Source organism: Nostoc sp. UIC 10890 (assembly GCF_054786515.1).
The window spans coordinates 6,529,058-6,586,728 of record NZ_JBSGKF010000001.1 but is presented as its reverse complement, the minus strand read 5'-3'; the positions used below and the strand labels follow the sequence as shown (position 1 = coordinate 6,586,728).

The window sequence follows — 57,671 nt, the reverse complement described above, 5'->3', positions numbered from 1 at the left end:
CTGTAGCTCCGCCCTGGCGATCGTGCAAAATTATGGGAAGTATGCCTATTTGTACTGGGGGAAGGAGAGTAACTACAAGATCCCCAATATAAGTATGCTCAATGTCTACATTAACTTTGATGGATTTCAGCAGGCTGGTATTAGCGATCGCTAACGACAATGTTGATACTTGCAAATCGTTAATTGGGATATCTTGGACTGCTTGGAATCTGCTAATAGGTGATGTTTGAGGCGGCTTGGCCAATTCTACGGCTTTGAGGGCATTGATTCGACCGTAACCGTAGAAGGGACTGCGACCACTGGCATCATATTTACCTCCGGCTGAATCAATGCGATCGCAGGAGCGTTTAATAATATCTCGTACTTCATCCCAACGCAGATTTGGATTTCTGGCAATAATCAAGGCTGCTACACCGGCTGCACCTGGACAAGCACTGGAAGTTCCACCGAATTCGTTCGTGTAGTTGCCTCCGGCGTCACCCAGATTTTGATTACCCGAATTATAACCAAGTACACCAGAGCGATCGGCTGTCCAAATTCCAGGGGTTTGGGAACTGTCACCGTTGTTGCTAGGGAAGGTACACCAGACCGCTTTACCAAAGTCACTATAAGCGCTTCTTGTGCCGTAGTCGTTACAAGCTGCTACAGCAATTACCTTTTGGTAGCTGGCGTAGCCGTCGTTATCCACGCTTTCGTTACCATTGCCAGCCGCGAATAAAATTACACATCCTTTGCCGTTGCGTCCTTTATTGATTGCAAAGTCTATAGCAAGTCTTGTGGAATCAGGCAGAGGTACTTTTTGATTGTGTACAGGATCGTTTGGCTCAAACCAAGTACCATCTGATGGCCCCCAACTACAAGAAATAACATCAGCACCATTTTGAGCCGCCCAAATAAACGCATCTGCTTCATCCTGTGACCCCAGCGCCGAAGCTAAACGAATCGGCATCAGTTTTGCACCTGGCGCTACACCAGATGCACCAAAGTTGCCGTTTCCACAAGCTACTCCGGCACAAGCTGTCCCGTGATTATTGTCGTTTCCCGGTCTGGGATTGTTCGTTTTACGTGTGACATCACGCGGAGCAACAATCTTGCCAGAGGAACGGAACTCTTCATGATCAAGATCCACACCGTCATCGACAATTGCAATAATCGTCCCAGTGCCATCGCTTAACTTCCAAGCGGCCTCAACATTGGCATGGGCGTTAATCACTTTTCCGTTAATTGTTGTTTGTTTTAAATGCCACTGCTGCGGAAAAACCTGACGTTGGCGTGATTCACGCACTAGTTCAGGATGGCACAGTTCCACTAATTCTTCATTCAGAAGTCTCTCGGCGATGTCAAAGACGGCTATACCAGTATTGGCAGGTGCATTGACAAAGTAAGCATTTCGTGCATATTCAAGCTGACGTTTAATTGTTAAACCGTAACGTCCTAATATCTCTTGGCAAACTCTTGACTCTTCTTCGTTATCGAATTTAACGAAGAGGTTTTCGGTGTAAATTACAGGTTGTTTGGATACTGGATCAATCAGGACACGTCCGGCAAATTGGACTTCAGACTCGTTGTTGAGAATTTCACGGGCGCGATCGCGCAAAGCTACACCCTGATTCGGAACTTTCGCTTGCAGAATTTCTACACCCGCTTGGCGAAACCGCGTTGTTAACTCAAATTGATTGAGGATGCTACGAGCGACAGGTGAGACAGGTGCAACTTCAAAGGATCTTGCACCGATAAGAGTGCTGCGGCTTTCGGTACGCACTACAACGTGTTCGTTACTGATAGCAAGTTCATACTGTTGGCCATTCTGTCCACCATAGCGAACCTGAACCATAGTTTAATCTCCTGGGATATTTGTGTTGAAAATTAGGCATTGGGAAACCGTATTATGCACTACTTTTAAAGCTTGCTGTATAGATAATGAGCTTACATTTAGTTTATGGATGCTTCTTATTTCATGTGTTATATGTGTATTACGGCATCGAAAAGACACAGCTTAAATAGAATTTAATCTCTCTAAGTTCATACAAGCCTTCGATTCGTTTTTCCCGAAAAGAGGGGATTCAAAGTTAGGTTGCTTTAAGAATCTTCATCATCAGGGAAAGCTATGTATCCCAATAAAAGATTTGTATTCGCTACCACTGAAAACGCTATAACATCATTAGAACTTAAGAAAGATGTTTTATTTTCCGGCTGAGTCTTTTCTACAGGTGTACTCTCTACCCCTGACTGCTGAAGTGAGATTTCAAAACGACTATTTTTCTGAATATCCACAACAAATTCGGGTTGGCAGCAATCGCACTGCTGTATCCTACATTCGTAAGCCTGGGTACTATGCAATACATTACAATCAACCCAGCACCGTGCCATCAGGAGCAATTTTACAACTTAACGACGGTGCAATTGCAGTTTTTCCAGGCGAACCCAATCAATCAGAGTCGGGTAAACTGAGTCCGATTTACACAATACTACCCAATGGTTCCCTAGCAGTACCAACTGGACTGGTTTTCATCCGTTTTGCTGAAGGTGTTGATGTGGATTCGCAGCGCGAGGTAATTAATCGAGCGGGTTACGAAGTAGCGCAAACCCTTTCTTATGCGCCTCACACGGCTTGGTTACGTGCCCAATCTGGTAATATTGCTGATGCGATCGCTAGGATTCCTCAGTTAGAAGCAATTCCTAATGTTGAGAATGTTGAACCTCAAATGCTTATGGAAAGAGGTTTGAGATAGATTATTAAGGCATTTTCACGTTCTTAGTTAACGGTAATATAAGTACCATACTTCCCTATGCCTAAATCTTTTTTGTTTGAATGACTAGATTTATCCATGACCAATTTGCCAAAGACTATTTGGAAGAATTACTAAAACCTTATGGAGAAGTGCAAGGTTCTAGCCGTGTGGCGGGAGAAGTTCGAGAAATCGATGTTTTATTTTCTCCTTTAAGCAAACCAAGCACAAATTTAGAAACGCTAGGATTATTAGGGAGATTTGCAGCTACAGCAGCCATTTTTGAACCCTTCCGCAATGCTGCATCACAAGAAGAAATTTGTGATTGCCTGTTAAAATTATTAGAAGTAAGGGGTAAATTACAACGTCAAGCAAATCGAAATAAAACTTCTATTGCAGAATTAGAACTTCCCAAATTGTGGATACTCACCCCAACAGCATCTACAACACTGTTGTCAGGATTCGGTGCTACTCAAAAGCCAGACTGGCTAGCAGGAGTGCATTTTAGTGCAGAGTATTTGCGAACTGCGATCGTTGCGATTCACCAGTTACCGCGCACCCAAGAAACTCTGTGGTTAAGGATTTTAGGTCGAGGAACAGTACAAAAACAAGCAATAGATGAATTAGAAGTATTACCATCAAATCATCCATTTCGCAGAGCAACGCTAGAATTACTTTATAATTTGCGACAAAACTTGCAAGTTAATCAAAATTCAGAAGAAGATGATCGGGAGTTAATTATGCGGTTACAACCACTTTATCAACAAGACCGTGAACAAGCTGTACAACAAGGTGAACAACGTTTAATTATACGTCTATTAAATCGGCGTATTGGTGAGATTGATTCATCTAGTATTGAGCGAGTTCAAGGATTATCTATTGAACAATTGGAGATGTTAGGAGAAGCTTTGTTAGACTTCTCAGCTAGTTCTGATTTAGAAGTTTGGTTAAATCAACAAACTGAATAAATCTAATCTGTAAAATTAACCAGATTTTCGAGACGCGATAAATCGCCGTCTCTACAAGTGTTTTGGTTTTATCTGAACTGTATTGAATACTAACCAAAACTTTGAACAACGTACATATCATTTCCTGTATCGCCGACTAAAAGCAAGCTACTGTCATCACTTTCTAAATTTTGACTGCCAGCAATACCTGTTTGCAGAACTTTAATTATTCTTTGGGGAGTGAAAGATTCCAATTCTACAAATTTTCCAGATTCTAACCATGATAATTCTTCAGCAGATAAGCTTTGACGAATTTCTTCAGGTAATTGTTTAGCTGCTTGCGCCGACTCTGGAGAGGATTGAATGAACATTCCGCGTTTAGTAGCGATAATTTGACGTGGTGTTAGTCCGATATCAATAATCACAATCTCACTATTGAGAAACCAATTAGCGTTGGTTCTCAAATTATGAACTAAAGCAATTCCTCGTGGATTGCAATCATGTACTGCATAGACTTTTAAATCGGGATTGCGGCGCAGCATTTGCATTGTGGTGTCAAAAATGCTTTGGGGATATCCAGTAATGCTGAGGATTGCACAGTTATTTTCAAAGTGAAAATTATTAGCAATTAATAGTTGAGCAATACTAGAACTATCACAAACGACTAATCTATCAAAACTGTAAGCCGTTACATCAGGATTAACCGTGGCTGGTGTATTTTCCTGCTTTGGTGAAGGAAGAATTTTGAGAATTGAACCATTGATTTGCTGCCAACGGTTTAGCCAATCGTTAATCTGAGATTGTGAAATTAAAAAGTCTTGTGTTAATAATTTAATTCGCCCTAGCTGTCGAGTTCCTAAATATATAGACAGCATTCCCATAACAACAAAAATAACAAAGAGGCGGAATGAGTTTGAGACGAGACTGAGTAAAATTCCTATGGCAAGAATAATTCCTCCTATGATTTGTAAATTCCTTGCATACTGTTTGCGACTTACAAGATTGAGTTTAGTTGATTTGCTACTTTCATGAAAAAAAATAATAACTACCAGATTTCCTATTAGTGGTAAAAAAATCGTTATTGATGTAAGCAAGTTAAAAAATATAAAAGGAAATAGCCAGCCGAATCGTGAAATTGACTTTGAGTTTTTTCTGAACCGATTATCTAGAAAATAAAGCAGTTGCTTGGGTGTAAAAAATAAAGTGTTATTTGCAGAAATATCAGCGATCGCCTTTGCGAAAAAAGGATCAGTAATCTGAACATTACTCATACTAGTCGGTTCAAAGGCAAAGGGATGATTGCATTTTATACACCGACCTTGGTTAGCTGTCCGGTCTTTGAGTTTATTGTCAGTTCCGCAGTTAATACATTTCATAATGGTTGTTGGATGTTAGTTATTAATTGTTAGTCAAGACGATTTAAATCGGGCTTGATCCCCCCTTAAAAAGCTACGGTGTATACACAAGTCTGAAGTAGTTTACTCACTTGGTTTATGCGTCAGTTTTACCCCACCCTAACCCTCCCCTTGCAAAGGGGAGGGAACAAGATTTTCCGGTTTTCCTCCTTTACAAGGGGGGATTAAGGGGGGTAATTCAACTTGTGTATATACGGTAGCCTTAAAAAGGGGGGAACTATCAAGCATCTGATTTGTGAGCAAAACACTGTAGTCTTCCCGCTTGCGAATCAAGCGATGTGTGCCATTTTCTAGCAAAACTTCCGCAGGTTTGGGACGGTGTAAAAAGTGAGACGACATGGCATAACCATAAGCACCGACATCTAAAATGGCAACGATATCACCAATTTCTAGCGCTGGAAGTTGGCAATTTTTCCCCAGATAATCTCGTGAATATGTGGTGTTACCACAAATATCAGTTGTGAATGGATTGTCTGCTTGCTTCCAAGTGATAATTTCTCGGTAGCCGCCGTGTACTGATGGTACTGAAAGATTTGCAACAGTGGTATCAACTCCAACAATCTGTTTTTCTCCTTGCCATTTCACAGAAACAACTTGAGCAAGCAAAGTTGCACATCCTGCGATCGCACTTCGTCCCGGTTCAATTACCAAATCAATTTCCCGCCCTAACCGAGTAATTCTCTCGGTTAATTCAGCCCCAAATATTTCCCAGTCAAAGGCTGCTTTGTTGTGATGATAAGGGTAGCCAAAGCCGCCACCAAAATCTAGATATTCCCAGTCTGGTAACTGTTGGGCTGTAGCGATGACTGTATCAATCACCTGGGTGAATGCAACTGTAGCGTTAGTTCCCGTTCCTCGATAGAAGTGTAAACCACTCAGCTTTAATCCAAACTCAGCAGTTAAAGCGATCGCATCACCAAATTCTTCTGGACGTACACCAATGCGGCTATCTCCGGTAATTTCCGGCAAATTGAGGCGTAAACCCAGACGAATATTTTTCTCTTTGCGTCTAACTTCGCAGCACAATTGCAATTGAGCAAGACTATCCAGATTGAGAGTTGTAACTCCCCAATTCAAGACTTGTAGCATCTCAGCTTGATTCAAATTACTACCGCTATAAACAATCTCACTAGGATCAAAACCAGCTTGCAATCCCAGATAAATATCTCCTGGGGTATTGGCGTGAAGTCCCCACCCAAAAGAGCGAAAAATTTTTAACAGCGCAATGTTGCCATTAGTAACGCTAGCAAAGCGAAATTGCGTGCGCGGATAACTGACTGCTTTAGTAATCCGCTTAATAGTTTCGCCCAAGCGATCGCCATGATAAACATAAAGCGGAGAACCGTAGTTATTCAGTAACTCTTGAGCAAGTTCTTTAGAGAATGGGAGATTAGGACGATTTTGAGTCAAATTATTTGATATCATTTACCAAAAATACTGATACAGTAAATTACGAATTACGAATTACGAATTACGAATTATTTTGTAGTTTCTCCATAGCCAACGATGTAACCAAAAGGGATGATCCCAAGATTGTTTACTCTGTTTTTCATTTAAAACGTGCGATCGCCAAAGTTGCCACATAATTAGTAACCAGAGTGTTTCACCAATTCGACGCCCTTGAATAGCTGCTCCTAATTTGCCTTCAACGATTTGTGCCGCAATGTGAGGATAAAAATGATTGTGAGTGCGAAGTATTTCTGGATTGAGCCAGATACCCAGTTGATGCCAAAAATCATTTAAACACCAAGAAGTTAAAGGAACCCCCATACCCCGCTTTTGTCGCCAGACAATTTCGGGCGGAAGCCAATTTTCTACAGCGCGTTTGAGGATATATTTTTCACAAGCTCCTTGTAAACAGAGTTCTCCAGATAGGCGGAATGTCCACTCAGCTAAAGGTAAGTCACAAAAAGGCGATCGCACCCATAACCCATGAGCAAACCCCAATGCAGTCGCACGGGGATGGATATTCTGCGCTCCTTTGAGCATCAAACTAGCACGGCGGAGGCGATGCAGCAAAGATGGACATTCATTGCGATCTAAAGCCGCCAATAGCCAATCTTCGGGATGCAAATTTTGGATCTGTGCATAGATATCTGGCTGATAAACTTGAGATTCGTATCCCCCAAGACGGTGAAAAGTGCGGAGATATTGCTGGATAAAAGTTTCCTCTCCGGCGGGATTTTCTGCTTGATAAACACCTGCGGCTATTAAAGGTTTATTCGTCCAACCAGCAAATAATTGATCTCCACCTTCGCCATTAAAAATTACCTGAGTTTCCTGACTCGCCCTCTGAGATAGAAGATACAACGGCACACACACACCATCTCCAAAGGGTAAATCTAATGCTTTTACAGTCGGAATTAGGGCATTTTTGATTGAATTTGGGTTTGCTGCAACTTTAATCAACGGAATTTTGAGAAACTGGGCGACTTGTTCAGAATATTCATACTCTGAAATCCCTGCATCACCAAAATCTAAAGTATAGGCGCGGACTTTCACCCCTGCTTGTACCAGCAGCGCCGCCACCACTGACGAATCGAGTCCGCCAGAGAGAAACACCCCAACAGGCTCATCTTTTAAATCGGCAATCTGTCGCTCAATTGAGTCTTTCAGGAGAGTTTGCAATTCGGTAATTGCCGTAGCTTCATCTGTTAACTGTTCTGGTGCTTCCCGCCATGAGTGGATGTTTTTAGATTCAGGTGTTTGCAGAATACCTGATTGGCGATCGCTCTGCCAAATTAATTCAGTTCCCGCCGTCACTGCAAATACTCCATTAACAGGAGTGAAGGGTGTGGGAACGTAGGAAAAACAGCTATACCCATATAACCCCGGAATGCTAACTTCTGAATGTTGCAAAATCGGTAAAAGTAGTTGCAGTTGGGATGCAAACCAGATCACTTGTCCTTGCTGAGTCCAATACAAAGGCACTTTTCCAAAAGGTTCTCTTCCCAAAATTAGGCAGTTGTTTTCCTGGAGACTTACCCAAGCATCGGGTGAACTAGATAATCCTGATGCGGAGATGGCAGCAATCTGATTTTTTAGCGCTGGGGAATTTCCATCAATTCCTATATGAACAATATTGCAAATGGGAAAAGGATAATTTTCTTGTAGAGAGAAATAATTTTTCTGACCTAACCCCCTAACCCCCTTCCCTGCGAGGGAAGGGGGAAAAGTCAAAGCCTCTCCCCTACAAGGGGAGAGGTTTGGAGAGAGGTTTTCCACAACACTATTTAACAGCGCTTCTAACTCGTATTGAGCGCCGTAACCCCAATAACCAAGAAAGTGATGCGGGATACCCATCTAAACTATTTAACTTCAAAAGTTTCATCACTAATCTGCCGGCCTTCTAGGAACATCTGCACCTGCCAATTGCCAACAGTTGCAGCCGAATTAATAGTGTAGCGACACTGGGTATCCCAGACAGACGTATTAATCTCGCGGGTTTGATAGTTGTTTTGCTTGACAATTTGACCGCTTGGATCAATCCAATTACAAGAGAGAGCCAGCTTTTTCCCCAAGGGTGCATCCTTTAAGGTGACACGATACAACACTTCTGGATTGGTTTGGCGAGAAATTGTCTTTAAGTCACCGCCATTATCTTGTGTCAAAGTGATGCGGTCTTGTTGGGTAGAAACACGGGAAAGTGTAGAACTTTGCTGCTGCATGAAAAATATTGTAGATGCAATGACAACCACTACAACTGCCACAACTCCAGAGGTAATCCATCGATTCCGGCGTTGCTGTACTTCTAGTGCTTGGCGGCGATTTAACTGAATCAGCGCTTCATCTAGTAACTCTGGCGGTAAATTCAACTCCTGTAAAATTTCTCTCACCTGCTGTTGGTCTAGTTCCGCTTCTCGACGCAATTGCAGACCTTCTACTTCTGTAACTATTTGTGATAATTGCTCTTGAGTCAATCGCTGCGTCATAGCTTAACTCCTGTTGAAAAATTTGATTGCGATCGCTAAATCTCATTTTTGTAGGTACATCATAAGCTACAAAATAGAGTTATTGCTTTTCGGATTCTTTCTGAGATATCTCTGTAAACCCAGACGCAATGAATCGCGTCTCTACTCCTCACTCTTGTACAGACGCGATTCATCGCGTCTCTCTTAATCGATTCATCGCGTCTCTCCTAATTCCTAATTCCTAACTCAGCACTCATTATGACTCAAGAACAAAAAACCGCTATTGAAGGTATCTATGAAGTCTGTATCGGTATCCCGGAGCCAATTTCTGCAATTCAGTATTGGGAGCAATTTGGCTATCGCATTGGTGAAGTGGGTGAAATAACCGCAGATATAGCCCATCAATTATATGGGGTGAATTCGTCTTTACGTTCAATCCGCCTCTATCACCAAAATGCAGATCATGGTTTAATTCGGCTGATGGTTTGGCAAAATCCCACAAATGAAGGTTTGGGAACAGCGTCAATGAAAATTAAGGGAAATCGCTGGGCAACAAGTTTAACGACAGATATTTTAAGTATTTTAAATCATATAGAAGATGCAAAGGCAGCAGGTTTACCTATTAGGTACTCTAGCCCTTATTGGGAAGTGATCTACAACAAAGAGAGAAAAAGCCGTCCTTTTATTGAGCCAGCAGTTGGTGTGCGAGAAATGCTGCTACTGCAACCCTTATCTCGACAGGTTTTGTTTCAACGGTTTGGCTATACGCTACCGCATTACGGACAAGTTAACCAGAATGCGCCTCTCAAGACTAGTCAGTTTACCCATATAGGAATCATCGTTCAAGATGACAGTAAAGAAACCCTGAAGTTTTATGAAGAAGTTTTGGGTTTGCTGCGTGTGCGGGATGATGTCGAAACTAGCTATGAATCTTCGCCAGCAGGTAAAGATATTTTTGACCTTAACCCTGGTGAAAAGTTTATTGTTACTACCTTTGATGATCCTCGTTCTTCTAAGTTTGATTTGATGGCTACACGTAGTGGTAGGCTTTACATCGTTCGATTCCCAGAAGAAATTAATTTAGAATCGCGCTTTGAGGCAGCCCAACCAGGTAGTTTAGGTATGTCTTTATATACTTATCGGGTTAAGGGAATACAGGAATATTGCGATCGCATTAAGTCGAGTACTGTACAAAAAGTTACAGAGATTACTACTAATGAATTTGGCGAGACAAGTTTCTCCTTCATTGCACCAGATGGCTACTTCTGGACTTTGCTAGAAGGTAATTAACTAGTGGTAGAAGGAGGTGAGGGGGACAAGAGGGGCAACCAATGGCCAATCCCCCATGCCCAATGCCCAATACCTAATACCATTAATTTAACTTTCTTTATTTCCACCAATAGCTAGTTGTTTTTTGCTATGTTTCAACTGTTTCCAAAGTACCTGAATTTGCTGGTAAGCCTGTTCCTGAGACAGTTTACCCCCTGTTTCTAGGCAAGCGATGTAACTAATTTTTTGGGCAAATTCTTGGAGGTTGGCATTAAACATTAAGTTCTCTGGCTGGAATTTACCATAATACCGACTACGAGGATAAAGAAAGCTATTTTTATCTTGTTCATTAGGTTGTGTCATAAGTTTGACCTCTGTAATTCTTATTTAATTTATAAATTAAAATTTTTCTCTTTGTTGTCTATACACAGCAGGAAATTCAAATTCCTGAAGAAGTGAATATTTTGGTTAAACCTTAGGATAAGGCACGGGGAAAGGTAATTAACTGTGGAAAACACTGAAATTAGAAAGCCAGAGGGTATTTTAAGTAAGTAGAATTCCCTTTTGCTTGCTGAATCTACCGAAATGAGAAAGCAATTAAGGGTTTTGAGAAAGCAATATGCCTTTTTGCTTGCTGAATCTACCGAAATGAGAAAGCAATCAAGGGTTTTGAGAAAGCAATATGCCTTTTTGCTTGCTGAATCTACCGAAATGAGAAAGCAATCAAGGGTTTTAAGAAAGCAATATGCCTTTTTGCTTGCTGAATCTACTGAAATGAGAAAGCAATCAAGGGTTTTGAGAGGTTGTTTGAAAAGTCGCAAAGTATACTAGAAACCCCACTTCCATTCCTCTCCCCGAAACGGCTACGGTGTACACACAAGTCCTAAAAACCTAGCTTGATAAGACTTTCCTCGTTCCCAGTCTCCGACTGGGAATGCATTCATTGAGTCTCTGACTCAATGCCAGATTGGAGGCAGAGCCTCCACGAGGAGCATTCCCATGTAGAACATGGGAACGAGATCAAAACGAGGTAAACGAGATAAACGAGAGAAGAATGGAAAATCAAGCTTTTTTCGACTTGTGTGTACACCGTAGCCCCGAAACGGAGAGAGGCTTTGAAACCCCCATTCCCTTGTAGGGAAGGGGGGCTAGGGGGGTTAGGTTTCTGAGGCTTAGAAGTTACCAAAAATACTTTTCAAACATCCTTTTAGGGTTGATAGCGAAGGCTAAAGTAAAAACCATCATCCTGAGCGTTATTACCGCGATCGCTCAGATCGATAAATGGAAATCCATAATCAAGCCGCAAAAAGAGATTATCAATTCCCATTGCCTGATTCCATAATAATCCTAAGCCTGCACCCACCAGAAAAGTCTGATCGGGTAGCTGGTTGGGATTATTAGACTTATTCCAGACGGCTCCCATGTCCAGAAATGGCGCAAGTTGAATTGTGGATATTCCAGATTCGTTGCGCTGCACTGTGATCCGATCTTCGATCGCTACTCGAAATCCATTATCCCCAGAACGAATATTTTGGCGATATCCCCTGACTGACTGTCCACCGCCAATAACGAATTGCTGTGAAGGTAAAAGGCTATCTGGTGTTAGCTGCAAGTCTGCTTGGATTAGCAATAGATGATCGTTGCTGAGTTGCTGCACGCGCTGGACTTGTCCCAACCAACTGAAAAAGCGACCATCGGGTATGGGGTCATTGTTGATAGTTGCATCTAATATATCTATGCCAAAATTAAATTGCGATCGCAAAAACCAGGCTCCTTGAGGTTCGCGCTTGATATAATCTTGACCAAATTTAATTACACTGGTGCGGCTCACGCCATTGGCATCAGGCCCAATACCAAAGGGGGTTGCAAGATTATCAAAAAGGAAAGTTTGACCATCTTGGTAGGTAAATCCTAAAGATAGGGCAAATTCTTCTCTGGGCGATCGCATCAATGGTTGGCGATAATTGATTTCATAAAGATCCTGATTTGCCCGAATACCAAGCGCATCAAAGGGTGGCTCAGTGATTTCGTTGCGATTAAATGCCGCTCTAATCTGCACTTTGCCGTTCATGGCGTTCACGGGAACTTGATAACTAAAATCAAAGGCATCGGAACCACCAGAGAGGGTGTGGTAATATGAGCCTGCTAACTCATCTCCCATACCGGTTAAATTGCGCGATCGCAATTCAACACCCAATCTTTCCGCTCCAATGCTGGGAGGCGAATAATTATCTACACCCAAGCTACCAATTAAAGATTGTGCCTCTTCAACTCTGACAATGAGAATACTTTGACCAACCTTACCTGTTGGACGCAGACGTGCTTCCACATTTGTAAATAAGGGATCAAGTCGCAACAGTTTTAATTGTTCTTCGAGCTTACCAGTATTGAGAGGAGTACCAGCACCTAGTTGAATGCGACTCCGAATATAAGAAGGGTTTAATCGCTGTGTCCCTTCGATGTCAATCTCTGTCAAACGCCCTTCAATTACCCGAATTACTACAACACCGTCGGCGGTACTAGATTGTTGAATGTCTGGAACCGCTCTGGAATTTATATAGCCTTTATTTAGATAAAGCTGGGTAATAGCATCTGCGGCTTGTCTGATTTCTTCTAAAGTCAAGTCCCGTTCTTCAAACGGTTTCACAACTGGATTAAAATCAGTTTCGTTAAATACTGTGCTATCTACAACCTGGATTTTGCGAACCCGAATGCGTTGTGGTGTTTCTGGTTGATTCGGGACACTTATCGGGGAAGGTTCTGTTTCCTGTACGATTTGTAACTTAGGCTGACTGCTATTTTGAGCCGAGTCTGGTGTAAAGTTATTTGCTGTAGCTCTCAGTCCATTTACAGTGAAAATCCAGACCGCAGGTAGAATTAGCAAGCCACACTGAAAACTGAAACTGTGCTTATTCCATTTAGTATTTGCCAGACTCCGCCAATTGTCTAACTGATGAGAGAGATAGACAATTCTTTGCTGAGTCATTGCTTTCGGCTTAACACTAGTTTCTGTTTCTTTTCTCATTTCTCCTCAGTGGTGCACCTTATCTAAGGACTGGGCTGATTTTGGTTTTTGAGTATGCTATCGGTGCATGAGTATTTCAATATCATATTTTTGATATTCAGATTTCAAAAGATTTGTAACTAAAACTATAATTAATAACAATTTTTTCTCAGTGATACTCCTTAGCATTATATTGTGGTGATAGGTAGAAAACTTGGAAATACTTCGATGTCACCACTGATATCCATTGTCATCGTCAATTACAACCGGGAAGCTTACCTTGAAGAAGCGATCGCCAGTGTCTTATCGCAGACATGGCAAGATTTTGAGCTACTAATTTGGGATGATGGCTCTACAGATGGATCAGTGGCGATCGCTCACGCGTATGCTCAACAAGATGGACGAGTGCGGGTAATCCAAGCACACCATCAAGGAGTTGCTGCGGCTTGTAAGGCAGCAATCAGCCAAACTAGCGGCACTTACATCGGTATACTTGACAGTGATGATATCCTAGCCTCTACCGCCCTTGCTCAAACCGCTACAGTCTTGAACTGCCATCCAGAAACAGGATTTGTTTACACCGACTACTTAAATATTGATGAAAAGGGCATTGTCATCGACTACGGTCATCGCTGTAGTCTTGCCTACTCCCCAGAAAATCTTTTGGTGAACTTCATGACGTTTCACTTCCGTCTGATGCGGCGGTCGGTTTACGACCAGGTAGGAGGTGTTAACGAATCATTCTCAGGCTGTGCCTATGATTATGACCTATGTCTGCGACTTTCAGAAGTAGCCCAAGTACGCCGAGTCAAAGAGCCACTTTATTTCTACCGAAATCATTCTCAAAGCATCTCTGTTACTAGAAAAATAGAACAAATCCTCTCTTCTAAGCGAGCGATCGCACAAGCACTTTGGCGGCGCGGATTAGCAGATAAGTTACAAATCGATGTAGAATTGCCCGCAGGTCGCTTCATATTACGGCGCAAAAAACCTCTACTACATAACATCGCCGCTTCAGTGTTAGCTATTGTGCCTCTGGTGAGTGCCATAAGTCCTGGATTAGTCCAAGCACAACAAATTGTCCCTGCTGTCGATGGTACAAACACAATTGTTACACCTGATGGCAATCGCCTTGATATCACCGGTGGTACAACTTCTCCTGATGGTGTTAACCTCTTCCACAGCTTTCAACAATTTGGAATTTCACCAGAACAAATCGCCAACTTCCAAGCTAGTCCGGCGCTGCAAAATATTCTTGGTCGAATTACAGGTGGGAACGCCTCGGTTATCAATGGCTTAATTCAGGTAACAGGTGGCAATCCTAACCTCTTCTTGATGAATCCAGCCGGATTTATTTTTGGAACAAACGCCAGTTTAAATGTGCCTGGTGCTTTCACGGTGACAACAGCCAACGGCATTGGTTTTGGCAGCAGTTGGTTCAACGCTATCGGTATTAATGATTACACTGCTTTAGTTGGAAATCCCAACGGATTTGCCTTTAGTATGAATCAACCGGGGGCGATCGCAAATGCTGGAAATTTGGCAGTAGGTATTGGGCAGAATTTAAATCTATTAGGCGGTACGGTGGTAAACACTGGGCAAATTTCCGCACCAGGAGGACAGATTTCTATCACATCCGTACCAGGACAAAATTGGGTGCGTCTCAGTCAGCCAGGAAATCTGTTGAGTCTGGAAATTCAGCCCCTAGCCTCTAGCAGCAACCAACCCAATAACTGGACAATTCCCATCGCCTCAATACCCGAATTGCTCACAGTTGGGAACACCGGCTTAACTGCCAATGCTGATGGGACTGTACAACTAACAGGATCTAACATCACGATTCCCACCGATCCAGGTACAACGATTGTTTCTGGCAGAGTAAATGTATCAAGTCAAACAGGCGGTACGGTAACGGCTTTGGGTCAAAAAGTCGCGGTGGTTAATGCCAATATAAACGCCTCTGGAACCAACGGCGGCGGTACTGTACTAATTGGCGGGGATTTCCAAGGAAAGGGGACTTTACCCAACGCAGATCAGACTTATATTGATTCCAACTCCGTCATTAATGCCGATAGCAATTTGAATGGAAATGGCGGACGGGTAATTGTTTGGGGTAACGATACAACTCAATATTTTGGTAACATTTCGGCTCGTGGAGGAGCAAATGTCGGCAATGGTGGTTTTGTAGAAGTATCGGGCAAAAATTTCTTAACCTTCAACGGTTTGGTAGATACTTCAGCAGCCAATGGCAGTTTTGGGACTTTATTACTAGACCCAAGTACATTGACTATTATCGATGGTGGAGCGGGTGATTTTGATGGCACAGCTGGCAATATTGCCTTTGGTAATGCAGATATTGGGGCGAATACAGTTTCATGGGGTGCGATCGCAGCCTCAGGCACAAATATCAACTTACAAGCCACAGGTAATATTACAATCAATGACATCACCGGAGCGACGCCTGGAGTGACTAGCGCCGCAGGTGTTGCTACATTAAACTTGGGAAATGGCGGTAGCTTCAACCTCTCTTCACAAACTGGTTCTGTAAACTTTGTTGATCCTACCAACACAATTGTCACAACTGGAGGAGCAATAAATATTTCGGGAGCCAGCTTATTATTAGGAAATTTAAATACAACTACTGGTGTTAATGGTGGCAATGTCAATTTATCTGCAACTGGCGGCATTGCTGCGGGTGACATCATTGTTAGTAGTGGAGGAGGCTACTCTGCGTCTGGGGGTGATGTAAACTTATCTGCGGGTGGTGATATTACTACGGGTAGCATTAATTCCTCTTCCAATGATGCTACTACCACAGGTAGAGGTGGCAATGTAGTAGCAACAACAACAGGCGGCAGCATTACCACAGGGGCAATAAATTCGTCTGTAGTCAAGGGCGGAGGTGGCGATTTTACCGGGGCGGCTGGCGCAGTTACTTTAACTGCCACAGATAATATCACCGTTAATGATGTCATTAATGCTTCAGCGATCGCCATTGGAGTCGATGGTACTGCAAGTGTTACAGGTGGCAACGTTACTTTACAGACTACCAACACTGCTGGCAGCAATATTCGTTTTACCACCATCAACACTCAGACCATAGCGGACGATTTTGGTGATGGAAACACAGTTCAAGGTGGCAATGTGCAAGTGCTAACCAACGGACTGATTCAAGGAATAGGAACAGGTGAGGCGATCGCAACTGGTGGATTTTTTACTGGTCAAGAAGGTACTATCGTTCAACCTCTTGCAGGAGGTACTGTCAGAATTCAACACGATGGTGGCCCAAACAATGTGGATTTTATCGTAGGTGATGCAAGCGTTAATGGCACAGCGGGAACAATTAATGCAGGGGAAGGTAATGCAGGGGAGAGTTTAATCATCACTTCTGGTAACTTTCCAGTATTGCCTAATGGCGGAGATGCTAGCGGTACTCCAACAGGCATAACCATTACTTCCGTCAACACCCCGCCGACATTAACGGCAAACTCATCGCTACCCAATACCCAGACCAATCAACCTGTTACCTTAACCTTCTCTAGTTTGGCTGCACTGGTTCTCGATGCTAATAATGACATCACCTCAATCCAAGTTGATGCGGTGAATACAGGAAATCTGACTATCAATGGTCTTCCCATCATCCCTGGTATTACTACATTATCTAGCGACGACACTTTGGTGTACACACCTCCGGCAGATACTAATGGGTCACTAAATGCCTTTGTAATTAGTGCAAATGACAGCGTTTCCTCTTCTGCACCCGTACAGGTAGGAATCAACGTCAGTCAAATACCTCCTACCCAAATACCTCCTACCCAAATACCTCCTACCCAAATACCTCCTACCCAAATCCCTACCCCAATTCCTACCCCAACTTTTACTCCGACTCCTTCCCCCTGCACATTCCAGTGCAATCCACCAGGTAAACCAATTGACCCTGGTTCAAATAATCCTCAGATTGATAACCCCGTTCTGAATACCGATCCCACTCCCGAAGGCAATTTCACAGATGATTTTGCCGATCATTTAGGCATCCCTACTCCGAGAATCAAAACACTAGATGATGCCAAAGAAATTGCTCGCCAAATAGAAGAAGCTACTGGTGCTAAACCTGCATTTATCTACACCAGTTTTGTCCCTGTGGAGATTCTACCAGAGAGAAATTTAGGGAAAGCTAAAAAATTTACTAAACAGTTGAATACCATAGCAGAACAGGGTAGTGACCAACTAGAAATAGTTGTAGTCACAGGAAAAGGTAATCCTATCCGCAAGCGCATCCCAGAAACGACCAGAGCCAAAGTTTTAGAAGTAGCTCAAGAATTTCGTGACCAAATAGTTAGTCCACAAAACCGTCGCCGCACTGGTTATTTGCGTTCATCTCAACAACTTTATCGCTGGATTATTGCACCACTAGAGGCAGATTTACAGGCAAGAGAAATCAACAATCTGGTCTTTTTACCAGACATTGGGTTACGTTCAACCCCAATGGCAGCGCTTCATGATGGTAAGGGGTTTCTAGTAGAAAAATACAGTATTGGTTTGATGCCTAGTCTTAGTTTGAGTAATACCCTTTATAAAGACATTAAAAAATCTCAAATTTTAGCATTGGGAGTTTCTCAGAGTACTCAAGGACAAGAGCCTTTACCAGCAGTTCCCCTTGAGTTATCAACACTGGTGTCTAAACTCTGGCAAGGCAAATTATTGTTAGACAAGCAAGCCACCTTAGAAAATCTCAAAACTATCCGCCGCCAACAACCTTTTGGGATTATTCACATGGCAACCCATGCCGATTTTGCTACCGGCGCTTTGAGTAATTCCTATATTCAACTGTGGGAAGACAAGTTACGCTTAAACCAATTACGACAGTTGCGCTTGAATGAACCCGAAGTTGAAATGCTCGTGCTGAGTGCTTGTAGAACAGCCTTGGGAGATGAAGAATCCGAATTGGGATTTGCAGGTTTAGCAGTGCTAGCAGGTGTGAAAACTACTGTTGCTAGTCTTTGGTCGGTTAGTGATGCTGGTACAGCAGCGTTGATGACAAAATTTTATGAGAACTTGAAGACGGCTCCAATTAAAGCAGAAGCTCTCAGACAGGCTCAGGTAGGTATGGCCAAAGGGCAAATTTATGTAAAGAATGGTCAATTACAAGGTTTGGGAGTAGTCGGAAACTTGCCTTTACCAACTGACAGTGTTGATGAAGCTGAACAATCACTTATGCATCCTTATTATTGGGCTGGATTCACAATGGTTGGTAATCCTTGGTGAACTGGGAAAAGTAACAATTTTTGTCAGCATTGTAGCTTTAGACGATTGACCTTTAGCTTCTAAGTAATAAATATCTTTATGAGTAGTTTAGTCTTACTATTATTGGGTTTAGGAATTTTTTTATTTGCTTGGAGAAGTAAAGACGAAATTCATCGCATTGCGGCGATGCTAACTGGGACAATTGCTCTAATTTGGGGATTTTCTCTAGCTCCCTTGTCATTTCAATTGGTATTTGAGATTATCTCAGTTGTAGCGGCTTTCTTTGTTTGTATGCGTTGTTTAGGCTGTGGTTTAAAGCAAGATTAATTTTAGTCATTTGTCATTTGTCATTTGTCATTTGTCCAAGAGAAACCACGCCCACTCTTGAACGTGCTTTGAATTAGTCAGATGAAAGACGAAGTTTTTCCGCCCACAAGAGACGGGGTATGTACTAATGACCAATGACCAATGACCAATGACCAATGACCAATGACCAATGACCAATGACCAATAACCAATGACCAATGACAAAAGCAATACCGCCCTTCACACAACATCTGTTTGTAACAGATGCTTTTTTTGTCCCACTAACACCGTAATTACCACACTTCTCCATTGTGGGGTTTACAAAACTCCCCGCAATTGTGACGATTACGCTAGAATTGTTAAAGGTTCTTTACAGAATTTGCTGATCATCCCCAGTTCTGTTAAAACAGCCTAGCATTCAAATGTAAATCTTAAAACCCCCTCTAGAGTTCACCAAAAGTTTCTATGACGCTCCCAATTCGCAACGTCGCAATTATCGCCCACGTTGACCACGGCAAAACCACGCTGGTTGACGCACTCCTCAAACAATCCGGCATTTTCCGCGAAGGCGAAGACGTTCCGGATTGCGTTATGGACTCCAACGCCCTAGAACGGGAACGGGGTATTACTATCCTGTCCAAAAATACAGCAGTTCGCTACAAAGAAACGCTAATCAATATTGTTGATACTCCTGGACACGCTGACTTTGGTGGCGAAGTTGAACGTGTACTCGGCATGGTTGACGGATGTCTTCTAATTGTCGATGCTAATGAAGGCCCCATGCCCCAAACACGCTTTGTTCTGAAAAAAGCTTTGGAAAAAGGGCTACGCCCCATTGTTATCATCAACAAAATCGACCGTGGTAAAACTGACCCTCACGTTGCTGTCGATAAAGTATTGGATCTGTTCTTGGAATTAGGGGCAGATGAAGACCAGTGTGATTTTACCTATCTGTTTGCCTCCGGTATGGCAGGTTTCGCCAAGGAAAGCTTGGAAGCAGAATCGGTAGATATGCAACCCCTGTTTAATGCGATTCTGCAACACGTTCCACCACCAGTAGGCGATAGCAATAAGCCTCTGCAATTGCAAGTCACAACCCTAGATTATTCTGAATATCTGGGACGGATTGTCATTGGCAGAATTCACAACGGTACTATCCGCTCAGGACAGCAAGCTGCTTTAGTAACAGAAAGTGGTACTATAGTCAAGGGGAAAATTACCAAATTGATGGGCTTCGACGGACTGAAGCGCGTAGAGATGGAAGAAGCAACCGCAGGTTATATCGTCGCGGTGGCTGGTTTCGCTGATGCTTATATTGGGGAAACGATTACTGATCCCAATGAACCGCAAGCTTTACCACTAATTAAAGTGGATGAACCAACCTTGCAAATGGCCTTCTGGGTAAATGATTCGCCCTTTGCTGGTCAAGAAGGTAAATTGGTGACTTCCCGTCAAATACGCGATCGCCTATTCCGCGAACTCGAAACCAACGTTGCTTTGCGGGTCGAAGAAACCGATTCTCCCGATAAATTCCTCGTTTCCGGTCGTGGAGAACTCCACCTGGGTATCTTAATCGAAACCATGCGTCGGGAAGGCTTCGAGTTTCAGGTATCTCAGCCACAGGTAATTTACCGCGAAATCAACGGTCAACCTTGCGAACCTTACGAACTTTTGGTGTTAGACATTCCTGCTGATGCTGTGGGTAGCTGTATTGAACGCCTGGGACAACGCAAAGGCGAAATGCAAGATATGCAACCAGGTAGTGGCGATCGCACTCAGCTAGAGTTTGTCATACCCGCCCGTGGATTGATTGGTTTCCGGGGTGAATTCATGCGGATGACTCGTGGCGAAGGCATCATGAACCACAGTTTCTTAGACTACCGTCAACTTAGTGGCGACATTGAAGCCCGTAACAAAGGCGTTTTAATCTCCTTTGAAGAAGGCGTTTCTACCTTCTACGCCATGAGAAATGCCGAAGATAGAGGAGCATTCTTTATTACTCCTGGCACAAAGGTTTACAGAGGTATGATTGTGGGAGAACACAATCGTTCCCAAGATTTGGAATTGAATATCTGTAAGACCAAGCAGTTGACCAACCACCGCGCGGCTGGTGGCGATGAACTAGTGCAACTGCAAGCACCGATAGACATGAGCCTAGAGCGTGCTTTGGAATACATTGGCCCCGATGAATTGGTGGAAGTTACACCCCAATCGATTCGTCTGCGGAAGATGTCGAAGAAGTTGGCGAAACGGTAAGTAAAGCAATAACTTAATTGATTTAGAAAGCCCGCACATGCGGGCTTTTTATTTTGTTAGTTACAGCTTTTTTAAGTTAATTAGTCAAGCTTAATTGCTAGTATCCAAAGAGTGAAGTTATGGGAATGTATGGGAATTTCAAAGCTGTTACCTCTGAAGAATTGGATAAGTTTCTCGCCTGCTCTACCACAGAAGAAATTTCAGCATTGTTATCTCTTGACGGACAACTTGATACATCAGGTGATTACTTAGAAATTGAGAAGAAATGGCAAGGATTACACTTTTTATTAACAGGTAGTCCTCATGGCGGGACACCTCCTTTATCTTGGTGTATGTTTGGAAATCACTCCATCGGTGGCGATGAAGAACCAATCTTCTTTGGTTGGATTGGAATTCGGTATCTTTTACCTAATGAGGTTTGTCAAGTCGCCCAAGCACTATCTGAAACTTCGCATGAAATTCTAGCAGCCCGATATTCACCACGTGATATGGATCAACAAGAAGTTTATCCAATCGGTATCTGGGAGCGAGATGGCGATAGTGGGCTTGATTACATTTTGTGTTGTTATCCAGCAGTTGTTAGTTTTTATCAAAAGGCTGCATTTCAAAACAAGGCAATGTTAATTTATATTACGTCCTAGCTACCTTCAAATGATCGCCCTTGCCGTACATTTAGTCAAATTTTTGAGAAAAATGAAGAGGACTGAAAAAGGCAATTATCATGACTATTCGTGAAACTGCGATCGCAAAATTGCAGCAACTTTCTGAACCACTCCTGCAAGAAGTGACCGATTTCATTGATTTTGTGATCCACAAACATCAAGTTAAAATTGCTCGTTTGTTGGCGCTAATGGAACAATACCGCGATCGCCCAATGGATTTAGCAGATGCTACATTGGTTTTGACGGCTGAAAAGACAGGGTATCGTCAAATTCTCACCCTCGATAAAACTCAGATAAGACTGATATATTTCAGGTAAATAATTATCATCTAAGTAATCGTGAAAGAGTGTAAGGACATTTTTCTAGAAAATCGGACTAGGTTTAGGTTGGTTTTTTAAGCAAGTGATATAATGGTAGTTAATTATTATTTATCAACTATATTATGCTAAAATACCTAACAATTACAGAAGCACAAGAGCAACTTCTAGATTTACCAGACGATTTAAAAGAAGATCCAATAATTATTACCAAACATGGTAAACCAGTAATAGCAGCAATTAGTTTTGAGAAATACGAATCTTTACTAGAAACACTGGCAATTTTATCTGATAAAGAATTTACCCAAGCACTACAAGAAAGTATAGCTCAAGGGGAGAGAGGAGAAACTATTAGTTGGAATGATGCCAAACTCAAACTCGGACTCTGATATACCACAGTCTGATAATATTGAATTTGAAATTCAGTTAACACCTCTAGCATTAGAGATGTTAGAAAATATTAAAGATAAACGTCACCAGAAAGTTTTAAGTTCACGTATTGATAAGTTAAAAACAGATCCAGAAAAACAGGGAAAACCTTTAACTGGAAAGCTTATCAATTATCGTAGTGTTAGGGCTGTTGGTCAGCGCTATCGTATACTTTACAAAGTAGAAATTGATAAAGTGGTAGTATTGGTTGTTGGTGTAGGCTTACGAAAAGAAGGTGATAAAGGGGATATTTATAATCTATTGCAAAAATTAATATAAAAATTTATCTGATTGTCACTGTTTGTGAAGTCACTGAAGCTTAAGGCTAGCCGTATGTATGGATATAGATGCGAGTATTGCGAAGGAACTGTTCAACCTCGAATTGTCAAGCGCGAGGCATTTAAACATAGAGATGGATTTGTCATCCTCGAAGATGTGACAATTGGTGTTTGTGATAACTGTGGGAATCGGTGCTATTCTGCCGATATTCTTCATGCGGTTCATGCTGTTGCAACTGGAGCCAAACCCCCCGAAAGAACCGAACAAATTCGCGTCACTCATCTAGAATCAGCATAATCAACGCCGCGTAACGCTAGCTCCTCAAGTTGTTGGCAAAGTATGAACAAGGAAGTTGAAAAGAAATGGAAGATGTAAATCAAGTTGGTTAAACTGTTTTTGTTTTAATAATTCAATAGTTTTTTCTAACCATAAATTATCATCGGTTTCATAGAGTTGCTTTAAGTTGGTAGTAATTGTCATATTTTTACCTTCTATCTACATTCCATAATCTAATCATATACAATTATAAATTTATAGATGCAAACCACCAAAATACAGATAAATTTTTAAGTTGTGCAATAATTCCTAAGTGACTCTACATTATGAAAAATATTGGGTTGACTCAAGGAAAAATTACAGTTCCAGAAAGCACGACTCTAGAAGAATTTTTAAAACTTCCATACATTGAAGAGTCACCAGCTTGGGAATATATTAACGGAGAGGCAATTCAGAAACCTATGGGAGGGGCTAAACACAGTTTATTGCAAAAACGTTTAGTTGCAGTAATTGATGCGTTGGGCAGTAACTACGAAGCCTTTCCTGAATTACGCTGTACCTACGGTAATCGTTCAGTAGTTCCTGATGTGGTTGTGATCTCTACCAATCAAATACCACTGGATGAGAGTGGTGATATTATTAGCAGCGGGATTGATTTTGCACCCCCTTGGATCATCGAAATTCTTTCCCCTGCTCAAAGTCAAACGAAAGTAACTGGCAATATTTTACACTGTTTGAGAAATGGCAGTCAGCTAGGATGGTTGATTGATCCAAGTGAACGCTGTATTTTAGTTTATCAACCTAATTCTTTACCAGATTTGTTAGCAGGACAAGATATATTACCAGTGTTAGAAGATTTAAATTTGACGCTTTCTGTTGATGAAATTTTTGCTTGGTTACAGCGAAAAATTTGACATCACTGGATTTATGCAGAAACTCACAAGATGTAGTCAAACTTGCTGAAAACGCCAAACACATAACATTATATGTAATTCCACATCATCAGTTGTTATGACATCAATTCCATAACGTTGCAAGCCAAGCGCGATCTGCCAGCCAGCAGATATTCTGATAAAAAGCGATACTTACGGTAAGCGGCGCAAATGCATTTTATCTTGCCACAAAGGTACTGGATCACGGCATCTTCTGTAAGATAATTTGACACCGGATGTTTGTGTAAGTAGCGGAGAATGAACGACAATGGTCAGTTCTAATAGTGCGTTGAACATAGCAGAAATTTCCCTAGATGTTAGAGTCGCAAAGCAACAAGTCAGTGAACAAGAGTTGCAACCTTTAACCCAAGGATTTCAACTGCAATACACACATCCTCATGGACAACTTTATCAAGGTAATTCAATTGATTGGCTTGCATCGCTTGATAATGAAAGCGTTGATCTAGTTTTTGCTGATCCACCTTATAACATTAAGAAAGCTGACTGGGACAACTTTGAAAATCAAGAGAAATATATTGAGTGGTCAATTCAATGGATTAGTCAAGCTTCACGTATCCTAAAGCCAACTGGCTCTTTTTATATTTGTGGTTTTTCCGAAATCTTGGCTGATTTAAAGCATCCAGCATCAAAATATTTTAAAAATTGTCGTTGGTTAATTTGGCACTATAAAAACAAGGCTAACTTGGGTAGTGATTGGGGACGTTCTCATGAAAGCATCATTCATTTTCGGAAATCTGATGCAGTTAAAGTAAGTATTGATGATGTGCGAATTCCTTATGGGGCACATACATTAAAATATCCATCTCACCCGCAAGCAGAGACAAGCGCCTACGGAAAGGGAGCAATCAAAAAACACAATAACTGGACACCTAACCCAAAAGGTGCAAAACCTAAAGACGTAATAGAAATTCCTACTACTTGTAATGGAATGGGTGAGACAACACCCCATCCAACTCAAAAGCCAGAAGAATTATTGAGAAAATTTGTTCTTGCATCATCCAACGAAGGAGATTTGGTCATTGACCCATTTTCAGGTTCAGGAACAACTCTTGTAGTTGCAGAGCAACTTAACCGTCGTTGGATGGGATGCGATTTAAATATTGAGTATAACTGTTGGGCAACTAAACGATTAGAAAATGTCCGTCGGATGACAAAGGAAGAATGGATAGCCTTTGATCGTAAAAATGCAGAACGAAGAGAGTCTATCCGATGAGCCTAAAATATTTGGTAAATGAAGGTTTAAATTTGACACTCAATGAAATGGTATTACTATTGTCTGCGATCGCCTTAAGCATGTGCTTCATGAACTTGCTCATCCCGCCACAATTGATATAGGCGTGTCGCTGGCATTGTCATATATAAAACATCACCAGCGCTGAGGTTAGTTTCTAGCAAATCCCAGCCGTGAAGAGTTTGGTGATTTGTTTCTACATATAAAGGTACACAGTCAGCAGACATAGCTACATCTTTCACCCATTGACCACAAAAGGCGTGTGAAGGTGTAATCACAGTTGCAAAAGCTACCCAAAGACTATCCGCTGTGATGCCATTGCCAAGGATGCGTCCTCCTAGTGCAGCGGCGGCAAAGGCTGGGGCGGCTAGTTCAGCCGGACTAAGTACGGCCTCGAAGCCAAATAGCTGTTGCGCTATGCCAGCAAAATCAGGATCGGCGTAATGAACAATCACCGGAATGCTGGGTGTCAAACCTTTGGCTTTGAGGGCAATTTCCAGATTGGTCGCATCATTGCTAGTAACAGCAAGGACTGCGGCGGCAGATTCTATATTGCTGGCTTTGAGTATTGTACGGAAGCTGGCATCGCCTTGAATGACGGGGATACCGAGTTCGCGGGCGGTGTTGATATATTTGTTGTTGGAGTCGGGTTCAACTACTACAACTTCATGTCCGCTGGCGTGGAGTTGCTGGACAATTCTCACTCCAATACCACTCAAGCCACAGACAATGTAGTGATATCGCTGGGGAATTCGGGCTGCATCCCAAAATTGCTTAAAGCGGCTTCCCAAGACAAAATCGGTGAGCATGGCATACCAAATACCAATCACCACTGCTCCAACCAGCATCATCACAACGGTAAATAACTTAATACTGTTAGGAGCATTTTCTACTACTTTGTCATTCCCACCTGCTCCAGTAATCATGCCTACAGAAAAATATAGAGCATCGACAGGAGACAAACTCAACTCAGCCGACATATAGGTGAGTGTAGCAATCAGAATAACCGCCAATAGGACAATAGCACCCACCACAACCGATCGCCCGTGTTGCTGAAACTGCCTAAAATTAGTCAGGACTTTCAGCAGTTTTCTAATTAATGATCTCCGTGGGGAACGGATGCGGGGTTGAGTGCCAACAATTAAGCGATCGCCTACTTTTATCTCTTGTCCAGATATGACAGCTGACACCAAATCTATCTCACCTTTTACTGGCAAGTAATAAATCAGCATCCGCGATCGGTCTTCCCACAATTCACTCAGCTTTCGACCCTTCCAGAAGTGCTTTTCATCAATGTATTCTTCATGAATCGGCCAAGTTTGCTGAAATAATTTGATTTGTCCGATCGCTCGGTTTCCCAGTGCTGCAAAGGTGAATACGGGTGCTGCTAATCCAACAACACTCATACTCAAATGGTCTGGCAAACTTTGATCTAGGCGCTCCCCCAAATTTGTATTATAAAAACGGTTGATAATCCGAATCTGGGGATTCAGCACCCGCGCTTGCATCATAATAGACAAATTCAGAGCATCTTTAGATCCAGCGATGACTAAAGTGTGCGCCTGTTGAACTCCTGCTGCTGTTAGGGTAGAAGCTGCTTGTAAATCGCCAACAATCACATCTCCTGCTGTTTCGCCGGGGACAGATTGGTGATGAATGCCAACAACGAAGGCTCCCTGGTGTCTCAGCAAACGAAAGGTTTTATATCCGGTACGTCCTAAGCCACAAACAATAATTCGGGGTTTCATGAAACGGCAGCATCTTTTACAGGTAGGGCTGCATTTCTAGTTATTTATCAATATTGTTGCCCACCTTCTGGGAAGATAACTGTAGCTGACAACACGATTGTTGCAATATAGGCTGATCACTTTAGCGAATCTAGTGGCTCACAAAAATTGTTCACGCCTTGCTTGAGAACATAAATCAAAACTGGCGTTGCCAAAATCTTCGGAAACGTCGGCATTGCTTTTAGACGTTCCATCATTTTTTGAGGTGAAGTATTCAGCAAATCTTCCCGATATTCTTGTTCGCAAATGACCGCACGCCATTTTCTAGCCAAAGCATCTAACCACTCGGCATTTGCTCTTTCTGGTTGTTGTCCTGCTCGAATAGCTAGCGTCATCGCCGCATCTTCTAAATCTCCATCACAGTCTTCAATCAAATCCAGCGCTTCCATATCGCTGGGATCATCTGCCAATTGAGAGCGAAACTGTGCAATTTCTTGAGATGTTACTTTAGTCATGAGTCTTTGACAAGGCGAGCGATGAACACTCAGTTATGCTACATCATTTCACAAAATTCTTGTTACCAAAAAGCCTCATCGAAAGATGAGGCTTTTAGAATTTTTAATTGGAAGATACAGCAGTTTGCAAGTAACTGAAGTACAAAATGCAGGATTCAAGCATCAGATATAAAGAGTTTCTACCTTCTGCCTCAAAACCCGTAACTTTGTACTTTATGCACAAGAAAACTGCTATAAGTCAAGCAATACTAGCGTAGTGCTCTGAGGGTAACAGACCTTTGTAACTGAGCTAAAGCGCGGTTGTAATCCAAAATTGCTGTGACTCGATTACCTTCAGCTCTTGTGAGGTCGTTTTCAGAGTTAATGACATCAGTTTGAGTGCCTACACCAGCTTGGAATCGCAAACGCGCTAAACGTAGAGCTTCTCTAGCTTGTTCTAAAGCGGTATTAGCGGTTTGAACATTCTCCAAGCTAGATTGCTGGGTAGAATAGGCTTGTTCTACCTGAAAGCGAATTTGGTTACGCTGTTCAGCAAATTGAGTTTCTGCGATCGCAATATTAACTTTTGATTGAGCCGCCCTTGCTCTTGCTGCTCCTCCATCATACAAATTTAGGCTTGCTCTAACTCCCAATGAATAACCGTCAGTAACGCTGACACCATCATCGAACTGATCTAGCAGGTTATAGCTGGCTACCAAACTCACTTGAGGGCCTATTTCCCCAAGGGCCTGCCGACGCTGTTGCTCACTGATATTGCGTTGTGCCAACTGCTGTTGCAGTTCGGGGCGATTTTGAAAAGCCAGCACAATACTTTGTTCTAGCGACGGGTTCCAAAGACCAGCTAATTGTACAGGGTCAGCAGCACTGATATTTACCGCTTGCGGCAAACTTATCCGAGTTGCTAATTGACGACGGGAAATTGTCTGCTGGGATCTAGCATTAGTCAAATCTTGTTGGGCATTTGCTAAATTCACCTGCGATCGCAACACATCGAACCGTGTACCAACCCCAGCTCGCTCTAAAGCTTCTGCATCGCGCAAACTAGCCTCGGAGTTTTGCACAGCCGACTGGGCAATGCGTACTTGTTCATCCGCTTGTTGCAGATTGTAGTAGTCAGTGGCAACATTCAAACGGATTATCTCAGACTGAGTTTCTACAGCCAATTCGCTGAAACGTACCTGTTCTTCAGCCGCTCTGACACTAGCTCGCACTCTCCCAGAAGTGTAGATGTTATATGAAAGTTGAGCTTGACCGGAAAAAGATGTACCAGCTTCATCTGGAGATGCTATACCCGTCTGTTGTTCTTGCAGTTCCGACGAGAGCTGACTACCAGCAGACTGACTGCGAGTAATATCCGTACTAACATCAAGAGTCGGCAACAAAGCGGCTTGCGCCTCTTTTAGAGCAGATCGATTGCGTTCTAGCTCCAATATAGTCACCTGTAAATCCCGATTGTTACGCCGTGCTAACTCCAAAGCCTGTGCCAAAGTAATCGGCTGATTTTCCTGAAGTCTCACTTCCTCCGGTTTGGTGGGAAATTGCAAAGGATTTGAGTTAGGAATCAGGTTATCAGGAATTTGCACCGAACCTGACTGCACAGGAGTTACGGTTCTCGGCTCAGTGGTAGGTTGCACTGAATCCCCTGGTGCAGGAATTACAGTTTCCGGCGCAGTGGGAGTTGGCGTTGAATCTGCCGGAATTGGGGTATTGCTCTGAGCGAGGCGGCCAATTGCATTTTGTTGTAAGCAGGTGCTTGAGGCCGTTAGCAAAGCAGCCAAGGAATCCCTTTTGCTTTTGCCTAACTCCTGTGGACATCTTTGGGCTGACAACAGTTTTGCTGAACCCACACCTGTAGCTGAAGTTTGTAAAAATGTCTGTAATTCAGTAACAGTATTTACCTTTTGAGCCACTGGCTGCTGTGCAGAAGACAGGGACAAAATTTCTTTTTGGACAGAAGAGGGTTTTGAAGTGTAGTTAGGAACTACTATCTTCTTTAATTTCTGCCCAGATACGCTGGAATTACTCTGTTTTTTGTTATTTTGAGCAAAACGGCTGACATCAAGCTGTTGGGAAGAATTAGAGGTAGGTGTCAAACTGAAAAATCTACCTTCATCTTTCTTAAGTACTTGTTTTATTGGCACAACAGTATTTTCAGTCGCGAATACTGGAATACTGTTATTACTTAAAGGTTTCAGACTGAGTTTAGTGAAACCAAAAGTAGGTACTAGGGTCGGAACACTAACATCTGCACCCTTAGGGAGTTGTGTATTCATGGTGTCCACAACCAAGTCTTGACCATAAGTAGAAGTCAAAACACTAGGAGAAGACGCCAGTTGTGACCCAGTTAGTTTTGCAGTACCAGCCCAAGCAGGCTGAGTTGTTAAGACCGCTGCCGTTACACCAGGTAAGAAGCTATAAAAAAATAATTGCTGTCCTTTCACCGCATCCCTCACACGAAAATCAATCTAGCGGCAGAAAACCTTTCTTCACCACAGAATATAGCACGATACTAAACTTAGGAAAGAATATACTACGATACTAAATTTAGGGTTCGGAACTCTGTTTGTCTTCAAAACGTCTAACAATGCGAGAAAGTTCCGCCTTTTCATCGATACTAACGCGAGTAGGAGCACCGCTGATAATCCGTTCGTAGTTTCGGAAAGAATCTTTAATATCGGGCCCGTCAGCAGTGATATTATACTCACGAATACCCTTATCGTGCCACGAACCTCTCATTTTAAATACGTTAATTGCCCGCGACATTTCTCCACGAATTTCTACGTACTGTAACATTAGAATTGTGTCGGTGATCGTAGAGATATGAGAATCAGTAATCGAATGCGCTCCCAGAAATTGGTCAGTTGTGTTAGTAAAGAAACCAGTAATTTCTTCTTGTTTAGCATAACCTGTTACACCAATTACAAACTGCCGAAATGCATTATTGCTCACTCCTCTAGCTAGTGCCGAAAGGGAATCAATGGCGATCCGAGCTGGTTTGAAAACAGCAATTTCTGATTTAATAATTTGTAAGTGGTCTTCTAAACCAGTTGATTCGGGATAAGTACAGATTATTTTGAGTAAACCTTGATCTTCTAATTCTTCAAAATCAATTCCCCAAGAGGAAGCATTACGAGATAATTGGGCGCGTGATTCTTCATAAGCAAATAATATTGCCTGTTCTCCATTTAGGCAGCCATCTTGAATAAACTTACTGACTAACAAGGTTTTGCCAGTACCTGTAGCTCCGGTTGCTAAAATAATCGAATCTTTAAAGAAACCACCACCGCACATTTGATCTAAAGTTTTGACACCAGAAGATACTCTGATATTAGAAGATCGTTGAGTTAAGCGCATTGCTCCCAGTGGGAAGATGTTAACTCCTTCATTAGTAATTGTGAAGGGATACTCGCCTTTCATGTGAGTTGTGCCGCGCAATTTGAGAATTTCAATTGTGCGACGGCGGCGTTCTCCTTCTAAAACATTGCGAACAATTACTACATTATCGGAAACAAATTCTTCTACTCCGAAAGAGGCAACGGGCCCATATTCTTCACTACGTTCAGTGGTAATTACAGTGGTGACACTCAGCAGTTTGAGACGTGCTACCAGGCGAAAAATCTCGCGTCGCACTACTCCCATCGCTTCATACTGCTGAAATACCGCTGTTATTGAGTCGATTGAAACTCGTTTAGCTTTGTATTTACGGATGGCATATTGCAGGCGTTCAATGAGTGCAGAAAGGTCAAAGTTCCCAACTATATCTTGACCTTCCGGATCGGGAGATGCATCCAGAATAAACAACTTGCCTTCTTCGATTAAGCGCGGCAAGTTCCAACCAAAAATATTGGCATTTTTAATAATATCACTCGGTGATTCCTCAAAGGTTACAAATACACCTGGTTCATCAAAGTAGGTGATCCCGTTATAGAGAAACTGAAGAGAGAATAAAGTTTTGCCTGTGCCGGATGTGCCACTAATCAAGGTAGTTCTACCAATTGGTAAACCACCATGACTAATATCGTCAAACCCCTCGATCATCGTCCGAATTTTTTCTACACCCCCAATTTTCGGTGTTTGCTTTGGTTCTACTTGCTCGTTTTCACTCATTGCTTAATAAGAAATTGGTTTTAAAACCTGTTTTTTTATTACTAATTATTTATGATTAAAATCTTAATCTTCAAAATCTTCTTCACTCAGTTCTTCATAGAGTAAATCTAATCCAATTAATACTCTTTCTCTATCTGAAAGATCGCCGATAATTTTGCGAACAGGTGGAGGTAAAATTTTAGATAATGTTGGCGTCGCCAATATTTTATCTTCTTCCGCCAGTTGGGGGCTTTTTAGCACATCGATTACTTTTAAAGCATAAACACCTTCAAACTCCTGTTCTAAAATATCTTTGAGTGTTTTTAATGCTCTGACTGAATTAGGGGTGTTCCCTGCTACGTAAAGCTTAAGAACATAGGTTTTTCTGGCTTTAATCATATACTTAATGGCTAGTCATCATAATAGAAATACAATATGCAAACGCGATTTGGGAGTAACTAACAACAGTAGCTTTTTCCAAGGTAAACATAGATAATTTTAATTTATTTAGGAATAGAACTCCTATAGACTTCGCAAAGGTGAGCCAGGATGTCTATCAAGGTTAAGCGGTAATCAAGTAAGGTTTCATTGCTCCTTCCTTCTAATTTTAGCTGGTTAGAAAATTCTTCAATTACCTCCATGTGAATTTCGATGATTTGGGGCACAGGAATATTAGCATAAAATATAGTATTGATAAATTTATCAATTTTTTCTTTGAGTGTTTTGTCTGTGGTAAAATAATCTATAAGGATCAGACTGTAATCTAATTTAAGCTGTCTTAATAATCCTTGCCTTTCGGCTGGAGTCATCTCCTGAAAATGCTGCTGGCTTTTTTGCATCTGACTGGCAAATACATAGATGTATTTGCTAGTGTATGGCTTCCTTGGATTTTGTTGCGGCCAATTTGGTAAATAGTTGATTTTTCCAATGGTAGTTGCAGCAACAGGTAGGTAGGAAAATTGGGCAATAATCGCGTCAATCAAATTCCACACCCACGTGCTAAAACCTTTTTGGCTGGCTAAGTCAACTGGATTATCTAAACATTTGTTAACATCAGGTGGCAGAATCAATATCGGTAATAACATTTACTCTTGAATATATCTCCTTGATCTCCCTGACCAAGAAACGTGTGCTGATAAGTTTGGCTAACGCTTCTAGAGGAATACTGGGTGTGCAATGAACTGGTGATCCCACCCCAAAATAACGCTCTGTGTTAGCAGATAGTGCTAGCCACTCAACAACAAGAGTGCAGCAACTGAGTAGTAAGACTTAGTAGGTATTTGATGATGAGGGATCTGTGAGCATAGCAAGAAACAGTAGCTAATTTATTATTTGCATATCTATGTATATAGATAGATAGATTTTTTTATTTTGCTCCTTGATAAGATACTTAAACGAACTTAAAGGATTGTCGCATTCTAAATCATTATAATTCCTCAAGGTTCTAAAGCGAATCTTTGGGGCCATAATTGTTTTAGCTGTCGCTATCGATGAGGAGTTTAAACACCAGTAAGACACTGGGGAGGCTAGTTGCTAAAAATGAGAAACGTGGTCTCTTAAAAAAATGCACTCGTCCGCAAGCAAGTGTCCGTGAGGGGAGATACCGTTGTTTTAATGGCGTTGAAATAACCAGAGTTGCTTATATGAGTCTTCTTAGAGGATATGACTTCAGGCGAAAAGACCATCAACAGTTGGCAGATGGAAATGCCGGAGGGTTCCACAGGAAGAATGACCCCCAAAGCCCTATGTTAATGCTAGATTACCCGCTTTATGACTTTCAGGCAACCGTACCTAGCTGCCCTCAAACAAGTTCTCTGGCAGTGGTGTTGGAGATTTTTGAGCAAGAGCAGTGCGATCGCTTGGTAGTAGTGAATCAACAGCAATGCCCGATAGGATTGCTGTATTCTGCCCGTTTAATCCCAAAATTATTAACACATCGTGACGATAAAAATCTAAATTTAAACCAATCGCTCTCTACCTGGGGTCAAGGTCTAATTGAGCCAATACAGACAATATCAGCTTCTGAGCGTGTAGAGCAATTAAGCTTGCATTTGTGTGATCCACAAACCGAAAAACACCAGAACTTAGATTGGGCGCTGATTGACTCTGAGGGTCGATATTTGGGGCTGCTAGATAGTTCACGTCTGTTGCGATCGCTGGCTCAGGAACGCATGGCTGGGTTACAAAGTTCAGCCGCCCAGAGGTCGTCTTATGATGCTGGTAGGCAGACGCCAAATGAACCCAAGTCCTTGGGACATCAGCCATTGGTACAGTTGTTGGAAAGACTGCCTTGGCCTTTGATGTTGCAAACGGGTAATGGCGAGGTGATAGCACGAAATCCCGCTTGGTGGCAGCAATTAGGAACCTTGAAAGATCCAGAAGGAGTTAGGCAACAGGTGGAGGCAATACTTGTGCCTAACTCCTCCGAAAAATCAGAATATGTCACCCAACGAGCAGTTAAGGTTCATCCCAATGGTAGGGAAAATGAGTATGGTGATGAACAAGAACTGACGCAGCAAGAAGCCTCACCTGATGCTGTATACAGTCGGTGCTATTTAGATAGTCAAGTGGGTACTTGTACCTGCGTTGTCGAAGTGCAAAACGGTCAGGAGCGAATTTGGCAGTTTGCCAAAATTCCCTTAGATAGTCCTGAGTTTAAAGTCATGAGTGCTGAAGAGGAGGTTGCACTCAGCACTGATTTTTGGTTGGTCTTAGCTACTGATGTCACTGAACAGCAGCAGCTTTGCAAAGAATTAGCAGCGAAGAATGCCGATTTAATTCAACTAAATCGGTTGAAGGATGAGTTTTTAGCTTGTATTAGTCATGAACTTAAGACTCCCCTAACTGCTGTTTTAGGATTATCGCGCTTGCTTGTGGATCAGCAGTTGGGAGAACTCAACGAACGTCAAGCCCGTTATGCGGGACTGATTCATCAAAGTGGACGGCATCTGATGAGTGTGGTTAATGACATTTTGGATTTAACCCGCATGGAAACGGGACAAATGGATTTGACGCTGACGCCAGTGAAAATTCGGGCTGTGTGCGATCGCGCCCTATCGGAAGCCAAAGCCATCCACACTCAAACTACCAAAGCTACATCGGCCTCGCCACCTCCAAATGCTCGTTCATCTGCTCCCCAATTCTGCCTTTCCATTGAACTAGGCTTAGATCAGATGGTGGCGGATGAGTTGCGTTTACGTCAGATGCTAGTACACTTGCTTTCCAACGCCTTTAAATTCACCGAAATCTCTGGCGAAATTGGGCTGCGGGTGAGTCGTTGGGAAGGATGGATTGCCTTTACGGTTTGGGATACAGGCATTGGTATTCCTGAACACCAGCAACACTTAATCTTTCAAAAATTCCAACAACTAGAAAATCCCCTCACCCGCCAATTTGAAGGCACTGGTTTGGGGCTGGTATTAACTCGCGCCTTGGCTCGTCTCCACGGAGGAGATGTCAGTTTCTTGTCGCGTGAAGGAAAAGGTAGCCAGTTTACACTACTTCTACCGCCCAGTCCGCCAAAAACAGGCTTTTCTGAACCAGATATGGGAATCGGAGAAGACGAAGAAACACGATATCAACAGATACGAGAAATCCCCGCACCAGCTCGTCAGCAAGTTAGTACGTCCACACAGCATCATCCCGCTAGTTCGCAACGGTTGGTCTTGGTAGTCGAGGCAGTAGCCCGATATATTGAAGACTTGACCGAACAACTCAAAGGTTTAGGATATCGGGTAGTGATTGCGCGATCGGGGACAGAAGCAGTTGAAAAAGCTCGGCGCTTGCAACCAATAGCGATATTTTTAAATCCGTTGCTACCCCTGCTATCAGGCTGGGATGTGCTGACTTTACTGAAATCTGACACTGCAACCCGTCATATATCTGTAATTGTGACCGCGACGGGAGCCGAAAAGGAGCAAGCATTTGCTAATCGAGCCGATGGTTTCTTAAGCTTGCCAGTAGAGCATCAGGTTTTGACACCAGTCCTAGAAAAATTATGTAGTGTACAAGCAGTTCCACAGCAAGGGTTAAACAACAGCGTAAGTATCCCAACTAAAACCCCATTGCGAATTCTCAGGTTGGTGAATCCCCAGTTGGAATCAGTCAATCCCCACCCCTCACTTCGAGAACACCGGGTGATTGAAGTAGATGACCTAGATCAGGCAGAACTTTTGGCGCGGGTATGGCAATTTGATGTCATTTTGCTAGATGTCGAAAGTACCACCGCCCAAATTTATCTGCAACAACTAATTCAGCACTCGCGTTTGGCGGCTATACCACTGGTTACTTGCGATGTTGCAACTACCTTAATAGCTTCTAAAATCCCAGGGCTATCTGTATTTCCTTACTTAACACCATTTACTAAAGACAACAGCAGTCGCACCGAGAAAACCGATGCCTTACTATCAGTACTGCAAATTGCTTCTGGTATTTGCTGCCCTCCTAACATCTTGGTAGTGGATTTGACAATGCTGCGTGATTTTCCACAGGTAAGACGTAAGCCAGCAAAGGGTTATCGGACAGAAAAAAATTGCTCAATTAGTAGTGAAACTGCGGAACGGGGGTCTGAATGGTTCCAAGCTTTAATTCAGTACCTCCAAACAGCAGGCTTCAAAGCGGCGATGAGTCCCTGTTGGGCAGAAGTGTTACAACAAATTCGCCACCAAAGCGTTGACTTACTGCTAATTTGTTTAGGAGAATCCGCTATCCACAAAGACGTGCTTAAAGCACTGAAAACATTGGGAGATTCGCCTTTAAAGTTACCACCAATTTTAGTACTTAATCAGCGATTAAATAGCCCAGAAACAAGTTTACAGCCTGGGGTAGCTTATAAGGCTATTGACAAGCAGAAGAAGAATGGTTTGGAATCTATAGAAACTGTTGTTGGTGCGATCGCTACCCAAATATTACCGCGATCAATCTCAATGGAAGACCTATTAAATCAGATCAATCAAGCTTTAGCTGTCAATGGTTACAATGGCAAATGTTAATTGGTCATTGGTCATTAGTCATTAGTCATTAGTTATTCTCAAAGGACAAATGACAAATGACTAATGACAAATTATGATATATCTATTTTTTCATTTTTCTTTTTCTTAAAAGGAATTCTAACCAAGTTATAAGCACCCTTGGTCGATAAACTCTTATAATCATCTGGCTGTAAGTCCATTTGTAAAAACTTTTTCTGTTCAGCCAACAGCAGGAGTGAGGGAGGTTGTAATCCCTTCGCAGCCTGGTTTTGAATATGCTCTGTAGCTTCTTGGGGAAATCTTAAATAATTTACGTGGATGTTGCTGTAAAATACCACACTAGGCTTTTTGAAGCCAAGCATAATCAGTTCTTCATTCGGTTGTTTTGCTTCTAGGATGACGGCAGACAACTCCCTTAAGGGTAATTGACGTTCTCGATCAATAAAGAACGAAGCAGGTGTTAAAACAAAAATCAAAAACGCCACAAACCCCAGCAAGTTAATACTGATAATGTACTTCCAGCGGCGACTCAATAGTAACCCTGCAACTACAACGGCACAAACAAGCCAAATTACACCAGCGATTACTGGTAAACCAGATTGTTTAATTAGTTCGTGGAAGTTAGTTATAGCTGGATCGCTACCTAATATCTGAGTTATGTTAAACAGTGCTGTTGACAGAACTGATAAAAATATTACATTCACCCAACCACTCACTCGCAGAAAAGAGGTGGAAATAGGAGGAGTGGGAGAGGAAGAAACAGCAATTGTTTGCCGTGTATCCTTATCTTGGAAAAGGTCGCTCCATAACAGGGCTACCAAGATTGCTGCTGCTGGCATTAAAGGCAATACGTAGCTAGGAAGTTTGGTGACAGCAATGCTGAAAAAGCCAAAAATGCCAGCAAACCAGAACCCGGCGAATAAACCAAATTGCTGAAAACGTTCTTGGGAACTCCAATGCGATCGCTGCCAAAACTTTAGTCTTACTATAGAGGCTGGTAAATACACGGAGTATGGTGCAAAGCCCAACAGCACCACCAAGAAGTAAAAATACCAAGGTGCTGAGTGACCATTAACTACTTCTGTAAAGCGTTCTAGGTTGTGATAACCAAAAAAGGCATTAATAAAATTCCAGCCATTGCGCCAAATTACTAAAGCATACCAGGGCACTGACAAACCGATAATTATCAGTATACCTACGAGGACGCGCATTTCCCGCAACACCTCTAGGAACTTTCCTACATACAGCAAAAAGGCGACAACAATTAGCCCTGGCAAAACAATCCCCACTGGCCCTTTAGTTAAAATTGCGCCAGCAATCAGCACATAAAAAGCTAAGTACCACTTATTAGGGAATAGGGAGGTCGCTTCGCTCCGAGATTGGGAAAATTTCTCCCCAGTCCCCAGTCCCAAGTCCCCAGTCCCTTCCTTCCCCGCATACCCTAGAAAGAAACATAACAAAGCTGATGCCATGCATCCGGTGAGCAGCATATCAGAGACGCCGATTCTCGCCCAAATAATAGTTTCGCCATTGAGCGCCATAAGCGCTGCGGCCATGAAAGATGTTGAGTAGCGGCGAGTAGGACGTGAAACTTGTTCTAATTCGTCTTGTTTACCCAAGTACCAGTGTACGGTGTAAAAAGCCAAACAAACTAAGCCGAAAGCTGCGATCGCAGAAGGGAGACGTACTGCCCACTCGTTCACTCCAATTATGTGATATGCGATCGCCTGACACCAATAAATTAAAGCAGGTTTATCGAAACGAGTGTCACCATTGAAAAATGGAGTAATCCAATCACCTGTGACGAACATCTGGCGAGAAGCTTCGGCAAACAACGGCTCTGTCTCATCAATCAAGCCAATGTTGCCCAAATTCCACCCAAAAGCTATCCAGCCAATCACCATCAACCACAAAATCGACACAGTTAAACCAAGGGCTGGATTCTTTCCTATTTTGTTGAACCACTGATCAACAGTGCGATTAACACTCAATTTCATTCTCATTTAGTCAATAGTCAACAATCACTAATCAATAGTCGTTGATTATCTATATTTTGTTCTTCTTCAACGAAACAAGTGTTAAATACTGAGTTATAAACTTAAAATTTAACATTTTTACTACTTAGCATTGGCGCAACGCGCCGCTACCGAATTTATTGACTCAGCACTAGTTGCCATTCTCTGTTTTGGGAATTCCATTTAGGTAATTGAGTTTCGCCGACAATATATGGGCCCCAGTAACGACGGGAACCATCTTGTGCAAAAGCAACTAAAATATCTCCTTTCTCCAGCTTTAAATTATTCTGAGGTAAGGATAGAACCAATCCCTTCTCACTACCTTCTTGGGGAGCAAAATCCCAATGTGCCGGTAGATCATAGTTAGCTTGTTTCGTACCAGAGCCTTTTGCTACCGACTGTCGCGCCAGTAGAGCCAGCCGTACAGGCTGATTTGTTTGATTGCTCATCCGCAAAGTCCCTTGTTCGTTGGCGATGCTAGTTGATTTATCACGCTCTGCCAAGACAGGATAAGTATTTTCTCTACTACTTTGTTCTACTTGATTGCTTGGAGTCGTTGCTGGAGTAGATAGATTAGCGGAAATACTTTTTTCAGGTGAACCAGAAGTTACCTCCCACTCTTGAGTTTCATCTGGCAGTTGTGAAGATGTATCTGGGTTCGTAGACTCAAAGGATATGCTAACTCCAAAGTATCCCACCAGAGCAACAAGCAGTCCCAAGCAAGAAGCGGTAACACCGACGTTACGATATACTGAGGATTTCATATTGATAGTTATTAGAAATAAATATTTTGTCTAGGCTTGACCAAATACTAGCCTATTATCACAAAAGCTAATCATAGAAAGTAGCTTATTATAGGCTTTTTTAAAATTAGGCACGCTAATGTATTATAAGTATCATTTTTGGTAGAAAATATTCGGAGAAAATAATTTCCTTGATGTTTGATAAACAAGGATTATAGACACTTATTGCTTTGTGTATTGCCCGTAGGCTTGGATAAAAACCGGAAGATTTGATACTCATCCAGCCAATTAATTTGTATAAGAAAGAAAACTTTGTTGAAACCGCTAACGGCTTCAATAAGGCATCCTTTGCCAAAACTTAGATAAATCTAAGATGCATATTTCATCTTTTGTTACAATAAGCGCCCCTTAAGGGACTCTACTTTCTTAAAGATGATAGTATGTCCAAATTTGAATCAACACTGGAAGCCCAGCACATACCTATAATATTAACAAACAAGCTTAGGCTAAAACCAATATCCTCCTTAATATAGAAGAGATATTTCAAGATATCTTGACTTTTCCCCAGAAGTCCCTCTGATGCAAAACACTCGTCTCAATAACTTGTTGGATGCCATTGCTACACGCTTGGGGCAATGGTTTTTAAATCCTTGGCGGCGGCTATCGTTACTAATAATTAGTTTTTTGTTCGGTTTTTTTCTAGGAAACGCAGTTTCCACCACAGCTGGACAACAGGGTGTATTAGACATTGTGGTAGCTGCTTTTTTAGTACTATTTACGGAAATTACTAGTAGGATATTTTACAGTCAGGCCTTTTTCGCCAAGCGATCGCTCTTGGTAGAATCACTAAATCTCCTCAAAGTTGGTTTCATCTACAGTCTGTTTCTCGAAGCCTTTAAGCTGGGATCGTAGAATGGGGGAGATGAAGAAGCAGGAAGCAAGAGAGGCGGCGTTAGCAGATAAGTCAAGGGCTAAAGCTTTTGGGATCACGCCGGAAAATGTAGATGAAGTGATCGAAAGGCGATCGCATTTACTAAAATCTGTTTTACCAGCTTTTAACGAATTCTGCGAAACTAGCCTCAAAATCGAACCCAAGGAAATGTTACAGGTATTGTGGGACTTGTGGCTACCTTTGGGGATCAAACTAGCATCGCAGCATCAACAGTTGGAACGCCCTCTGATTCAGGGAATTTTGGGAGGACAAGGTACTGGTAAAACCACAATGTCCAAGGTTCTCAGCTTGATTCTCGATCAGTTGGGATACCGGACTGTGAGTTTATCTTTGGATGACTTATATAAAACTTACAGCGATCGCTTGCTCTTAACACAGCAAGATCCCCGCTTGATTTGGCGCGGCCCACCAGGAACCCACGATGTAGATTTAGGCTTAAATGTACTAGACCAAATCCGTGAGTTGCAAAGTTCAGTGATGATTCCGCGCTTTGATAAATCTGCTTTTGGAGGTGCTGGCGATCGCACAAATCCAGAAATCGTCACAAACATAGATATTGTACTATTTGAAGGCTGGTTTGTGGGTGTACGACCAATTAACGCAGATGTATTTGATACTGCACCACCGCCAATTCTCACAAATGAAGATAGAGCATTTGCCCGTGATATGAATCTTCGCCTCCACGATTATCTACCACTCTGGGAGCGATTAGACAGCTTAATTGTGCTATATCCCACCGATTACCGGTGTTCTTTGGAGTGGCGCAAACAGGCGGAACAGCAGATGATTGCTGCGGGTAAATCGGGGATGAGCAATGCAGAGATAGAGGAATTTGTCAATTATTTTTGGCGATCGCTCCACCCGGAATTATTCATCAAACCGTTGGTAAAAGATGCAACAGTGGTTGATATGGTGATTGAGATCCATACTGATCATAGTTTTGGTGAAGTTTATTGCGATCGCACTTAGAGCGTTACTTCTCAAGCAAATCAGGTAAAAACACTATAATTTGCTTAAAGCGTGATTTATCCTACTCCTTAGACCAAAAATGCCAGAGGTATCGTTAAAGCTTTTCTTTTCTTACTCTCACAAAGACGAACTTCTACGGGATGAACTAGCTCATCACCTGAGTACTTTGAGAAGAGAGGGGGTGATTTCAACCTGGCACGATCGCAGGATACTACCTGGACAAGAGTGGGATCGCCAAATTAATGATAATTTAAACACCGCCGATATCATTCTGTTGCTTGTCAGTTCATACTTTATTGATTCTGATTATTGCTGGGATGTGGAAGTTAAGAACGCAATAGAACGTCACCATACTGGAAAGGCTTGTGTTATCCCGGTTATTCTGCGAAGTGTTGATTGGAATGGCGCACCGTTTGGAAAACTTCAAGCTTTGCCTAAGAATGCTGAACCTGTAGAGTCAAGGAATTGGCATAATCAACATGAAGCCTTCACAGATGTAGCTAGAGGAATTCGGGCGGTTGCTGAGAAGCTAAGAGACAAACGAAGGCAAAAACAGGAAGCAGAAAGCCTGCAACTACGGGAACAAGAAGAGGAAACCAGAAAATTACAACAACAGCAAAAAGAAAGGCTGCGGCTACAGGAACAAGAAGAAGAGGCAGATAGGCTACAAAAACAGGAAGCAGAAAGACTACGAAGAGAACAACAACAAAAAGAGGCAGATAGGCTACAAAGACAAAGAGAACAAGAAAAAGCCGATAAGCTGCGACTAGAACAGCAATCTACCGATAACGATCTCCTTTCTGAGAAAGGCGTAGACTATACGCGGTTGCGCGATTTACTTAAAGCTAGACAGTGGAAAGACGCGGATGAAGAAACTCTAGCTGTTATGCTCAAAGCATCAGGCAGAAAATCAGAAGGCTGGCTTGATTCTGAATCTATCAATAACTTTCCTTGCACTGACTTACGCACCATTGACAAACTGTGGGTAGAATACAGCAATGGGCACTTTGGGTTTAGTGTGCAAAAGCGGATTTGGGAAAACGTTGGAAAAGACTACGAAAAGTTTGGCGAGCGCGTCGGATGGCGAAAAGGAATGTTTGGTAATGAAACAAAAAACTGGCTATCTAACTGGCTATCTTACTTAGACCTGACCTTCACAACTGCTTCTCCGCAGGGACATTTGCCTGCCCCTATCTTTTACAGGCTAATTGTGTGCATGGTCGTTCTCTTTTCTCGCGTCGAGACTTGTAAACTGTAACATATAAGGCTTACAGGAAATTGTGAAGATTCATAAACAAGTGATTTAGCACGAAGTATTGCGGTTTCTACGTTTTCGTTACCTGGCACTGAGGCAAAAAAACGTCGTCTTGTTGTGCTTGTAGTACAATGCTAGCTTTTTGGGTGTCATAGCAATTAGCAAAGATAAATTTGCTTGCTACTTGTTCTATTTCATGGTTACTTGCTTCCCATTCATCCCAAGGTAGTCTCATTTGTCCTGGAGACGATTTTTTCACCTTTGCTTTAGCCTTCAACCCTAGTAATAATTTGCTTCCCCAATAGTTGCGCGTTTCTTTTTTTGCTTGAGGGCGGTATTTTTTACAGAATCCTCGATACTTTGCAGCGCATTCATCCAGAGTTTTACCCAACTTCAAAAATGCTGGATGCCATTGAGTGATACCATCATCACCTAATCTATCGTGAATGCCGTAATTACTGAAATCATAGAAAAAACCTGGCTGCATTCCTGCGGCTTTGGGGTTGGCGTGGATGTATCGCAGAGTATTTAATGCTCTTTTGCTGTCTGTGTTAGCAAAGCCACTACTGTGATATCGCTTCTCCCAAAAATGTCCTGTGCGGTTGAGCATCCGATTAAAACACATAGCTGTGTACCAGTTCAACCAGTGCATAATTTTGGGTAAATCTTCTGGTTGTGCAGGTTCTAGCAGATAATGCACGTGGTTGCTCATAATACAAAGTGCATAGAGATTAAATCGATATTTGTCTTGAGCCTTTTTGATAGCGTAGAGAAATACTTCTCGACACTCAACACGGGTAAGGCGAAACTCACGATTATTGCAACGCGTAGTGATGTGATAGCAGAATCCTGGTTGATAATTTCGGGGTTTGCGAGACATGAGCAAAAAACGAATATCAAAAATATTTAAATTACCTTTTAAAGTTGACAAACTGCTTTTAAAACTTGTAGCAACTGACTTGAACGCTCTCTTTCCATTAAATTTAATTCTGGTAACAGATAATAAATCGGGGGATTTCCTTGTTCAATATAGACAAACTGATAACTTCTACCATTAGTTATTAATCCCCAAACTGATTTTTGATTATCTAAATTTTTATAAGAGTATGTGAGTAACTGAGGTAAACCTGTTGAAATATCAATCTGACTATTTTTAGATTCAATTAACAGTACCCAAAAATATGTTTGAGGTTTTGTATGTTTAGCTTTACTAATAGCTAAAATATCAAATCTTCCTTTAATTTTGATATCTTCATCTTCAACCTCAATATCAGCAATATTCTCCTCCAAAACAATCTCGATAGGATAGCGATAAAAACCAGCTAATCTTAGTAAAGGCGCAACTGCAAGAAACTTTACCTGACCTTCAGAAACTTTGCCTGCTGTTAGGTATCTATCAAAGTCCTGCTGAATTTGTTTGAGTTCCTGCTGTTCTGGTTCCGTGAGAGGTTCTAGAGATAAGTAGTTAGAAAATGAGTCATTGTACTGTTTTTGAAAGCCAAACAAACGATGAACTTCTTCTAAAGATAAATTACGAGCGTTGAGAATTGTCATATACTTGTGCTTGATTCAAATGAAAAATATTTGTCATTCAACCAGATATTAACCTACAGCAAAATCTGTAAACTGTCTTTTGTAAGGCGAATGAAATCCTAAAACAATATTTTCTTTAGGAACGCCCAAAGCAACTAATTCATCACCAATATTAGCTTCAGTTCCATTATGCTGAATCCAAACCTTTCCATTCTTAATATCTAAATGTAATACACAGCCATATACACGCCGCTTATTTTCCCAACCCACATATACTAATTGGTAGTGGTCGTGTTCGGTATCAAAGATAGTCTGTGCTTCCACTTGACTATCAGATTTTTCATACTGACTATATAATGTTAATAGTTGCTTAATATACTTTCTATATTCCTCTAAGTTAACCATTTGACAATCACCTCATTTTCGATATCATAAATTAGCAACCGTAATTGATATTGTTGAATTATCATCTGAGGAAATGGCAACTGAAAGAAAATTTGATATGTATCTGAAGGAACCGCTAAATATAAAATACGTTCTGGTTGTTCTTGGGAAAGTGCAAAGCGATAGTTAATAAACTGTCCAAGTGCGGTATGAAATTCTGAAATAGTTGATTGACCAAGAAAACTTTTAACCTCTACAGCGATTTTTTGCCCTTCTCTTTCAGCCGCAATAATCTTTTCTGCTCCTAAATCAATATATAATTCAACCAAACCCCACTCTATACGTAAAGGGTCATCTGTAATAGTCCAGCCATCTTTTTGTAAGCCTAATTTTACAATGTCGTGAAATTTATCTTTTGCTGACATAACATATTTGTTTGCTCTGTGAAGCATTCTATCTACATATTATCTCCCTTCTCAAGCCGAGGACTTAATATGCCAAATTAGTCAACCGAGTAACACACTATCTTCATCTCATCTGTTCAGGTGCGTTAGAGGTTGTTTGAAAATTTCTCTCGTTGGTAGCAAAACATTTCAGATCCCCCTAAATCCCCCTTAAAAAGGGGGACTTTGATTCCGGTTCCCCCCTTTTTAAGGCTAGGGGGGATCTATGAGTGCCTAAAATTACAGCCAAATCTTTTCAAACAAACTCTTAGGCTGCGGCATAACACACCCTACTGAAAATTATTAAGTATCGTATTTCTTTTGGCGTTTAACCGGATTCATCCACATTTCTAAGCGACTAAATGCTTGGGAAGAAAGTAATGTCAAACACAAATAAACCACTGCTACACCCGCGTAAATCTCAAAAGCGCGATAGTTGTCAGCAACAATTAGCTGTCCTTTGCGGAACAATTCTTCAAACCCAATCACTGCAACTAAGCTAGTATCTTTCAACAAACTGATAAACTCATTACCTAAAGGTGGAATCATCCGCCGCAAAGCTTGGGGAAAAATTACATAACTCATAGTTTGCACAGAACTCAAACCTAATGATTGTGCTGCTTCTGATTGTCCTGTTTCAATCGATTGAATCCCCGCACGCACAACTTCGGCAATATATGCAGCGCTGTTCAAACTTAAAGCAATTACCCCAGCAGTGAGGCGATCAAAAGTAAATGTCAAACCAAGTTGTTGCAAAATTGCTGGGAAACCAAAGTAAATCATAAAAATTTGCACCAGCAAAGGCGTTCCCCGAAAAAAATCTACATACGCCCTCGCTATCCAACGCATAGGTGCGATACGAGAAAGGCGTGTAATACCAATCAGCGAACCGCCAATTAAACCAAACACTACAGAAAGTATCGTCAATTGCAATGTTACCAATGCACCCTGCAAGAGACTTGGCAAAGCCTGCAAAATCACGCTAATTGAAGTAGATATGTTAGGTGCGTTAATGTTAGTTTGATTCTCAAATGGTGATTTATCTGGTAATGATGACGGTTCGGCTTGAAACCATTTTTGGTAAATTTGGGCATAAGTGCCATTTTTCAGCACCCTATCCAAACCATCATTTATCAATGCCAAATTCGGCGAATTTTTAGCCGTCGCAATTCCATAAAACTCCTCTGTTAGTAATTGCTCTACTACTTTAATTCCCTTGAGATTGCCCGTTTTAATGGCATATAAAGTAACAGGTGCATCATTAATTACTGCATCCACATTACCATTGGACAATTCTTGTAGGGCTATAGGTGCTGAATCAAAACTGCGAATTTGCACCCCAGGAACACTTTTAGCCTTTGCAGCCCCAGTTGTGCCAATTTGGACTGCAATTTTTTTATTTTTGAGACTGTCAAAACCAGTAATATCTTGATTGTCTGCACGAATTGCGATCGCTAATCCAGCCTTAAAATAGGGACGGGAAAAAGAAATCGTCTTCGTCCTCTCCTCTGTAATCGTGATCGAACTAAGGGCTGCATCTACCGTTTTGGCTTGCAAAGCTGAGATCATCCCATCAAAAGGCAGACTTTGAAAATCCACTTTAAAGTTAGCTGTAAGTGCGATCGCATTCATCAAATCAATCGAAAAACCCTGCAACTCACCACCTTGTCTTTGAAACTCAAAAGGTGGAAACGTCGGTTCCGTAGCAACCCGCAAAGTTTTCCCCGCACTAGAGTTCACAGCACAGCTAATCAGTAATAAACAGCTAAAACCTACGAAGACACATAAATACAGCCAACGCGCAAAACCAAATTTAGCCATATTATTTTCTCTCTCCCTCTGCGCTCTCTGCGCCTCTGCGGTTACTTAAAACCTTACAATCAACTGTAGAGCAGCTTGACATAAGTAATGAACAATACCATCCCCGCCATTATTTTTGACAATATCGAAAAAAACTTTGGTTCTCTCAAAGTCCTCAAAGGAATCACCGGCGAAATCAACCGGGGAGAAGTCGTTGCAGTTATCGGTTCCTCCGGCTGTGGTAAAAGTACTCTACTACGCTGCTTTAACCGCCTAGAAACCATTGACAAAGGGCGTTTAATAATCAATGGTATCAACTTATCCCGACCCACCGTCAAATATAACCAACTGCGAGAACTACGGACACAAGTAGGCATGGTTTTTCAACAGTTCAACCTGTTTCCCCATCTCAGCGTACTGGAAAATATGACACTCGCACCGCGTAAAGTCTTGGGTAAAACACCGAAAGAAAGCGCCCAAATAGCGAGATTGTATTTAGAAAAGGTTGGCTTATCTGACAAAGCCTCTGCTTATCCCGAACAACTTTCTGGCGGACAAAAGCAACGGGTAGCGATCGCCCGTAGTTTATGCATGAATCCCCAAATCATGCTATTTGACGAACCCACCAGCGCCCTAGATCCTGAACTCGTGGGCGAAGTCCTGCAAGTGATGCAACAATTAGCCGCAGAGGGAATGACAATGGTGGTTGTCACCCATGAAATGCAATTTGCCAAAGAAGTAGCTCATCAGGTGATATTTTTAGACAAAGGTATTGTGACAGAACAAGGCCCAGCCTATGAAGTGCTGACTAATCCCCAAAGCGATCGCCTACGTATTTTCCTAAGTCGCCTTCAAATAATTCGTAATTCGTAATTCGTAATTCGTAATTAAAGACTTCTTTCAAACTCCTCACTCACTACTTCCCACTCAGCACTAATTAAAGGTATTCGCGCAAGAAATCAAAGGGATCATCTTCCCAGCAAGGTTCAGGTATCAGCCAAAATAAACTACCGCTGATGTCGGCTTCAATTTCATCACCGTCGTCTCTATCAAATAGTTCTATCAAAGCTGTCCAATCACGTTCTCTCAGAGACGTTAACGATGGGGCATATACCTGAAAATTATTTGAGTAATTCACGCGCAAAGTTGTGCTTGATAGCCGTAAATAGTTAATATAGGATATTTGTAAATAATTATACCAATTTGAAAAAAGAATGCGACAAATAGACCATTTGTAGAGACGCGATTCATCGCGTCTTCACCCAAAGATGTGTTGCAATCATTAATTGAATTGGTATTAGATTTTAGTTTTGACAACCGCAGTGAAATAGTTGTTTTTATACTATTAAATATGAACTACTATCATAAGTGTCTCACAATTTAAATAGGACTGCTATAGTATTTATTACATAATTACAAGCTGAATTTACTCAGACCGGAAAAATCCTTCAGGCTGCAACTCGACTAGTTCCACGCCAAAGACTTCCGCAAAGGACTGTGCTACATAAAAACGGACTTCTTGGCAAGTGATACCTGGAATCCACTCGGCCAAACTGCCTACAGGTTTATCAGAAATACCACAGGGTACAATGCGCTCAAAGCCTGTCATATCTGGACAAACATTTAATGCAAAGCCGTGCATGGTAATCCAACGGCTGACTTTAATCCCAATCGCCGCAACTTTCCGCCCTTGCAACCAAACGCCAGTAAAAGCCGGAATTCTTTCTCCCTGCAACCCATAAACTGCTAATACGCGAATTATGACTTCTTCGAGTTGGCGTAAGTACCAATGGAGGTCTTTACGATAACGTTGCAGATTTAAAATTGGATACCCCACCAGTTGACCAGGACAATGGTAAGTAACCTCGCCACCTCGTTCAACTCGCTGCACATCATATTCACTTTTGTCAATATCAAATTTGAGAAAATCTGAGTTGCTTCCTTGTCCCAAAGTATAGACAGGTGGATGTTCTAGCAAAATCAACACGTCATCTAGACTGGAGTCATGGATGCGCTCAGTGAGGAGCGATCGCTGCCATCCATGAGCTTCTAAGTAAGGCATCAATCCTTGGTTATACAGCAAACAACGGTTTATGTGTGGTTCCATACTACGGATAATGCCAAAAATCAACTGTATTAAGGACGAAATATATTTCAAATTAGAAGATTAGAGTCAAAAAATGTAAAGATTTGCAAAAGATTTTAAAGGAAAGTCAAGGGAATATGCATTAGAAAATACAAAGTGCTAGCTTGAATATACAACCTCAATAGGTTTTAGGAGGAATTCTCTGCAATAAGCATCATGCCAAGACGATAAAGACGAATGTACTGGCTGATGACTCTCATAAAGTTAGTTTGCATTTCAAACAGAATCAAATTTCCCAAAGACTTGTATTATTGAACAACAGCAAGCAAACTTCAACCGAACACAGAAGGAGCAAATATCAACAGTTCTGTAAGCGTTGTTTTAACACAAAAGACAGTTACAGGAGCTACTGCTCAAATTTCCTCACTAAAAAGTTCTAGGTGAATATCCAATTGGATATCAGCGCAGAGATGAGGAGGAAAATCAAGGGTATAATGAGCAAAAACCCAGACGTAGTAAGCTTAGAGACAGCTTACAAGCAGTACATAGATAAAGTTCACAATTTGTTTTGGCGGGAGTAATAGACCTTACCGCAATTTCTTTTCATACAAAGCAAATTCACACATCAAATATTCAGTGGGAGAGTTTACATGAAGCTTGTCATCCACGGCAAAAATATTGAAATCACCGAAGCAATTCGTGAGTATGTACATCAAAAGATTGAAAAAGCAGTTAGTCACTTTCAGAGTATTACAAATGAAGTGGATGTGCATCTTAGCGTAGCCCGTAATCCCCGAATTAATCCAAGACAAGCGGCTGAAGTAACTATTTACGCTAATGGTAGCGTTATCCGTGCCGAGGAAAGTAGCGAAAACCTATACGCCAGCATTGACTTAGTTGCAGATAAAATTGCCCGTCAACTGCGGAAGTACAAAGAACGGCGTCAAGATCAGAAAACTCATGCCCTGCCAACAGAAGTAGTTGTTGCAGATGCGGTAGTCACAGATTTAATTGGCGATCGCACCCCCGAATTGCCTAACGAAGTCGTCCGCACCAAATATTTTTCCATGCCGCCGATGACCCCTACAGAAGCCCTGGAACAACTACAACTCGTGGGACACGACTTTTATATGTTCCGCAATTCTGAAACTGGAGAGATTAATGTAATTTACGAACGCAACCACGGCGGTTATGGTGTGATTCAACCCCGCAATGGTAACGGCCATACCAACGGCAAGAATGGCAAGTCAGCCCACGCGAGTATTGGTATGCCGGAAAAGTCGCATTCGAGTAAATAGGGAATGGGGAATGGGGAATGGGGGAGAAATAACTAATGCCCAATGCCCCAATCTCTCATTTCGCAAGCTGTTGCAAAGTTTTCAGCGCTTCCTCAACGTGACCTTTAAAGTTAAACATTGAATCAAATACGTATTGCACAACTCCTTGTTGGTCAATGACGTAAGTAACGCGACCAGGGAACAAGCCAAAGGCAGCTGTTGCGCCATATAGCTTCCGCACTTGGTCGCCTTTGTCTGTTAACAGAGTAAAAGGTAGATTGTATTTCGCAGCAAATTTTTGGTGAGATTCGCTAGAGTCGGCACTCACGCCGACAACTTCAGCACCAGCGGTTTTAAACACTTCATATTGATCACGAAAGGCGCATGATTCAGCCGTACATCCAGGTGTGTCGTCTTTGGGGTAAAAATATAGGACAACAGCTTTTTGTCCGCGAAAATCCTGGAGGCTAACTGTTGAGCCATTTTGAGCAGGTAGACTGAAATTAGGAGCGGTATCTCCAACTTTGATTGCCATAACAAGTGGTGGTAATTACTTAACAAAATTTTACCTTGTATCGAAGTCATAAATTTTGCTTGATTACCTGTATGAAGCGGAGTAGCTTAGATACTCATCTAATACAAAATTCCGCTTATGCGCCTGACTTCACTGGATGTTTTTCGCGGCATTACCATCGCTGCGATGATTCTCGTCAATATGGCGGGAGTTGCAGATGATGTATATCCTCCCTTAGCCCATGCCGATTGGCACGGTTGCACACCAACTGACTTAGTATTTCCCTTCTTTCTCTTCATTATCGGTGTAGCGATGACTTTCTCACTGTCAAAGTACACCGAAGGCAATAAACCAACGTCAGGTGTTTACTGGCGAATATTACGCCGCGCCGCCATTCTCTTTGCCTTGGGATTGCTGCTGAATGGCTTTTGGAATCAGGGTATTTGGACTTTTGATTTGAACACCATCCGCATTATGGGAGTGTTGCAGCGCATCAGCCTTACCTATCTGCTAGCTTCCGTAGCTGTTCTCAACCTACCGCGTAAAGGTCAATGGATACTAGCAGCAGTGTTACTCATCGGCTACTGGCTAACGATGATGTATGTAGCAGTGCCAGAATATGGTGCGGGAGTTTTGACGCGGGATGGTAATTTCGGCGCTTATGTTGACCGCCTGATTATTCCCAAAGCACATTTATATAAAGGTGACGGGTTCAACTTTATGGGAGATCCAGAAGGACTTTTCAGTACTATTCCCGCCATAGTAAATGTCCTCGCTGGCTATTTCACTGGTCAATGGATACGCAGCCAACCTGTACAGTCACGCACAAGTATAGGTTTAGGATTATTTGGAGTCGGTTGCTTAATTATTGGTTGGGCGTGGGGGTGGACATTCCCCATCAACAAAAAGCTGTGGACAAGTTCCTATGTGGTCTTTAGCAGCGGTTGGGCGTTACTATTGCTGGCAGCTTGTTATGAACTGATCGAAGTACGGGTGATGCGTCGCTGGAGTAAGCCTTTTGAAATTATGGGCTTAAATGCGATCGCTCTTTTCGTTGCATCGGTTTTATTGATTAAAATCTTAGTCAGAACCACTATTGGGACTGGCAAAGATGCTTCCAGTACCTACAATTGGATTTACCAGAATTTTTTCGCATCTTGGGCGGGGGCGTTGAATGGTTCTCTGTTGTTTGCCCTAGTCACCGTGTTGTTGTGGTGGACTGTTGGTGTTCTGATGTATCGGCAACGTTGGTTTCTCAAAGTGTAAATTTGAAAGCAGGCGTCAGAATATAAAAAGATTTTTGTTGTTGTTTACGTTTTAGTGTTATCAAGGTTACAACAGGTATTAAGTGATAGATTTGTCACATTTTAGGAACAAAGGCGATCGCAATTTTATCTATATTATTAGCGCATTAATCTGCGCTTTTTTTGGCGAACTCACTTAAGTTCTAATATCGTTTCTAACGGCAGAATAGTCTACAAACTTATCTGTGCGTTGAAAATTCTTATTTCTTCTAATTCACTAAATTAATCCATAGCAAAATTGTGAGGTAATGAATGCGTCGCATAAGATTTTGGCTATTTTTTCCAATTGCTTTGATATTCGGTTGCTCAGATCAACTGTTTCAATCTAATCCATCAGTCGCCAACCCTAACCCAACGGTAGTTCCACAACAAACTAGTCCGACTTTGTTAGCCAAGGCGAGTTACCTTTCCCCGTTGGAACAACAGGTAATTATTGAAACAAATAAGGTACGAACAAATCCCAAGGCATATCTCCCGATTCTGGAAAATTATAGAAAGCGCTTTGAGGGGAACCGAGTCAAAATTTCTAACAATACCTATTTGCGAACTCAAGAAGGAGTTAAAGCAGTTGATGAAGCGATCGCATTTTTGAAATCAGCACGTCCTGTAGGAGCGTTGAGTGCATCTAAAGGTATGTCTTTAGGAGCAAAAGACCACGTTAAAGACCAAGGCCCAAAAGGTGCTACAGGTCATAATGGTAGCGATGGTAGCAACCCTTTTACTCGCATCAACCGCTATGGTAAATGGCAAACAACCGCAGGCGAAAATATCAGTTATGGCCCAAGCACTGCTCAAGATATCGTCATGCAATTAATTATTGATGATGGTGTGCGCGATCGCGGTCATCGAAAAAGCATTTTTAACGGCGCTTTTAAAGTCTCCGGTGTTGCTTATGGAACTCACAAATCATATAGAACAATTTGTGTAATTAACTACGCTGGTGGGTATCAGGAAAAATAACTTGAGATGAAGAATTTTGATTTATTTCGAGCAAAAGTATCCGACGACTAAAGTATACTGTCCAAATTATTCCAAACTCAAACTGAATAGCTTGGCGATCGCAGGTAATAATTTATTACCCGCCTCCACCAGGGTTGCGATCGCAGGTAAACTAGAAAATATCCCTTTCAACATGATGATTGCGGTTTTTGCTCTGAGTTGCGTCCTCGAAGATTTTGACAGGAGAAATCTAAAGCTATGTTCCACTTTACGGAGGTGAGCAAATTTTAACACACGCTTACCCCTGTAAATTCAAGAATAGTTAGATATATTTCTAAGTTGAGTTGTTTAAAAGGCGCAACTGCGAGGTTCAGAGGCTCAATATTCAGGTACTACAATGCTTTAAGAAGCAAAAGTAGGTGTAATTGTAATGCAATCAATTTTCTGGAGTGTAGAAGAAGTAGCCCTAAGAGCTAAACAGTTTTACGAAAACGGTATTCGTCAAAATGTTGAGCGTGGTGACAATATCGGCAAGATGATTGTGATTGATGCTGAAACGGGTGAATATGGGATAGATCCAACTGGTGTAGAGACAGCGTTAAAGTTAAAACAGAAAAACCCTAATGCTAGATTGTTCACCATCCGAATTGGTTATGATGTTGCTGTAAGTTTTGGTGGTGCGATGGAGCGTACTGCTGAATGATTTATGGCAAAGTAATCAATGGTAGGGTAATAATTCCAGTGGTTTTTCGTTTACCTTCCCAACCAGCTTTTTCTCTAGATTTTGTCATTGATACTGGATTTAATGACCATCTAACTTTACCACCGCAGGCAGTGAGTGCAATGAATCTTCCCTTGTATTCTAGTACCGAAGCAAGGTTAGCTGATGGTAGTGAAGCTTTATTATCTATACATTTGGCAACAATTTTATGGGACGGCATAGAAAAATTAGTTCCAGTTTTAGCTGCTGGTTATAAACCTTTACTAGGAACTTCTCTGATGGCAGGATATCATCTAGAAATTGATTTTCAAGACAATGGTTTAGTTTCCCTAGAAAAACTCTAATCGATAAGTTCTTGTTTGTATTCCTTGAAGTTGCGTCTTTGGAGATTTTGACCGGAACAGTCTAAAGTCATGTTCCACTTTACGGAGGTGAGCAAATTTTACTACATGCTCACTGCTGTAAATTCAAAAATAGTTAGATACATTTCTAAGTTGAGGCTAAAAGGTGCAACTTCGAGGTTCAAAGGTGCAACTTTGAGGTTCAAAGGCTCAACGTTGAGGTTCAAAGACGCGATAAATCGCCGTCTCTACAATAATTAGTCCTTTGTAGAGACGGCGATTCATCGCGTCTATTGCTTTAACCGAACAGTATTATCTACCTAACTTATTCCTCTGCAACCCAGGCACCATGAAACCCATAAGGCACTCGTTGGGGAATTATTACTCGCGCTACAGGTTCAGCAGTTACATCTTGGGCATTTACCACTACCAATTCGGAAGTATCTGAACCCTCATCATGGACGAAAGTCATAAGCCAACCATCGTCCTCAGCCGTTGCACCAGGACGCGGCGCAAACACAGCTTCACCGCCATAGCGTCCTTCTCCAAATTCATGGGTTTGGGACTTTCCACTGCTGAAGTCGTACTTAATAATACCTTCAAATAAAGGTAGGGGACTGTTTGCCGCTTTGTTGCTGTAGCCATATCGGGTTTTTCGCCCCAATAGGTTTTCGTTGACGCGAGGAAATTCGGAAGCTACATCATCCAACATTTCTTCACGTACTGTACCCGTGCTGAGGTTAAACCGCCAGCGATGTAAACGGGGGATATTTGCTTCTGGGTCGGGTTGGGAATCATCTAAACCCAAAACAGTAGTAGAAGTCATGCGACAGGCAATCAGCACTACTTCGTCTCCATCTTCGTAGGCGTTGAGGGTATGGAAGACGTAGCAAGAGGGACTTTCAAACCAGCGGATATTACTGTTGTCACCGTGACGTGGTACAATCCCAAAACGACTAGAGCGATCGCGCTCAAACATCATTACAGGTTCTCCCCGTTGCGCTCTTTCCGGATTAAAAGTCAGCGGCAAATCCATGAAAATCGTGTAGTTTTCAGTGATGGCGAAATCGTGCATCATCACCCCTATGGGCAGTTCAATTGGCACTGTCCGCAACAGTTCCCCTTGTGCTGAGACTACACTATATTGCAGGTACGGTGGTACAAACACAGAGTAGCCAAAGAAGATCATTTCGTCTGTAACGGGGTCTACTTTGGGATGGGCTGTGAAGGCAGAAACTAGCTTCCCATTATAGCTATACTCACCAATGGTTTCTAATTCAGGCAGTTTGATGGCGTGAGGTTTACCCCCCTCGTTCAGCGCCAACATTTGACCGGCGTGCCACACTAAGGCAGTATTGGCAGTATTTTTGTAGCCACCGTGAGGGTTATCCATTTGCGGTGGTTCTAACAACCCACTCCAGATAGCTTTACCCGCTTCTCGTTCTTTTTTCCATCCGGCTGTCTGCACGTAGCGGTTACGATAAGTGGCTATGCCGTTGCTAATTTGTACACCATGCAACATCCCATCGCCATCAAACCAGTGATATTGACCGATGGGTGTCCATTGAGGGTTAGGGCCATTCCGCACAAACATCCCCGATAGTTCAGGTGGTAATTCACCGATAACTGACAATTTGTCGGTGGTGATTTCTTCACGGATTGGAGCGAAGTTGCGATCGAGATATGGATTGACTGCTATTGTTGGCATTGTTTTGATTTAAATGTACATTTCGGTTTGCTATCAATGCCCACGGAGAAATTTTGAGGGCGTTGGTGAATTTTTGCAATCTGTCTACAAATTAAACCTTTTTCTCTAACTGTTTAATTCGTTTTATTTGCAGGAGGTTCCACTCATCATCAGAAAAGGGTGTGCTAAACCAGGTATCTAATATTTCTTTAGCGATCGCTTCTGTAGTAGCACGTAAACTTAATACAAGGACATTCGCATGATTCCAGATGCGGGCCCCGCGTGCTGTCTCAGCATCATGGCACAAGGCTGCACGTATCCCAGAAACTTTGTTAGCGGCAATAGATGCGCCAGTACCAGTCCAACAAAAGACAATTCCCTCATCTGCTTTTTGGGTTGCCACTGCCAAAGCAACTTTACTACAACTAAGAGGCCAATCAACTTCAGGATCACTCTCGGCTAGGGAACCGAAGAGTATGACTTCATGCCCTCGCTGCTTAAGTTCTTCCATTACCCTATCGGTAAGGTTAGTGCGTTCATCACTGCCAATAGCGATTTTCATGCATTCCCCTTTGAAATTAGTCTTCCCCATCTCCTCATACTACGATGTTTATAGGAGACAGGGAAGAATTACAAATTACGTTAGCGTAGCGTTAGCGAGTCATCGAGCGTCACTACAAATTACGAATTAATCCTCAGATTTTGTTGAATATACAGCAGTGTTCCCATTCAATGACACTGCTTCTACTGGTAGTTCTTGACGCCGATTTGGTTTGATAAAACGCTCTGTTGTCGTCTTAATTACAATATACAAAATCGGCACTACAAACAAACTCAAGAAAGTCGCAATTAACATCCCTCCAAATACTGTTGTTCCTAATGATTGACGACTTCCCGCCCCGGCACCTGTGGCAATAGCTAGCGGGAAAATCCCCAATAGTGTAGAAAAAGCAGTCATCAAAATTGGACGTAGACGCTCTTGTGAAGCCTCAATTACTGCTTTGGTAATCGAAAGTCCTTGATCTCGCAATTGGTTAGCGAATTCCACAATCAAAATTGCGTTCTTACTAGCTAAACCAATCAACATTACTAGACCAATTTGACAGTAAACATCATTAGCATAACCCCGCATTGATTGAGCTATCAGCGCTCCAAAGATAGCTAAGGGAACTGATAACAGAATGATAAAGGGATCAACGTAGTTCTCGTATTGAGCAGCTAGTACCAAAAACACGAAGATTATTCCTAATCCAAAGATCAGGGGTGCTAAACCACCAGAGTCTATTTCTTCTAATGCAGTACCAGACCATTCATAACCATAACCTGCTGGTAAAACTTCTTGAGCAACTTGTTCCATTGCTTTAATCGCGTCTCCAGAACTAGAGCCAGGAGCGGCGGAACCATTAATTTCAATTGAGCGAAATAGATTGTAGTGATTTATCGTTTGCGCTCCCACAGTCGAAGTAACTGTGACTAAGTTACTCAAAGGAATCATTTGATTCCTTTGGGAACGAACGTACAGTTTACCAATATCCTTGGGGTTAGAACGAAACTGTTGGTCTGCCTGGATATATACGCGGTAATTGCGCTGCTGGAGATTGAAATCATTTACATATTGCGATCCCAAAGCAGTTTGTAATGTACTGAAGACATCATCTATAGAAACTTGTAATGATTTGGCTTTATTGCGGTCTACTTCCACAAGCAATTGTGGTGTATCTGCGGCAAAGGTGCTAAATACAGCTTGTAATCCTGGTGTTTGATTAGCTTTACCCAGCAATTGACCCATCGACTGCACTAGATTTTCTAAGCCACTGTTACCTCTGCGGTCTTGCAGTTGAAAGACGAAGCCGCCAAAGTTACCTAAACCCTGAATTGGCGGTGGATTCACAGGGAAAACCCTGGCTTCTGGAATTGCCAACAACTTCCCTTGCAAGCTGCCAATAATCGCTTGTACTGATTGATTGGGTCTTGAACGTTCTGCCCAAGGTTTTAAAGTTGTAAAGATGATGCCACTATTGGCGGTACTACCACTAAAACCAAATCCTCCCACGGCAAAAGTCCCTAGTACTTCTGGAACTTGCAGGATTTCTTTTTCTACCTGTGCCATGACATCGCTGGTATATTGCAGCGAAACGCCTTGGGGACCTTGAATAATTGTGAGGAAGTAGCCTTCATCTTC

Annotated in this window: 53 protein-coding genes (2 of these 53 running past the window's edge); 25 read left to right on the top strand and 28 right to left on the bottom strand. The window is 42.1% G+C overall.

Translation table 11 applies throughout. From position 1 onward, the window contains the following. Positions 1-1,834, bottom strand: the 5' portion of a protein-coding gene (locus tag ACWATR_RS27185) for a S8 family serine peptidase (protein WP_460339112.1). The gene continues 155 nt to the left of window position 1, outside the view; the window shows 1,834 of its 1,989 coding nt (coding positions 1-1,834); its start codon is at positions 1,832-1,834; its stop codon lies beyond the left edge, outside the window. A gap of 343 nt (positions 1,835-2,177) precedes the next feature. Here ACWATR_RS27185 and ACWATR_RS27180 point away from each other — a divergent pair, with 343 nt between their 5' ends. Next, positions 2,178-2,732, top strand: a complete 555-nt coding sequence (locus ACWATR_RS27180) for a hypothetical protein (RefSeq protein ID WP_460339110.1) — start codon at positions 2,178-2,180, stop codon at positions 2,730-2,732. 80 nt (positions 2,733-2,812) lie between these two features. Beyond that, positions 2,813-3,697 carry a DUF4351 domain-containing protein gene (locus ACWATR_RS27175; RefSeq protein ID WP_460339108.1) on the top strand — a complete coding sequence of 295 codons (885 nt, stop codon included), beginning with the start codon at positions 2,813-2,815 and terminating at the stop codon, positions 3,695-3,697. 89 nt (positions 3,698-3,786) lie between these two features. Here the strand turns inward: ACWATR_RS27175 and ACWATR_RS27170 are convergent, their stop codons facing one another. The 4 genes from ACWATR_RS27170 to ACWATR_RS27155 form a co-directional block, all read right to left on the bottom strand. After that, positions 3,787-5,052 carry a hypothetical protein gene (locus ACWATR_RS27170; protein WP_460339106.1) on the bottom strand — a complete coding sequence of 422 codons (1,266 nt, stop codon included), beginning with the start codon at positions 5,050-5,052 and terminating at the stop codon, positions 3,787-3,789. Between the two features lie 138 nt (positions 5,053-5,190). Next, a complete protein-coding gene (locus ACWATR_RS27165; protein WP_460339104.1) occupies positions 5,191-6,516 on the bottom strand; it encodes a diaminopimelate decarboxylase family protein in 1,326 nt (441 codons plus the stop codon). Between the two features lie 39 nt (positions 6,517-6,555). Beyond that, positions 6,556-8,394 (bottom strand): asparagine synthetase B family protein, encoded by a 1,839-nt coding sequence (locus tag ACWATR_RS27160; RefSeq protein ID WP_460339102.1) that lies wholly within the window; start codon positions 8,392-8,394, stop codon positions 6,556-6,558. Positions 8,395-8,399: 5 nt separating this feature from the next. After that, entirely contained in the window at positions 8,400-9,023 is a 624-nt protein-coding gene (locus tag ACWATR_RS27155; RefSeq protein ID WP_460339100.1) for a DUF3859 domain-containing protein, read from the bottom strand. A 237-nt stretch (positions 9,024-9,260) separates the two neighbouring features. On the opposite strand from ACWATR_RS27155, the gene ACWATR_RS27150 reads away from it, so the two are divergent. Continuing rightward, positions 9,261-10,292 carry a VOC family protein gene (locus ACWATR_RS27150; RefSeq protein ID WP_460339098.1) on the top strand — a complete coding sequence of 344 codons (1,032 nt, stop codon included), beginning with the start codon at positions 9,261-9,263 and terminating at the stop codon, positions 10,290-10,292. Between the two features lie 87 nt (positions 10,293-10,379). Here ACWATR_RS27150 and ACWATR_RS27145 read toward each other — a convergent pair whose 3' ends face one another. Further along, complete coding sequence (locus tag ACWATR_RS27145) at positions 10,380-10,634, bottom strand: DUF7219 family protein (RefSeq protein WP_460339096.1); 255 nt, start codon at positions 10,632-10,634, stop codon at positions 10,380-10,382. Positions 10,635-10,835: 201 nt separating this feature from the next. On the opposite strand from ACWATR_RS27145, the gene ACWATR_RS27140 reads away from it, so the two are divergent. After that, complete coding sequence (locus ACWATR_RS27140; protein WP_460339094.1) at positions 10,836-11,102, top strand: hypothetical protein; 267 nt, start codon at positions 10,836-10,838, stop codon at positions 11,100-11,102. A gap of 376 nt (positions 11,103-11,478) precedes the next feature. Here the strand turns inward: ACWATR_RS27140 and ACWATR_RS27135 are convergent, their stop codons facing one another. Continuing rightward, positions 11,479-13,296, bottom strand: a complete 1,818-nt coding sequence (locus ACWATR_RS27135; RefSeq protein WP_460339092.1) for a ShlB/FhaC/HecB family hemolysin secretion/activation protein — start codon at positions 13,294-13,296, stop codon at positions 11,479-11,481. A gap of 207 nt (positions 13,297-13,503) precedes the next feature. On the opposite strand from ACWATR_RS27135, the gene ACWATR_RS27130 reads away from it, so the two are divergent. The 9 genes from ACWATR_RS27130 to ACWATR_RS27090 all read left to right on the top strand — a co-directional run bounded on the left by ACWATR_RS27130 (position 13,504) and on the right by ACWATR_RS27090 (position 23,065). Continuing rightward, a complete protein-coding gene (locus ACWATR_RS27130; protein ID WP_460339090.1) occupies positions 13,504-18,540 on the top strand; it encodes a CHAT domain-containing protein in 5,037 nt (1,678 codons plus the stop codon). A gap of 78 nt (positions 18,541-18,618) precedes the next feature. Then, positions 18,619-18,846 (top strand): hypothetical protein, encoded by a 228-nt coding sequence (locus ACWATR_RS27125; RefSeq protein WP_460339088.1) that lies wholly within the window; start codon positions 18,619-18,621, stop codon positions 18,844-18,846. A gap of 190 nt (positions 18,847-19,036) precedes the next feature. Next, positions 19,037-19,240 carry a hypothetical protein gene (locus tag ACWATR_RS27120; RefSeq protein ID WP_460339086.1) on the top strand — a complete coding sequence of 68 codons (204 nt, stop codon included), beginning with the start codon at positions 19,037-19,039 and terminating at the stop codon, positions 19,238-19,240. Between the two features lie 50 nt (positions 19,241-19,290). Beyond that, the gene (gene typA / locus ACWATR_RS27115) at positions 19,291-21,081 is read left to right on the top strand and encodes a translational GTPase TypA (protein ID WP_460339084.1); all 1,791 of its coding nucleotides are present in this window, start codon (positions 19,291-19,293) and stop codon (positions 21,079-21,081) included. A gap of 125 nt (positions 21,082-21,206) precedes the next feature. Then, on the top strand, positions 21,207-21,722 hold the full coding sequence (locus ACWATR_RS27110; RefSeq protein ID WP_460339082.1) for a YfbM family protein: 516 nt from the start codon (positions 21,207-21,209) through the stop codon (positions 21,720-21,722). Positions 21,723-21,802: 80 nt separating this feature from the next. Continuing rightward, positions 21,803-22,060, top strand: coding sequence for a hypothetical protein (locus ACWATR_RS27105; protein WP_460339080.1), 258 nt, complete (start codon positions 21,803-21,805; stop codon positions 22,058-22,060). A gap of 125 nt (positions 22,061-22,185) precedes the next feature. Then, entirely contained in the window at positions 22,186-22,449 is a 264-nt protein-coding gene (locus ACWATR_RS27100; protein WP_460339078.1) for a type II toxin-antitoxin system Phd/YefM family antitoxin, read from the top strand. Further along, on the top strand, positions 22,421-22,768 hold the full coding sequence (locus tag ACWATR_RS27095; protein WP_292748401.1) for a type II toxin-antitoxin system RelE family toxin: 348 nt from the start codon (positions 22,421-22,423) through the stop codon (positions 22,766-22,768). The genes ACWATR_RS27100 and ACWATR_RS27095 overlap by 29 nt, the downstream gene beginning before the upstream one ends. Positions 22,769-22,822: 54 nt before the next feature. Beyond that, the gene (locus ACWATR_RS27090) at positions 22,823-23,065 is read left to right on the top strand and encodes a YgiT-type zinc finger protein (protein ID WP_460339075.1); all 243 of its coding nucleotides are present in this window, start codon (positions 22,823-22,825) and stop codon (positions 23,063-23,065) included. A 24-nt stretch (positions 23,066-23,089) separates the two neighbouring features. On the opposite strand, the gene ACWATR_RS27085 is transcribed toward ACWATR_RS27090, so the two are convergent. After that, positions 23,090-23,248, bottom strand: a complete 159-nt coding sequence (locus ACWATR_RS27085; protein WP_460339073.1) for a DUF29 family protein — start codon at positions 23,246-23,248, stop codon at positions 23,090-23,092. 122 nt (positions 23,249-23,370) lie between these two features. Here ACWATR_RS27085 and ACWATR_RS27080 point away from each other — a divergent pair, with 122 nt between their 5' ends. Then, on the top strand, positions 23,371-23,958 hold the full coding sequence (locus tag ACWATR_RS27080; protein ID WP_460339071.1) for a Uma2 family endonuclease: 588 nt from the start codon (positions 23,371-23,373) through the stop codon (positions 23,956-23,958). Positions 23,959-24,053: 95 nt separating this feature from the next. On the opposite strand, the gene ACWATR_RS27075 is transcribed toward ACWATR_RS27080, so the two are convergent. Next, complete coding sequence (locus ACWATR_RS27075; protein WP_460339069.1) at positions 24,054-24,209, bottom strand: hypothetical protein; 156 nt, start codon at positions 24,207-24,209, stop codon at positions 24,054-24,056. 35 nt (positions 24,210-24,244) lie between these two features. On the opposite strand from ACWATR_RS27075, the gene ACWATR_RS27070 reads away from it, so the two are divergent. Continuing rightward, positions 24,245-25,210 carry a DNA-methyltransferase gene (locus ACWATR_RS27070; RefSeq protein ID WP_460339067.1) on the top strand — a complete coding sequence of 322 codons (966 nt, stop codon included), beginning with the start codon at positions 24,245-24,247 and terminating at the stop codon, positions 25,208-25,210. A 74-nt stretch (positions 25,211-25,284) separates the two neighbouring features. Here ACWATR_RS27070 and ACWATR_RS27065 read toward each other — a convergent pair whose 3' ends face one another. The 6 genes from ACWATR_RS27065 to ACWATR_RS27040 all read right to left on the bottom strand — a co-directional run bounded on the left by ACWATR_RS27065 (position 25,285) and on the right by ACWATR_RS27040 (position 32,641). Beyond that, positions 25,285-26,976, bottom strand: a complete 1,692-nt coding sequence (locus tag ACWATR_RS27065; RefSeq protein WP_460339065.1) for an NAD-binding protein — start codon at positions 26,974-26,976, stop codon at positions 25,285-25,287. Between the two features lie 116 nt (positions 26,977-27,092). After that, positions 27,093-27,470 carry a hypothetical protein gene (locus tag ACWATR_RS27060; RefSeq protein WP_069069129.1) on the bottom strand — a complete coding sequence of 126 codons (378 nt, stop codon included), beginning with the start codon at positions 27,468-27,470 and terminating at the stop codon, positions 27,093-27,095. 248 nt (positions 27,471-27,718) lie between these two features. After that, positions 27,719-29,911: a TolC family protein gene (locus ACWATR_RS27055; protein ID WP_460339063.1), complete on the bottom strand. Its 2,193-nt coding sequence runs from the start codon at positions 29,909-29,911 to the stop codon at positions 27,719-27,721. A gap of 103 nt (positions 29,912-30,014) precedes the next feature. Then, a complete protein-coding gene (kaiC, locus tag ACWATR_RS27050; protein WP_460339061.1) occupies positions 30,015-31,577 on the bottom strand; it encodes a circadian clock protein KaiC in 1,563 nt (520 codons plus the stop codon). A gap of 63 nt (positions 31,578-31,640) precedes the next feature. Then, entirely contained in the window at positions 31,641-31,955 is a 315-nt protein-coding gene (kaiB, locus tag ACWATR_RS27045) for a circadian clock protein KaiB (protein ID WP_460339059.1), read from the bottom strand. A 104-nt stretch (positions 31,956-32,059) separates the two neighbouring features. Next, a complete protein-coding gene (locus ACWATR_RS27040; RefSeq protein WP_460339057.1) occupies positions 32,060-32,641 on the bottom strand; it encodes a KaiA family protein in 582 nt (193 codons plus the stop codon). Positions 32,642-33,301: 660 nt separating this feature from the next. On the opposite strand from ACWATR_RS27040, the gene ACWATR_RS27035 reads away from it, so the two are divergent. After that, the gene (locus ACWATR_RS27035) at positions 33,302-36,547 is read left to right on the top strand and encodes an ATP-binding protein (protein ID WP_460340703.1); all 3,246 of its coding nucleotides are present in this window, start codon (positions 33,302-33,304) and stop codon (positions 36,545-36,547) included. A 71-nt stretch (positions 36,548-36,618) separates the two neighbouring features. Here the strand turns inward: ACWATR_RS27035 and ACWATR_RS27030 are convergent, their stop codons facing one another. Both ACWATR_RS27030 and ACWATR_RS27025 read right to left on the bottom strand, forming a co-directional pair. Then, a complete protein-coding gene (locus tag ACWATR_RS27030; RefSeq protein WP_460339055.1) occupies positions 36,619-38,529 on the bottom strand; it encodes an ArnT family glycosyltransferase in 1,911 nt (636 codons plus the stop codon). Positions 38,530-38,678: 149 nt separating this feature from the next. Further along, positions 38,679-39,305 (bottom strand): hypothetical protein, encoded by a 627-nt coding sequence (locus ACWATR_RS27025; protein ID WP_460339053.1) that lies wholly within the window; start codon positions 39,303-39,305, stop codon positions 38,679-38,681. 558 nt (positions 39,306-39,863) lie between these two features. Between ACWATR_RS27025 and ACWATR_RS27020 the strand changes: the two genes are divergently transcribed. From ACWATR_RS27020 to ACWATR_RS27010, 3 genes are all read left to right on the top strand, one after another. Then, positions 39,864-40,196, top strand: a complete 333-nt coding sequence (locus ACWATR_RS27020) for a DUF565 domain-containing protein (protein WP_460339051.1) — start codon at positions 39,864-39,866, stop codon at positions 40,194-40,196. A gap of 10 nt (positions 40,197-40,206) precedes the next feature. Continuing rightward, positions 40,207-41,205 carry a glycerate kinase gene (locus ACWATR_RS27015; protein WP_460339050.1) on the top strand — a complete coding sequence of 333 codons (999 nt, stop codon included), beginning with the start codon at positions 40,207-40,209 and terminating at the stop codon, positions 41,203-41,205. Positions 41,206-41,284: 79 nt separating this feature from the next. Then, positions 41,285-42,463: a GUN4 domain-containing protein gene (locus ACWATR_RS27010; protein ID WP_460339048.1), complete on the top strand. Its 1,179-nt coding sequence runs from the start codon at positions 41,285-41,287 to the stop codon at positions 42,461-42,463. Between the two features lie 67 nt (positions 42,464-42,530). Here ACWATR_RS27010 and ACWATR_RS27005 read toward each other — a convergent pair whose 3' ends face one another. From ACWATR_RS27005 to ACWATR_RS26985, 5 genes are all read right to left on the bottom strand, one after another. Next, a complete protein-coding gene (locus ACWATR_RS27005) occupies positions 42,531-43,391 on the bottom strand; it encodes a transposase (protein ID WP_460339046.1) in 861 nt (286 codons plus the stop codon). Beyond that, complete coding sequence (locus ACWATR_RS27000; RefSeq protein WP_460339044.1) at positions 43,379-44,014, bottom strand: restriction endonuclease subunit R; 636 nt, start codon at positions 44,012-44,014, stop codon at positions 43,379-43,381. The genes ACWATR_RS27005 and ACWATR_RS27000 overlap by 13 nt, the downstream gene beginning before the upstream one ends. A gap of 48 nt (positions 44,015-44,062) precedes the next feature. Continuing rightward, positions 44,063-44,398, bottom strand: a complete 336-nt coding sequence (locus ACWATR_RS26995; protein ID WP_460339042.1) for a XisI protein — start codon at positions 44,396-44,398, stop codon at positions 44,063-44,065. Further along, entirely contained in the window at positions 44,386-44,802 is a 417-nt protein-coding gene (locus ACWATR_RS26990) for a XisH family protein (protein WP_420759517.1), read from the bottom strand. The genes ACWATR_RS26995 and ACWATR_RS26990 overlap by 13 nt, the downstream gene beginning before the upstream one ends. Positions 44,803-45,123: 321 nt before the next feature. Further along, positions 45,124-46,641 carry an ABC transporter permease subunit gene (locus tag ACWATR_RS26985; protein WP_460339040.1) on the bottom strand — a complete coding sequence of 506 codons (1,518 nt, stop codon included), beginning with the start codon at positions 46,639-46,641 and terminating at the stop codon, positions 45,124-45,126. An 87-nt stretch (positions 46,642-46,728) separates the two neighbouring features. On the opposite strand from ACWATR_RS26985, the gene ACWATR_RS26980 reads away from it, so the two are divergent. Then, entirely contained in the window at positions 46,729-47,493 is a 765-nt protein-coding gene (locus ACWATR_RS26980; protein ID WP_181929188.1) for an amino acid ABC transporter ATP-binding protein, read from the top strand. A 64-nt stretch (positions 47,494-47,557) separates the two neighbouring features. Here ACWATR_RS26980 and ACWATR_RS26975 read toward each other — a convergent pair whose 3' ends face one another. Both ACWATR_RS26975 and lipB read right to left on the bottom strand, forming a co-directional pair. Further along, entirely contained in the window at positions 47,558-47,758 is a 201-nt protein-coding gene (locus ACWATR_RS26975) for a hypothetical protein (RefSeq protein WP_181929187.1), read from the bottom strand. 288 nt (positions 47,759-48,046) lie between these two features. Further along, on the bottom strand, positions 48,047-48,727 hold the full coding sequence (gene lipB / locus ACWATR_RS26970; protein ID WP_460339037.1) for a lipoyl(octanoyl) transferase LipB: 681 nt from the start codon (positions 48,725-48,727) through the stop codon (positions 48,047-48,049). Positions 48,728-49,356: 629 nt separating this feature from the next. Between lipB and hpf the strand changes: the two genes are divergently transcribed. After that, the gene (gene hpf / locus ACWATR_RS26965; protein ID WP_460339035.1) at positions 49,357-50,004 is read left to right on the top strand and encodes a ribosome hibernation-promoting factor, HPF/YfiA family; all 648 of its coding nucleotides are present in this window, start codon (positions 49,357-49,359) and stop codon (positions 50,002-50,004) included. Positions 50,005-50,059: 55 nt separating this feature from the next. Here hpf and ACWATR_RS26960 read toward each other — a convergent pair whose 3' ends face one another. Beyond that, positions 50,060-50,518, bottom strand: coding sequence for a peroxiredoxin (locus tag ACWATR_RS26960; RefSeq protein ID WP_069071311.1), 459 nt, complete (start codon positions 50,516-50,518; stop codon positions 50,060-50,062). Between the two features lie 117 nt (positions 50,519-50,635). On the opposite strand from ACWATR_RS26960, the gene ACWATR_RS26955 reads away from it, so the two are divergent. The 4 genes from ACWATR_RS26955 to ACWATR_RS26940 all read left to right on the top strand — a co-directional run bounded on the left by ACWATR_RS26955 (position 50,636) and on the right by ACWATR_RS26940 (position 53,805). Beyond that, positions 50,636-51,763 carry an acyltransferase family protein gene (locus ACWATR_RS26955; RefSeq protein ID WP_460339032.1) on the top strand — a complete coding sequence of 376 codons (1,128 nt, stop codon included), beginning with the start codon at positions 50,636-50,638 and terminating at the stop codon, positions 51,761-51,763. A gap of 290 nt (positions 51,764-52,053) precedes the next feature. Next, entirely contained in the window at positions 52,054-52,761 is a 708-nt protein-coding gene (locus ACWATR_RS26950; RefSeq protein WP_460339030.1) for a CAP domain-containing protein, read from the top strand. Positions 52,762-53,170: 409 nt separating this feature from the next. Continuing rightward, positions 53,171-53,443, top strand: coding sequence for a hypothetical protein (locus tag ACWATR_RS26945; RefSeq protein WP_460339028.1), 273 nt, complete (start codon positions 53,171-53,173; stop codon positions 53,441-53,443). Next, positions 53,440-53,805 carry a clan AA aspartic protease gene (locus tag ACWATR_RS26940; protein WP_460339026.1) on the top strand — a complete coding sequence of 122 codons (366 nt, stop codon included), beginning with the start codon at positions 53,440-53,442 and terminating at the stop codon, positions 53,803-53,805. Before ACWATR_RS26945 ends, ACWATR_RS26940 begins: the two co-directional genes overlap by 4 nt. Positions 53,806-54,127: 322 nt before the next feature. Here the strand turns inward: ACWATR_RS26940 and ACWATR_RS26935 are convergent, their stop codons facing one another. From ACWATR_RS26935 to ACWATR_RS26925, 3 genes are all read right to left on the bottom strand, one after another. Beyond that, positions 54,128-55,510, bottom strand: a complete 1,383-nt coding sequence (locus tag ACWATR_RS26935; protein WP_460339024.1) for a carotenoid oxygenase family protein — start codon at positions 55,508-55,510, stop codon at positions 54,128-54,130. A 91-nt stretch (positions 55,511-55,601) separates the two neighbouring features. Continuing rightward, positions 55,602-56,051 carry an RpiB/LacA/LacB family sugar-phosphate isomerase gene (locus ACWATR_RS26930; RefSeq protein WP_460339022.1) on the bottom strand — a complete coding sequence of 150 codons (450 nt, stop codon included), beginning with the start codon at positions 56,049-56,051 and terminating at the stop codon, positions 55,602-55,604. 126 nt (positions 56,052-56,177) lie between these two features. Next, positions 56,178-57,671 carry the 3' portion of an efflux RND transporter permease subunit gene (locus ACWATR_RS26925; RefSeq protein WP_460339020.1) on the bottom strand. It continues 1,698 nt past the right edge of the window, so only the last 1,494 of its 3,192 coding nucleotides appear in the window; its start codon lies off the right edge, out of view; it ends in the stop codon at positions 56,178-56,180.

What these genes read in the sequence shown, in the direction of transcription:
- ACWATR_RS27170 (WP_460339106.1), bottom strand. Translation starts at nt 5,052, where the DNA reads ATGAAATGTATTAACTGCGGAACTGACAATAAACTCAAAGACCGGACA.
- ACWATR_RS27095 (WP_292748401.1), top strand. Translation starts at nt 22,421, where the DNA reads ATGATGCCAAACTCAAACTCGGACTCTGATATACCACAGTCTGATAAT.
- ACWATR_RS27155 (WP_460339100.1), bottom strand. Translation starts at nt 9,023, where the DNA reads ATGACGCAGCGATTGACTCAAGAGCAATTATCACAAATAGTTACAGAA.
- ACWATR_RS27130 (WP_460339090.1), top strand. Translation starts at nt 13,504, where the DNA reads ATGTCACCACTGATATCCATTGTCATCGTCAATTACAACCGGGAAGCT.
- ACWATR_RS27040 (WP_460339057.1), bottom strand. Translation starts at nt 32,641, where the DNA reads ATGTTATTACCGATATTGATTCTGCCACCTGATGTTAACAAATGTTTA.
- ACWATR_RS26960 (WP_069071311.1), bottom strand. Translation starts at nt 50,518, where the DNA reads ATGGCAATCAAAGTTGGAGATACCGCTCCTAATTTCAGTCTACCTGCT.
- ACWATR_RS27125 (WP_460339088.1), top strand. Translation starts at nt 18,619, where the DNA reads ATGAGTAGTTTAGTCTTACTATTATTGGGTTTAGGAATTTTTTTATTT.
- ACWATR_RS26985 (WP_460339040.1), bottom strand. Translation starts at nt 46,641, where the DNA reads ATGGCTAAATTTGGTTTTGCGCGTTGGCTGTATTTATGTGTCTTCGTA.
- ACWATR_RS27160 (WP_460339102.1), bottom strand. Translation starts at nt 8,394, where the DNA reads ATGGGTATCCCGCATCACTTTCTTGGTTATTGGGGTTACGGCGCTCAA.
- ACWATR_RS27000 (WP_460339044.1), bottom strand. Translation starts at nt 44,014, where the DNA reads ATGACAATTCTCAACGCTCGTAATTTATCTTTAGAAGAAGTTCATCGT.
- ACWATR_RS27030 (WP_460339055.1), bottom strand. Translation starts at nt 38,529, where the DNA reads ATGAGAATGAAATTGAGTGTTAATCGCACTGTTGATCAGTGGTTCAAC.
- ACWATR_RS27120 (WP_460339086.1), top strand. Translation starts at nt 19,037, where the DNA reads ATGACCAATGACAAAAGCAATACCGCCCTTCACACAACATCTGTTTGT.
- ACWATR_RS26990 (WP_420759517.1), bottom strand. Translation starts at nt 44,802, where the DNA reads ATGTCAGCAAAAGATAAATTTCACGACATTGTAAAATTAGGCTTACAA.
- ACWATR_RS27145 (WP_460339096.1), bottom strand. Translation starts at nt 10,634, where the DNA reads ATGACACAACCTAATGAACAAGATAAAAATAGCTTTCTTTATCCTCGT.
- ACWATR_RS27175 (WP_460339108.1), top strand. Translation starts at nt 2,813, where the DNA reads ATGACTAGATTTATCCATGACCAATTTGCCAAAGACTATTTGGAAGAA.
- ACWATR_RS27105 (WP_460339080.1), top strand. Translation starts at nt 21,803, where the DNA reads ATGACTATTCGTGAAACTGCGATCGCAAAATTGCAGCAACTTTCTGAA.
- typA (WP_460339084.1), top strand. Translation starts at nt 19,291, where the DNA reads ATGACGCTCCCAATTCGCAACGTCGCAATTATCGCCCACGTTGACCAC.
- lipB (WP_460339037.1), bottom strand. Translation starts at nt 48,727, where the DNA reads ATGGAACCACACATAAACCGTTGTTTGCTGTATAACCAAGGATTGATG.
- ACWATR_RS26945 (WP_460339028.1), top strand. Translation starts at nt 53,171, where the DNA reads ATGCAATCAATTTTCTGGAGTGTAGAAGAAGTAGCCCTAAGAGCTAAA.
- ACWATR_RS27100 (WP_460339078.1), top strand. Translation starts at nt 22,186, where the DNA reads ATGCTAAAATACCTAACAATTACAGAAGCACAAGAGCAACTTCTAGAT.
- ACWATR_RS27035 (WP_460340703.1), top strand. Translation starts at nt 33,302, where the DNA reads ATGTTAATGCTAGATTACCCGCTTTATGACTTTCAGGCAACCGTACCT.
- ACWATR_RS27085 (WP_460339073.1), bottom strand. Translation starts at nt 23,248, where the DNA reads ATGACAATTACTACCAACTTAAAGCAACTCTATGAAACCGATGATAAT.
- ACWATR_RS27110 (WP_460339082.1), top strand. Translation starts at nt 21,207, where the DNA reads ATGTATGGGAATTTCAAAGCTGTTACCTCTGAAGAATTGGATAAGTTT.
- ACWATR_RS27020 (WP_460339051.1), top strand. Translation starts at nt 39,864, where the DNA reads ATGCAAAACACTCGTCTCAATAACTTGTTGGATGCCATTGCTACACGC.
- ACWATR_RS27180 (WP_460339110.1), top strand. Translation starts at nt 2,178, where the DNA reads ATGTTTTATTTTCCGGCTGAGTCTTTTCTACAGGTGTACTCTCTACCC.
- hpf (WP_460339035.1), top strand. Translation starts at nt 49,357, where the DNA reads ATGAAGCTTGTCATCCACGGCAAAAATATTGAAATCACCGAAGCAATT.
- ACWATR_RS27135 (WP_460339092.1), bottom strand. Translation starts at nt 13,296, where the DNA reads ATGAGAAAAGAAACAGAAACTAGTGTTAAGCCGAAAGCAATGACTCAG.
- kaiC (WP_460339061.1), bottom strand. Translation starts at nt 31,577, where the DNA reads ATGAGTGAAAACGAGCAAGTAGAACCAAAGCAAACACCGAAAATTGGG.
- ACWATR_RS26930 (WP_460339022.1), bottom strand. Translation starts at nt 56,051, where the DNA reads ATGAAAATCGCTATTGGCAGTGATGAACGCACTAACCTTACCGATAGG.
- ACWATR_RS27025 (WP_460339053.1), bottom strand. Translation starts at nt 39,305, where the DNA reads ATGAAATCCTCAGTATATCGTAACGTCGGTGTTACCGCTTCTTGCTTG.
- ACWATR_RS27060 (WP_069069129.1), bottom strand. Translation starts at nt 27,470, where the DNA reads ATGACTAAAGTAACATCTCAAGAAATTGCACAGTTTCGCTCTCAATTG.
- ACWATR_RS26980 (WP_181929188.1), top strand. Translation starts at nt 46,729, where the DNA reads ATGAACAATACCATCCCCGCCATTATTTTTGACAATATCGAAAAAAAC.
- ACWATR_RS27080 (WP_460339071.1), top strand. Translation starts at nt 23,371, where the DNA reads ATGAAAAATATTGGGTTGACTCAAGGAAAAATTACAGTTCCAGAAAGC.
- ACWATR_RS26955 (WP_460339032.1), top strand. Translation starts at nt 50,636, where the DNA reads ATGCGCCTGACTTCACTGGATGTTTTTCGCGGCATTACCATCGCTGCG.
- ACWATR_RS26935 (WP_460339024.1), bottom strand. Translation starts at nt 55,510, where the DNA reads ATGCCAACAATAGCAGTCAATCCATATCTCGATCGCAACTTCGCTCCA.
- ACWATR_RS27150 (WP_460339098.1), top strand. Translation starts at nt 9,261, where the DNA reads ATGACTCAAGAACAAAAAACCGCTATTGAAGGTATCTATGAAGTCTGT.
- kaiB (WP_460339059.1), bottom strand. Translation starts at nt 31,955, where the DNA reads ATGATTAAAGCCAGAAAAACCTATGTTCTTAAGCTTTACGTAGCAGGG.
- ACWATR_RS27065 (WP_460339065.1), bottom strand. Translation starts at nt 26,976, where the DNA reads ATGAAACCCCGAATTATTGTTTGTGGCTTAGGACGTACCGGATATAAA.
- ACWATR_RS26950 (WP_460339030.1), top strand. Translation starts at nt 52,054, where the DNA reads ATGCGTCGCATAAGATTTTGGCTATTTTTTCCAATTGCTTTGATATTC.
- ACWATR_RS27010 (WP_460339048.1), top strand. Translation starts at nt 41,285, where the DNA reads ATGCCAGAGGTATCGTTAAAGCTTTTCTTTTCTTACTCTCACAAAGAC.
- ACWATR_RS26940 (WP_460339026.1), top strand. Translation starts at nt 53,440, where the DNA reads ATGATTTATGGCAAAGTAATCAATGGTAGGGTAATAATTCCAGTGGTT.
- ACWATR_RS27165 (WP_460339104.1), bottom strand. Translation starts at nt 6,516, where the DNA reads ATGATATCAAATAATTTGACTCAAAATCGTCCTAATCTCCCATTCTCT.
- ACWATR_RS27015 (WP_460339050.1), top strand. Translation starts at nt 40,207, where the DNA reads ATGAAGAAGCAGGAAGCAAGAGAGGCGGCGTTAGCAGATAAGTCAAGG.
- ACWATR_RS26995 (WP_460339042.1), bottom strand. Translation starts at nt 44,398, where the DNA reads ATGGTTAACTTAGAGGAATATAGAAAGTATATTAAGCAACTATTAACA.
- ACWATR_RS27090 (WP_460339075.1), top strand. Translation starts at nt 22,823, where the DNA reads ATGTATGGATATAGATGCGAGTATTGCGAAGGAACTGTTCAACCTCGA.
- ACWATR_RS27070 (WP_460339067.1), top strand. Translation starts at nt 24,245, where the DNA reads ATGGTCAGTTCTAATAGTGCGTTGAACATAGCAGAAATTTCCCTAGAT.